The 57,671-nt window shown below is 54.6% G+C and carries 58 protein-coding genes (1 of these 58 running past the window's edge); 51 read left to right on the top strand and 7 right to left on the bottom strand.

The features are described from left to right. Positions 1-298, top strand: partial view of a FlgO family outer membrane protein gene (locus ACYVG7_RS05140; RefSeq protein WP_460882151.1) — the 3' end only. The gene continues 317 nt to the left of window position 1, outside the view; the window shows 298 of its 615 coding nt (coding positions 318-615); its start codon lies off the left edge, out of view; the stop codon is at positions 296-298. Between the two features lie 7 nt (positions 299-305). Further along, a complete protein-coding gene (locus ACYVG7_RS05135; RefSeq protein ID WP_460882150.1) occupies positions 306-731 on the top strand; it encodes an LPP20 family lipoprotein in 426 nt (141 codons plus the stop codon). Between the two features lie 97 nt (positions 732-828). Here the strand turns inward: ACYVG7_RS05135 and flgN are convergent, their stop codons facing one another. The 3 genes from flgN to flgA form a co-directional block, all read right to left on the bottom strand. Then, on the bottom strand, positions 829-1,248 hold the full coding sequence (gene flgN, locus ACYVG7_RS05130; protein ID WP_460882149.1) for a flagellar export chaperone FlgN: 420 nt from the start codon (positions 1,246-1,248) through the stop codon (positions 829-831). Further along, entirely contained in the window at positions 1,245-1,577 is a 333-nt protein-coding gene (flgM, locus tag ACYVG7_RS05125) for a flagellar biosynthesis anti-sigma factor FlgM (protein WP_460882148.1), read from the bottom strand. The genes flgN and flgM overlap by 4 nt, the downstream gene beginning before the upstream one ends. Before the next feature lie 87 nt (positions 1,578-1,664). Further along, positions 1,665-2,387, bottom strand: coding sequence for a flagellar basal body P-ring formation chaperone FlgA (gene flgA, locus ACYVG7_RS05120; protein WP_460882147.1), 723 nt, complete (start codon positions 2,385-2,387; stop codon positions 1,665-1,667). 142 nt (positions 2,388-2,529) lie between these two features. On the opposite strand from flgA, the gene ACYVG7_RS05115 reads away from it, so the two are divergent. The 17 genes from ACYVG7_RS05115 to fliD all read left to right on the top strand — a co-directional run bounded on the left by ACYVG7_RS05115 (position 2,530) and on the right by fliD (position 22,849). Next, complete coding sequence (locus tag ACYVG7_RS05115; protein ID WP_460882146.1) at positions 2,530-3,441, top strand: chemotaxis protein CheV; 912 nt, start codon at positions 2,530-2,532, stop codon at positions 3,439-3,441. Between the two features lie 20 nt (positions 3,442-3,461). Further along, a complete protein-coding gene (locus tag ACYVG7_RS05110) occupies positions 3,462-4,286 on the top strand; it encodes a CheR family methyltransferase (RefSeq protein ID WP_460882145.1) in 825 nt (274 codons plus the stop codon). Positions 4,287-4,339: 53 nt separating this feature from the next. Next, on the top strand, positions 4,340-4,753 hold the full coding sequence (flgB, locus tag ACYVG7_RS05105) for a flagellar basal body rod protein FlgB (protein WP_460882144.1): 414 nt from the start codon (positions 4,340-4,342) through the stop codon (positions 4,751-4,753). Further along, positions 4,750-5,172, top strand: coding sequence for a flagellar basal body rod protein FlgC (gene flgC / locus ACYVG7_RS05100; protein ID WP_460882143.1), 423 nt, complete (start codon positions 4,750-4,752; stop codon positions 5,170-5,172). The genes flgB and flgC overlap by 4 nt, the downstream gene beginning before the upstream one ends. 11 nt (positions 5,173-5,183) lie before the next feature. Continuing rightward, positions 5,184-5,894 (top strand): flagellar hook assembly protein FlgD, encoded by a 711-nt coding sequence (locus ACYVG7_RS05095; RefSeq protein WP_460882142.1) that lies wholly within the window; start codon positions 5,184-5,186, stop codon positions 5,892-5,894. Positions 5,895-5,918: 24 nt separating this feature from the next. Next, positions 5,919-7,343, top strand: a complete 1,425-nt coding sequence (gene flgE, locus ACYVG7_RS05090) for a flagellar hook protein FlgE (RefSeq protein ID WP_460882141.1) — start codon at positions 5,919-5,921, stop codon at positions 7,341-7,343. A 129-nt stretch (positions 7,344-7,472) separates the two neighbouring features. Continuing rightward, positions 7,473-8,219: a flagellar basal-body rod protein FlgF gene (flgF, locus tag ACYVG7_RS05085; protein ID WP_460882140.1), complete on the top strand. Its 747-nt coding sequence runs from the start codon at positions 7,473-7,475 to the stop codon at positions 8,217-8,219. An 18-nt stretch (positions 8,220-8,237) separates the two neighbouring features. Then, positions 8,238-9,026, top strand: coding sequence for a flagellar basal-body rod protein FlgG (gene flgG, locus ACYVG7_RS05080; protein WP_460882139.1), 789 nt, complete (start codon positions 8,238-8,240; stop codon positions 9,024-9,026). 7 nt (positions 9,027-9,033) lie between these two features. Then, a complete protein-coding gene (gene flgH, locus ACYVG7_RS05075) occupies positions 9,034-9,714 on the top strand; it encodes a flagellar basal body L-ring protein FlgH (protein ID WP_460882138.1) in 681 nt (226 codons plus the stop codon). A gap of 9 nt (positions 9,715-9,723) precedes the next feature. Continuing rightward, positions 9,724-10,824 carry a flagellar basal body P-ring protein FlgI gene (locus ACYVG7_RS05070; RefSeq protein ID WP_460882137.1) on the top strand — a complete coding sequence of 367 codons (1,101 nt, stop codon included), beginning with the start codon at positions 9,724-9,726 and terminating at the stop codon, positions 10,822-10,824. A gap of 21 nt (positions 10,825-10,845) precedes the next feature. After that, entirely contained in the window at positions 10,846-11,928 is a 1,083-nt protein-coding gene (flgJ, locus tag ACYVG7_RS05065) for a flagellar assembly peptidoglycan hydrolase FlgJ (protein WP_460882136.1), read from the top strand. 142 nt (positions 11,929-12,070) lie between these two features. Next, positions 12,071-14,185 (top strand): flagellar hook-associated protein FlgK, encoded by a 2,115-nt coding sequence (gene flgK, locus ACYVG7_RS05060; protein WP_460882135.1) that lies wholly within the window; start codon positions 12,071-12,073, stop codon positions 14,183-14,185. Positions 14,186-14,354: 169 nt separating this feature from the next. Beyond that, complete coding sequence (gene flgL, locus ACYVG7_RS05055) at positions 14,355-15,875, top strand: flagellar hook-associated protein FlgL (protein ID WP_460882134.1); 1,521 nt, start codon at positions 14,355-14,357, stop codon at positions 15,873-15,875. A 110-nt stretch (positions 15,876-15,985) separates the two neighbouring features. Next, positions 15,986-17,935 carry a flagellin N-terminal helical domain-containing protein gene (locus ACYVG7_RS05050; protein ID WP_460882133.1) on the top strand — a complete coding sequence of 650 codons (1,950 nt, stop codon included), beginning with the start codon at positions 15,986-15,988 and terminating at the stop codon, positions 17,933-17,935. A gap of 362 nt (positions 17,936-18,297) precedes the next feature. After that, positions 18,298-20,235: a flagellin N-terminal helical domain-containing protein gene (locus tag ACYVG7_RS05045; RefSeq protein WP_460882132.1), complete on the top strand. Its 1,938-nt coding sequence runs from the start codon at positions 18,298-18,300 to the stop codon at positions 20,233-20,235. A gap of 75 nt (positions 20,236-20,310) precedes the next feature. Next, the gene (locus ACYVG7_RS05040; RefSeq protein ID WP_460882131.1) at positions 20,311-20,715 is read left to right on the top strand and encodes a flagellar protein FlaG; all 405 of its coding nucleotides are present in this window, start codon (positions 20,311-20,313) and stop codon (positions 20,713-20,715) included. Positions 20,716-20,788: 73 nt separating this feature from the next. Continuing rightward, on the top strand, positions 20,789-22,849 hold the full coding sequence (gene fliD / locus ACYVG7_RS05035; protein ID WP_460882130.1) for a flagellar filament capping protein FliD: 2,061 nt from the start codon (positions 20,789-20,791) through the stop codon (positions 22,847-22,849). A 39-nt stretch (positions 22,850-22,888) separates the two neighbouring features. Here the strand turns inward: fliD and ACYVG7_RS05030 are convergent, their stop codons facing one another. Both ACYVG7_RS05030 and fliS read right to left on the bottom strand, forming a co-directional pair. Further along, on the bottom strand, positions 22,889-23,185 hold the full coding sequence (locus ACYVG7_RS05030; protein WP_460882129.1) for a hypothetical protein: 297 nt from the start codon (positions 23,183-23,185) through the stop codon (positions 22,889-22,891). Beyond that, positions 23,182-23,601, bottom strand: coding sequence for a flagellar export chaperone FliS (fliS, locus tag ACYVG7_RS05025; protein WP_460882128.1), 420 nt, complete (start codon positions 23,599-23,601; stop codon positions 23,182-23,184). Before fliS ends, ACYVG7_RS05030 begins: the two co-directional genes overlap by 4 nt. Positions 23,602-23,838: 237 nt before the next feature. On the opposite strand from fliS, the gene ACYVG7_RS05020 reads away from it, so the two are divergent. The 32 genes from ACYVG7_RS05020 to ACYVG7_RS04865 all read left to right on the top strand — a co-directional run bounded on the left by ACYVG7_RS05020 (position 23,839) and on the right by ACYVG7_RS04865 (position 55,829). Next, a complete protein-coding gene (locus tag ACYVG7_RS05020; RefSeq protein ID WP_460882127.1) occupies positions 23,839-25,284 on the top strand; it encodes a sigma-54 dependent transcriptional regulator in 1,446 nt (481 codons plus the stop codon). A 133-nt stretch (positions 25,285-25,417) separates the two neighbouring features. Next, positions 25,418-26,464, top strand: coding sequence for a sensor histidine kinase (locus tag ACYVG7_RS05015; RefSeq protein ID WP_460882126.1), 1,047 nt, complete (start codon positions 25,418-25,420; stop codon positions 26,462-26,464). Beyond that, positions 26,461-27,849, top strand: coding sequence for a sigma-54-dependent transcriptional regulator (locus ACYVG7_RS05010; protein WP_460882125.1), 1,389 nt, complete (start codon positions 26,461-26,463; stop codon positions 27,847-27,849). The genes ACYVG7_RS05015 and ACYVG7_RS05010 overlap by 4 nt, the downstream gene beginning before the upstream one ends. 152 nt (positions 27,850-28,001) lie before the next feature. Beyond that, a complete protein-coding gene (fliE, locus tag ACYVG7_RS05005) occupies positions 28,002-28,325 on the top strand; it encodes a flagellar hook-basal body complex protein FliE (RefSeq protein WP_460882124.1) in 324 nt (107 codons plus the stop codon). 66 nt (positions 28,326-28,391) lie between these two features. After that, complete coding sequence (gene fliF / locus ACYVG7_RS05000) at positions 28,392-30,071, top strand: flagellar basal-body MS-ring/collar protein FliF (RefSeq protein WP_460882167.1); 1,680 nt, start codon at positions 28,392-28,394, stop codon at positions 30,069-30,071. Beyond that, entirely contained in the window at positions 30,068-31,108 is a 1,041-nt protein-coding gene (gene fliG, locus ACYVG7_RS04995; RefSeq protein WP_460882123.1) for a flagellar motor switch protein FliG, read from the top strand. Before fliF ends, fliG begins: the two co-directional genes overlap by 4 nt. A 104-nt stretch (positions 31,109-31,212) precedes the next feature. Continuing rightward, complete coding sequence (gene fliH, locus ACYVG7_RS04990; protein ID WP_460882122.1) at positions 31,213-32,022, top strand: flagellar assembly protein FliH; 810 nt, start codon at positions 31,213-31,215, stop codon at positions 32,020-32,022. Further along, a complete protein-coding gene (gene fliI, locus ACYVG7_RS04985; protein WP_460882121.1) occupies positions 32,019-33,353 on the top strand; it encodes a flagellar protein export ATPase FliI in 1,335 nt (444 codons plus the stop codon). Before fliH ends, fliI begins: the two co-directional genes overlap by 4 nt. 78 nt (positions 33,354-33,431) lie before the next feature. Then, positions 33,432-33,875 carry a flagellar export protein FliJ gene (fliJ, locus tag ACYVG7_RS04980; protein ID WP_460882120.1) on the top strand — a complete coding sequence of 148 codons (444 nt, stop codon included), beginning with the start codon at positions 33,432-33,434 and terminating at the stop codon, positions 33,873-33,875. 107 nt (positions 33,876-33,982) lie between these two features. Continuing rightward, positions 33,983-36,424, top strand: coding sequence for a flagellar hook-length control protein FliK (locus tag ACYVG7_RS04975; protein ID WP_460882119.1), 2,442 nt, complete (start codon positions 33,983-33,985; stop codon positions 36,422-36,424). Positions 36,425-36,489: 65 nt separating this feature from the next. Further along, positions 36,490-37,023 (top strand): flagellar basal body-associated protein FliL, encoded by a 534-nt coding sequence (gene fliL / locus ACYVG7_RS04970; RefSeq protein ID WP_460882118.1) that lies wholly within the window; start codon positions 36,490-36,492, stop codon positions 37,021-37,023. 7 nt (positions 37,024-37,030) lie between these two features. After that, positions 37,031-38,095 (top strand): flagellar motor switch protein FliM, encoded by a 1,065-nt coding sequence (gene fliM, locus ACYVG7_RS04965; protein WP_460882117.1) that lies wholly within the window; start codon positions 37,031-37,033, stop codon positions 38,093-38,095. A 2-nt stretch (positions 38,096-38,097) separates the two neighbouring features. Continuing rightward, positions 38,098-38,481, top strand: coding sequence for a flagellar motor switch protein FliN (gene fliN, locus ACYVG7_RS04960; protein WP_460882116.1), 384 nt, complete (start codon positions 38,098-38,100; stop codon positions 38,479-38,481). After that, a complete protein-coding gene (gene fliO, locus ACYVG7_RS04955) occupies positions 38,478-38,927 on the top strand; it encodes a flagellar biosynthetic protein FliO (protein ID WP_460882115.1) in 450 nt (149 codons plus the stop codon). The genes fliN and fliO overlap by 4 nt, the downstream gene beginning before the upstream one ends. Further along, a complete protein-coding gene (fliP, locus tag ACYVG7_RS04950) occupies positions 38,917-39,666 on the top strand; it encodes a flagellar type III secretion system pore protein FliP (protein ID WP_460882114.1) in 750 nt (249 codons plus the stop codon). The genes fliO and fliP overlap by 11 nt, the downstream gene beginning before the upstream one ends. Next, the gene (gene fliQ, locus ACYVG7_RS04945; protein WP_460882113.1) at positions 39,663-39,932 is read left to right on the top strand and encodes a flagellar biosynthesis protein FliQ; all 270 of its coding nucleotides are present in this window, start codon (positions 39,663-39,665) and stop codon (positions 39,930-39,932) included. The genes fliP and fliQ overlap by 4 nt, the downstream gene beginning before the upstream one ends. Continuing rightward, positions 39,929-40,717, top strand: coding sequence for a flagellar biosynthetic protein FliR (gene fliR / locus ACYVG7_RS04940; RefSeq protein ID WP_460882112.1), 789 nt, complete (start codon positions 39,929-39,931; stop codon positions 40,715-40,717). The genes fliQ and fliR overlap by 4 nt, the downstream gene beginning before the upstream one ends. Before the next feature lie 3 nt (positions 40,718-40,720). After that, positions 40,721-41,854, top strand: coding sequence for a flagellar biosynthesis protein FlhB (gene flhB, locus ACYVG7_RS04935; protein WP_460882111.1), 1,134 nt, complete (start codon positions 40,721-40,723; stop codon positions 41,852-41,854). Positions 41,855-41,968: 114 nt separating this feature from the next. Continuing rightward, a complete protein-coding gene (gene flhA / locus ACYVG7_RS04930) occupies positions 41,969-44,071 on the top strand; it encodes a flagellar biosynthesis protein FlhA (protein WP_460882110.1) in 2,103 nt (700 codons plus the stop codon). 19 nt (positions 44,072-44,090) lie between these two features. Further along, on the top strand, positions 44,091-45,488 hold the full coding sequence (flhF, locus tag ACYVG7_RS04925; protein WP_460882109.1) for a flagellar biosynthesis protein FlhF: 1,398 nt from the start codon (positions 44,091-44,093) through the stop codon (positions 45,486-45,488). A 1-nt stretch (position 45,489) separates the two neighbouring features. Beyond that, positions 45,490-46,374, top strand: a complete 885-nt coding sequence (locus tag ACYVG7_RS04920) for a MinD/ParA family ATP-binding protein (RefSeq protein WP_460882166.1) — start codon at positions 45,490-45,492, stop codon at positions 46,372-46,374. Then, positions 46,367-47,086 carry an RNA polymerase sigma factor FliA gene (locus ACYVG7_RS04915; RefSeq protein ID WP_460882108.1) on the top strand — a complete coding sequence of 240 codons (720 nt, stop codon included), beginning with the start codon at positions 46,367-46,369 and terminating at the stop codon, positions 47,084-47,086. Before ACYVG7_RS04920 ends, ACYVG7_RS04915 begins: the two co-directional genes overlap by 8 nt. A 124-nt stretch (positions 47,087-47,210) precedes the next feature. Further along, complete coding sequence (gene cheY, locus ACYVG7_RS04910; protein WP_460882165.1) at positions 47,211-47,582, top strand: chemotaxis response regulator CheY; 372 nt, start codon at positions 47,211-47,213, stop codon at positions 47,580-47,582. A 12-nt stretch (positions 47,583-47,594) separates the two neighbouring features. Continuing rightward, the gene (locus ACYVG7_RS04905) at positions 47,595-48,335 is read left to right on the top strand and encodes a protein phosphatase CheZ (protein WP_460882107.1); all 741 of its coding nucleotides are present in this window, start codon (positions 47,595-47,597) and stop codon (positions 48,333-48,335) included. Between the two features lie 11 nt (positions 48,336-48,346). Then, complete coding sequence (locus ACYVG7_RS04900) at positions 48,347-50,416, top strand: chemotaxis protein CheA (protein ID WP_460882106.1); 2,070 nt, start codon at positions 48,347-48,349, stop codon at positions 50,414-50,416. 20 nt (positions 50,417-50,436) lie between these two features. After that, positions 50,437-51,597, top strand: a complete 1,161-nt coding sequence (locus tag ACYVG7_RS04895; RefSeq protein WP_460882105.1) for a protein-glutamate methylesterase/protein-glutamine glutaminase — start codon at positions 50,437-50,439, stop codon at positions 51,595-51,597. Between the two features lie 2 nt (positions 51,598-51,599). Continuing rightward, complete coding sequence (locus ACYVG7_RS04890) at positions 51,600-52,337, top strand: flagellar motor protein (protein ID WP_460882104.1); 738 nt, start codon at positions 51,600-51,602, stop codon at positions 52,335-52,337. 3 nt (positions 52,338-52,340) lie between these two features. Next, positions 52,341-53,363 (top strand): flagellar motor protein MotB, encoded by a 1,023-nt coding sequence (locus ACYVG7_RS04885; RefSeq protein WP_460882103.1) that lies wholly within the window; start codon positions 52,341-52,343, stop codon positions 53,361-53,363. A gap of 4 nt (positions 53,364-53,367) precedes the next feature. Next, positions 53,368-54,147, top strand: coding sequence for a ParA family protein (locus tag ACYVG7_RS04880; RefSeq protein ID WP_460882102.1), 780 nt, complete (start codon positions 53,368-53,370; stop codon positions 54,145-54,147). Next, the gene (locus tag ACYVG7_RS04875) at positions 54,144-54,863 is read left to right on the top strand and encodes a chemotaxis protein CheW (RefSeq protein WP_460882101.1); all 720 of its coding nucleotides are present in this window, start codon (positions 54,144-54,146) and stop codon (positions 54,861-54,863) included. Before ACYVG7_RS04880 ends, ACYVG7_RS04875 begins: the two co-directional genes overlap by 4 nt. Before the next feature lie 64 nt (positions 54,864-54,927). Beyond that, positions 54,928-55,413 carry a chemotaxis protein CheW gene (locus ACYVG7_RS04870; protein WP_460882100.1) on the top strand — a complete coding sequence of 162 codons (486 nt, stop codon included), beginning with the start codon at positions 54,928-54,930 and terminating at the stop codon, positions 55,411-55,413. Next, the gene (locus tag ACYVG7_RS04865) at positions 55,413-55,829 is read left to right on the top strand and encodes a DUF2802 domain-containing protein (RefSeq protein WP_460882099.1); all 417 of its coding nucleotides are present in this window, start codon (positions 55,413-55,415) and stop codon (positions 55,827-55,829) included. Before ACYVG7_RS04870 ends, ACYVG7_RS04865 begins: the two co-directional genes overlap by 1 nt. 154 nt (positions 55,830-55,983) lie before the next feature. Here the strand turns inward: ACYVG7_RS04865 and ACYVG7_RS04860 are convergent, their stop codons facing one another. Continuing rightward, a complete protein-coding gene (locus tag ACYVG7_RS04860) occupies positions 55,984-56,301 on the bottom strand; it encodes an EscU/YscU/HrcU family type III secretion system export apparatus switch protein (protein WP_460882098.1) in 318 nt (105 codons plus the stop codon). A gap of 2 nt (positions 56,302-56,303) precedes the next feature. Next, positions 56,304-57,671: flagellar hook-length control protein FliK (gene fliK, locus ACYVG7_RS04855; protein WP_460882097.1), on the bottom strand; the 1,368-nt coding region annotated here is incomplete at its 5' end.

Below are 57,671 nucleotides of genomic sequence, written 5' to 3'. Positions count from 1 at the left end.
TACGCCGGAAGGGGACTTTGTGTTCAGCCGCGACTGGACCGAACTTTCCAAGCGAGTACCCGCTTCGCGCATACTCACTGGAACCATGTCCCGGAATGAAAAAGGAATTGTCATCAACGCTCGCATTGTCAGCCTGAAGACCCGGATGGTCGAAGCGACGGCACAAGGTTTTGTGCCGACCAGTCTGCTCAAGGGCGGGCTCGACTCAGGACGTGCGGTGACCGTGACCAAGGGCATGATTGTGCGTGGCGAGTTCCCGTATGGACAATACAGTAACTCGGTGCCATTAACCCATTGAGGCGAATATGATGTGGAAACAGTGCCTGATCGTTGTGAGCCTGTTGTGGCTGGGTGGTTGCTCACAAAATGGCGTGACTCGATATCAGGTCGAGGAGCCGGAGCGTTTTCCAATCCTGCGAGCGATTGGTTATGCGGTTGTCGATGTGCAGCCTGGCCCCAGCCAAGGTGAGAAGATGTTACAGGCAATCCGGGCATCCAAGCTGGATGCCTATCGCGAACTAACCGAACAGGTGTACGGCCAATCGCTACAGGGCTCCACCACCCTGCGTGACGCAGTGCAAACCAGTAATCAACTACAGGCCTCGGTGGATGGCATGGTGCGCGGCGCTCGGGTTCTCAAGAGCTACCCGATGGACAATATGTACGCCACCGAATTGGAGCTGGATACTCGAGTCTTGTTCGATTTGTATAAGCTGCAGGGGGCCTTCTAGCGGAACCTGTGCTGACGACTTACTGCAACTATAAAAACGCCAGGTAACACCTGGCGTTTTCATTTCTCAATCGAGCTACTACTGGAGCAGGTGATGTTTAGGCTTTTAAGTTGAGATTCATATTACCAGCGGCATGGGCCGAGCCCTTGCTGTCATAGGTCATACTATTGCGATCCCGGATCTGGGTGAGTACTCCGGCCAAGCGACGATTGGATGCCAGACTCAGCTCCAGCAGCTTGCCATTGACTTCATTGCGCTCTTGGCACTGCCGCAGTTTTTCGACCAGATGCTCTTTTTGCGCGGAAAGCGGACCATCGAGTTGCGGCTGATCCGGATGTTGGCTGATAGAGGCATCATTGCGCTGGAGCTGTTCAAGCAGGAGTTGTTTCTTGCTGGCAATATCGGGAAGGGAAAGCGCTTGACGCTGCTTGAGAAGGACAAACTCTTCCTCCAGCAGCAGCATCATGTCATCCAGCAATTTATCTTGCTGCAGCAGCAGCTCATTGAGTCCGGTCATCGGGTCAGTGAATCCAGATTGGATTCCAGATCCAACATCTTCTGGGCTACCCGCTGACTATCGACGCGATAGTCGCCCTTTTCAACGGCGGCCTTGAGTGCTTCAACCTTGCTTTGATTGGTTGATGGCGCATCTTTGATTCGTTGCTGCAATTTATTCAGCCCCTGAGCCTGATCGGTAAGCAATACCGCATCTTGGCGTGGCTGGCTTTTTGCCTGCGCGTCAACCTCTGCCGGATTGCTGACGTTCGAACTGCTTTGGCTTGCGGTTCCCGTCGTGATCTTACCGGAATGGTTGTTCATCAGGTTGTTGACGTTATGAATGGCCATGATGAGCTACCTATTGTTTGCGTAATTCGCTTCTAGCCTGCTTATCGGCTATCGAGGGACTAACTTTAGGAAAAAAGTAAATCTGTTTCACATTTTTACCTTCACCTGGCCCACGGCTTCGACCGTTGCTGTGATGACCCGTTTTGAGCGAAGATTTTCAACCCGGATCGATTGGCCAAAGGTACCATCTTGCAGGGCTTTGCCACTGGTTTTAATGGAAAGCGCCGATGTTGTCGCTTCAATCTGCACAGTATCATCTCTACATACTACACAGATTTGATTTTGTCGCACAGGCTGGCCTGGTCGCAGATCGCGTTTGCTGCGGCTGCCAATTAACGGTTCAATTTCAGTAAAGCTGTCACCCCGCATCATCACTTCATCCATGAAGTCTAGCTTTAGATTGGCGGCTGTCAGGACGCTACCCTTGGTGATGGCATCGGCGACTGTCACAAAAGGACGGAGAACGGTAACCCGGACAGGAACATACACCTCCCAGCGTGGCTCGGCTTCACAAATGAGCCTGACCGTAGTATTTCGTTTGATATCGCCATTTCCGGCTACACTAGCTGTAAGGTTCTTATCGCATGGGTGCATGGCGTGGCGGGTATCGATCGTTGCTGCCGTGACGTCGACCTGACTGGTTGGGTCTATGACCATCTGGCTATAGATAAATTGTTCAGCCAGTGTTCGCATCTGCTCGGTGATTGTCTCGTCGGCATGAAGGCTATTTGCGAGCAGGAGTGTTGGCAAGATCAGACTATGACGACTAATCATGTTCAAGTGCTTGCTGATAAAGCAAAATAACGACATATAAGAATCTACTATCCTTGCAATAAGACGATGACCCCGTGGATGATACAGGCATCGTGAAGAATAACCGCCTGCAACAACCGCTTTGCCTGTGGCTGGGTAATGCAGGATTGGTGCCACCGGCCTCAAAATGGAGAGAATTATGGCGAGTATCCTGGACTCAGTAAATCAGCTGACCCAACTGGTGGGACAGAACCGCCTTGAGTTGTTGCTCTTTCGTTTGAATGGACGGCAACGATTTGGCATCAACGTGTTCAAGGTGCGTGAAGTGTTGCAATGCCCGCAACTGACGGTCATGCCGAAATTACATCCTTATGTCCGGGGTGTTGCGCACATCCGCGGTCAGACTATTTCCGTGATTGACTTGAGTCTGGCAACCGGCGGGCGTCCTATCGCCGATATTTCCAAGTGTTTTATCATCATTGCGGAATACAATCGCTCGGTGCAGGGATTTTTGGTCGGCTCTGTTGAACGAATCATCAACATGAATTGGGAGTCCATTTTGCCACCTCCCAAGGGGGCGGGTCGCTTCAACTATATGACGGCTGTGACCGAGGTGGATGGCGAATTGGTTGAAATCTTGGATGTGGAAAAAATCCTGGATGAAATTTCGCCCATTAACACCGAAGTCAGTAAAGAGTTGGTTGCCGAAAGTCCGAAGCATGATCCTCACGGCCGTCCGGTTCTGGTTGCTGATGACTCCTCGGTTGCGCGTAAGCAAGTTGAACGAGCCTTGAATACCATTGGCGTAAAATGCCTGCTGGCCAAAGATGGCAAAGACGCGCTGAACATGTTGAATGATATGGCCAAAAAGGGACCCATCGAGGATCAAATCGCCTTGGTTATTTCCGATATTGAGATGCCGGAAATGGATGGTTACACCCTGACCGCTGAAATCAGAAACACCCCCGCACTCAGAGGCTTGCATATCATACTGCATACCTCTCTCAGCGGCGTGTTCAACCAGGCAATGGTACAGAAAGTGGGAGCTAACAATTTTATTGCCAAGTTTAACCCGGATGAATTGGCCAAGGCCGTTCAGGATGCGATGTAATCAACCAATGCAGAATTTTAATGAAGACACTGTCCGAAGACCTATATAAACAGTTCAGTGCCTTTTTGGAGGCCCAAAGCGGTATTGTGCTGGGTGCCAATAAGCAGTATCTGGTCAAGAGCCGACTTGCCCCCCTATTGGGGCAGTTCGGTGCGGCCACACTCTCTGATCTGATCAAGCGCTCGATGGATCCCAAGGAACGGGATCTTAAGATGACTGTGGTTGATGCCATGACGACCAATGAAACGTTATGGTTTCGAGATGTTTATCCTTTTCAATTGCTTACCGATAAAATTTTTATTGAGCTGGGAAAGGCCGGTCGCCCGTTGAAGATTTGGTCGGCCGCGAGTTCTTCAGGGCAAGAGCCTTATTCCATCGCCATGACGGCGCTGGAACACCAGTTCAAGAGGCCAGGAACCTTACCTGGCGGGGTGCAGATTGTCGGTACCGATATTTCGGCCTCGATGTTGAATCAATGTAAAGAGGGGATTTACGATAGTCTGGCGCTGGCGCGGGGCTTGTCGCCAGAGCGAAAGCGTCAATTTTTCGAGCCTTATGGCGACAACAAGATGCGGGTCAGCGAACGCGTCAAAAAATTGGTGAGTTTCCGGCCCTTCAACTTGCTCGACAATTACAGTCTGCTGGGTAAGTTCGATATTATTTTTTGTCGCAACGTGCTGATCTACTTCGCTCCAGAAGTGAAGTCCAAGATCCTCAACCAGTTTGCTTCTAGTCTCAACCCTGGCGGTTACCTGATGCTGGGGGCTTCGGAATCCTTGACCGGCCTTACCGATCGGTTTGAGATGATCCGCTGCAACCCCGGTATTGTCTACAAAGTCAAATAACCTTCCTCTTGTCATGGCACACCTTTTGCAAAGTTATTTGCAGGAGGTGCGCCATGGCCATTTCATTTGATAAAGCGTTTGGGATTCATCAGTACACCATCGGAGCTCGATCCGCTCGAGCAGAGGTGCTGGCAGCCAATATTGCCAACGCTGATACTCCCGGATACAAAGCTCGAGACCTCGACTTCTCCGCAGCACTGGAGCAGGCGCAATCTCGTACCCAAAGTGGTTTCGCTCTCGCGACATCGGATGCTCACCATATTCAGGGAAGCAGCAGCTCATCCCTAGCTGGAAGCGTCAAGTATCGTGTTCCAAATCAACCAGATACGGGAGATGGGAATACGGTGGATGTGCAACAGGAGCGTACCTCCTTTATGGAAAATGGGCTCGAATACCAGGCGTCTCTGGAGTTTCTTAATAGCCGTATATCTGGTTTGCTCAAGGCGATTAAAGGAGATCAGACATGAGTCTGTTCCGTATCTTTGATATAGCGGGTTCCGCAATGAGTGCACAATCGGTGCGTTTGAATACGACTGCCAGTAATTTGGCAAATGCCGAAAGTGTCAGCTCCAGTGCGGAAACAACTTACCGCGCCAGGCGGCCAGTTTTTGCCTCTGCGTTGGCCGATGTGATGCAGGGCGAAAAAGAAGGCTCTGTTGGAGTTGAGGTCAAGGGGGTATTGGAAAGCCAAGCCCCCCTGTTGCGTGAGTTTAATCCGACGCATCCGATGGCTGACAAGGATGGATTTATTTACCGCCCGAATGTCAATCCGGTAGAAGAGATGGCCGACATGATGAGTGCCACTCGCTCCTACCAGACCAATGTTCAGGTTGCTGATTCTGCCAAGCAGATGTTGCTGCAGACACTACGCATGGGCAAGGGTTGAGGAGGTAGAGCGTGAGTACAGTCAATAACACCACCAACAGCTCGCTGGATGCGTTGCGCTGGCAGACCGAAGCTAAGACCGACACGGCGGTGACGACCAACAAGAAGACGCTGGAGCAATCCGACTTCTTCAAGTTGCTGAGTAATCAGTTGGCTTTTCAGGATCCCTCCAAACCGGTCGACAATAACCAGATGGTTAGCCAAATGACATCGTTCAGTACCCTGCAGGGGATCACCGATATGACCAGTCAGCTGAAGAGCCTGAACTCGGTCATGACGTCGAATCAGGCGCTGCAGGCATCGACTTTGGTCGGCAAGAAAGTGCTGATGCCCAGTAATGAGGGTTATGTCAACGGCAGTGACGGGATCGATGGCAAGTTAAGTCTGACCAACGGTGCAACCGACATCTCGATCCGTGTCGAGAACAGTAGCGGTGAGCTGGTTAAGACCTTCACCTTGGCCGAATCACAAGGCAAGACCCTGACCGGTAATGTCGATTATTCCTGGGACGGCACCAACGAAAGCGGCGAGAAAGTGCCGGCCGGCAAATATACGGTGAAAGCCAGCGGATTGGTGAACGGTAAAACTGAAGAGTTAACCTTGGCCAACTATGCCCATATTCAAAGTGTCAGCCTGGGCTCCAGCAGCTCCAGTGATGTAGTGTTGAATCTGCGTGGCATGGGTGGATTGAAATTGAGCGATGCGATTGAGGTCGCTTCGTAACGTCGTAGTAGAAGGAGCAGAATTATGTCATTCAATATTGCCCTCAGTGGTATTAACGCGGCGCAGAAGGATCTCGACGTTACGGCGAACAACATTGCCAACGTCAATACCATCGGCTTCAAGGAGTCCCGTGCCGAATTCGCCGATGTCTATGCCTCATCGCTGTTCACTGCCACTCGGACAAAAACTGGGGACGGGGTAACGACCGGCGCTGTGGCACAGCAATTCCACCAGGGAGCCCTGCAGTTCACCAATAACCCGTTTGATTTGGCCATCTCTGGTCCGGGGTATTTTGTGACTTCGGCAGAGAGTGGCTCACTGGATTTCTCTTACACCCGGGCCGGGGCGTTCAAGCTGAACAAGAGCAACTTCCTGGTGGACTCCTCCGGTAACTATCTGCGCGGTTTTCCGGTGAACAGCGATGGTACCTCGACCTCCGTCAGTCTGGGGACCTCGACGCCGATCCAGATCCCGGAAACCGCCGGGACACCGGTATCCACCAAGAATATTGATATCGCCCTCAACCTGAGTAGTAAGGATACCGCGAAGGATTTAGCCTTGTTCGATCCGACCGATCCCAAGACCTATAGCTCATCCACCTCGGTGACCACCTATGATTCCCTGGGTGAGCCACATACCGTGGCGATGTATTTCGTCAAACCCAAGGATGCGGCCTATACCGGCAATAACAACTGGACCATGTTCACTACCGTGGATAACAAACCGGTCAATATGTGGGATACAACAGCAGGTGCGGCTGTTTCTGGTACATATCAAGTCGACGCCGACAAGGATGGAGCTCCAGATGGCGCTCCAATCGATGCTAAAGTTACCTACAACGGCAATCCCTGGACCGGTGCTGTGATCACCTTTGATGACCTTGGGGTGATGAAGAGTACGACCCCGGCCGATCTTAATACCCAGGCACTGGGGGTGGATGATCCCTCGAGCGCGCTGGCAGGGGATGGCGCCAATGTGCTGGGCTTGGGGGCCGACGGCACCCAGCGGTTCAAGTTGAACTTTGATACCGCCAAGACCACACAGTTTGGCTCTAAATTTGAAGTAACCAGTCTGGAGCAGGATGGTCTGACGGTTGGCCGTCTGACTGGCGTCGATGTCGGTTCGGATGGCTTGGTCAAGGCGACCTACTCCAATGGTACCTCACAGCCTCTGGCGCGAGTGGCCATGGCACGGTTCTCCAACGAGCAGGGGCTACGTCAATCCGGGAATACCTCCTGGAAGGAGAGTCAGGATTCCGGCGTGGCGCTGGCGGGTGAGGCCAATACCGGAACCTTTGGTGCCATCAAGTCGGCGGCACTGGAGCAATCCAACGTCAACCTGACGGCGGAGCTGGTGGATCTCATCACGGCCCAGCGTAATTTCCAGGCCAACTCGCGGGCTCTGGAGGTCAACAATACCTTGCAACAGAGTATCTTGCAGATCCGTTAACGTTAACCGATTGTTTTTTGAGGCGGCAACTCTTGCCGCCTCATTCATTTCTGCGTTTTTACCTCATTTCTTTAGTCCTTGGCATTCTACTTGCTAGTTAAGGTTAACCACCAAAACCGGGAGTGCCTTATGGACCGTCTGCTTTACATCGCCATGTCGGGTGCCAAAGAAAACATGAACAGCTTGGCTGTGCGCGGCAATAACTTGGCCAATGCGGCAACTGTTGGTTTCAAGGCCGATCTGGAGCAGGCTCGCGCCATGCAGGCGTATGGCGAAGGACTTCCTTCCCGCGTCTTCTCGATGACGGAAAGCCCGGGGCAACGCATGGATCAGGGCGGCCTGATGACAACAGGACGTGATCTTGACGTCGCCATTCAGGGCGACGGTTGGTTGACGGTTCAGGATGGTGATGGCAAGGAGGCATATACCCGAATGGGTAACTTGCGCGTTTCACCATTAGGCACCCTGCAGACCAGCAGCGGATTGAATGTTCTCGATGATGCTGGGCAGCCGATCATTTTGCCATTGCCGATGGAAAAAATTGAAATCAACCAGGACGGCACCGTCATCGGACGCCCTGAGGGCGCGACTGCGGATACGGTCGAGGAATACCAGCGCATCAAGCTGGTCAACCCGGATATCAAGTCCATCAGCAAGGGACAGGATGGCCTGTTTCATCGTAATGATGGCAAGAGTGAAGCCGCGACCGATCAGGTCCGTCTGGTCAGCGGCGCACTGGAAGCCAGTAATGTGAATGTGGTTGATGAAATGACCAACCTTATCCGTTTGCAACGTCAGTTCGAGACCCAGGTCAAGATGATGCAGACCGCCGAAAAAAATGATGAAGCGCAGAACCAGCTGCTGCGAATGAGCTGAGTACGCTAGGAGGATTCTATGATTCCCGCTCTGTGGATTAGTAAAACCGGTCTTGATGCCCAGCAAACCAATATTTCGGTGGCATCCAACAACCTGGCAAACGCCTCGACGGTCGGTTTCAAAAAAGGTCGAGCGATCTTTGAGGATTTGCTCTACCAAAATATCAATCAGCCGGGTGGTCGCTCATCGGCGGACACCACACTTCCCTCTGGCCTGATGCTCGGCGCCGGGGCCAAGGTGGTTGCGACCCAAAAGAACTTTACCCAGGGTAGCGTGCAGACCACCGATAACTCACTGGATGTGATGGTGCAGGGGCGTGGCTTCTTCGAAATCCAGATGCCGGACGGCAGTACCGCGTATACCCGCAACGGCCAATTTGCCCTTAACTCCGAAGGGACGATTGTGACCCCAGGTATGGGCTATCCGGTACAACCGGAAATCCAGGTGCCACAAGATGCCGAGAGCATCACCATCGGGGGGGATGGGCAGGTGTCAGTCAAGATCAAGGGCCAGGCTGAATCCCAGGTGATTGGTCAGTTTACCCTGACTGACTTTGTCAATCCGGGTGGCTTGCAACCGATCGGTGAGAACCTGTACGCCGAGACCCAATCCAGTGGTGCAGCACTGCAAGGTGTTGCTGGAGCCGATGGTCTGGGGGTGATCAAGCAGGGGATGCTGGAAGCGTCCAACGTCAACGTGACGGAAGAGTTGGTGAATCTGATCCAGGCGCAACGAGTGTATGAGATGAACTCGAAGGTTCTGACCACTGTCGATCAGATGATGTCGTTCTTAACGCAACGGACTTAAGAGGTGCATGATGACTCGCCGTCCCTATTTATTCCTGATGACTCTGCTGCTGGCCGGTTGCACGTCGCTGCCGAATGCTCCGAAGCCGGATGACCCCTCATTTGCACCGACGATCCCCGAGGATGACATGGTCAACATAGATCCCAGTGGATCCATTTTTAATCAGGGGCAGGTCAACAGCATCTATTCCGATATCAAGGCGCATCGGGTCGGGGACTTGATCACGGTCCAACTGTCGGAATCCACCACCGCCAAGAAAAATGCGAACTCCCAGCAGGGTAAAAATTCAGATCTGGGGCTCGATGCGCTGAAGATGGGGGGGGACACAGTCACGCTCAATGGCTATGACACCAGTGTCAGCATGGGGGCCACCAACAGCTTCAAGGGACAGTCCAAGGCCGATCAGAGCAATAGTCTGCAGGGCAACATTTCGGTCAGCGTGATCCGCGTACTGCCCAACGGTAACCTGATGGTTCGTGGCGAGAAGTGGTTGATGCTGAACAACGGTAACGAATATATCCGTATTACCGGACTGGTGCGCTCCGAGGATGTGAATGCCGACAATACCGTGTTGTCGCAACGCATTGCCAATGCTCGTATTCAATATGGTGGCACCGGGGATTTTGCTAACAGCCAGGAACGTGGCTGGTTGGCACAGTTCTTCAATGGTCCCTTCAGTCCCTTCTAGGAGATGGTCATGAAGAAATTTTCGACTCTATTACTCGCCGCAAGCGTCATATTCCTGACGCTGCCAACCGAGGCGGCACGGATCAAGGATCTGGCCAAAGTCCAGGGCGTCCGCAGCAACCAGTTGATCGGCTACGGTCTGGTGGTGGGCTTGCCGGGGACCGGCGAGAAGAACAACGCCTTCTCCGAGCAGACCTTTCGCACCATGCTGAATAACTTCGGCATCAAGGTACCGGATAACCTCAAGCCGAAGATCAAGGATGTGGCGCCGGTGGCTGTCCATGCCGACTTGCCAGCCTTCTCCAAACCAGGCCAGACCATTGATGTCACTGTCTCGGCGATTGGTGAAGCCAAGAGTCTGCGGGGTGGTACCCTGCTGCAAACCTTCCTCAAAGGCGTTGATGGCCGCGTTTACGCGTTGGCGCAGGGCTCTTTAGTGGTTGGTGGTTTGGGGGCCGAAGGGGCTGACGGCTCCAAGGTGGTCATCAATACGCCCACGGTGGGACGCATTCCTAATGGTGCCAGCGTGGAGCGGGAAGTACCGAGCTCATTCAATAATGGCGATACCATCACCTTTAATCTGAACCGCTCGGATTTCACCACCGCCAAACGGATGACCGATGTCATCAATGGCTTGGTCGGCGCGGATACGGCTCAGGCCCTGGATGCGACCTCGGTTCAGGTCTATGCCCCTCGGGATCCCTCCCAGCGGGTGTCGTACTTGGCGACCTTGGAAAATTTGGAAGTCGATCCGGCTGATGAGTCCGCGAAGGTCATCGTCAACTCGCGTACCGGCACTATCGTCATCGGCAGTCAGGTCAAACTCAAACCAGCGGCGATCACCCATGGCGGTCTGACGGTCACCATCTCTGAAAATCCCCAGGTCTCGCAACCGAACGCTTTCTCCAATGGCGAGACGGCTGTGGTACCCAACTCCAGCATCAATGTGCAACAGGCTGATAGTCGCATGTTCAAGCTGGATACCGGCAATAGCCTGGATGATCTGGTGCAGGCAGTGAATCAGGTGGGTGTTGCCCCCGGTGATTTGATGGCCATTCTGGAGGCGCTGCAGCAAGCTGGCGCGATCCAGGGTGAGCTGGTCATTCTCTAGGCTAGGTTTCAGGAGGCGGTTATGGACAAGTTGAAGACGGATATAGGGCTAGTACAGGATATCCGCGGACTGGATCAACTACGCCAACTGAGTAACAAGGATGAAGCCAGCCAGCAACAGGCTCTGGAAGCTGCGGCCCGGCAGTTTGAGTCCATCTTCAACCAGATGTGGGTTGGTAGTATGCGTCAGGCGAATGAATCCTTAGCACCTGATAGTCCGCTCAATAGCCGCTATAGCCAGTTTTATCAGGGCATGTTGGATGAACAAATGACTTCAGGTATGGCGAGCCCGGGCGGCAATAGCAGTCTGTCCAAACTGATCGTCAAACAGTTTACTCAGCCGGTTACTACTCAGGATGCCTCGCAACCCCGTCAGCTGAAAATGCCGGAGGAGCGGGTGCCTGTGATGCGTCGCTTCGCGCGCTGGGAAGATCCGCGCAATGGGCAAACGACAGAATCTGGCGCGGATATTGCTAGTCTTAAGAATGCCCAGGGTGCGGCGTCAGAAAAGGATCACGACCTCGTTTCTTCCGGGGTCGCAGCCGCCGAACGCTTTGTCGCTCGCTTGGCCAAGATGGAAAGCAATTTCCAGCGGCCGTCGGCGACAGGATCCGGCAACGGGGCCTTCTCTTCACCGGAAGAGTTTGTCCGGCAGTTGTTGCCAGCGGCACGTCAGGTGGCCAAACAGATTGGTTTGTCACCGGTCGCCTTGTTGGCTCAGGCGGCTCTGGAAACCGGGTGGGGCAAGCGCATGATCCCCTCCGCGGATGGCTCGCCGAGTCGCAACTTGTTCGGCGTCAAGGCCGGTAGTCAGTGGCGGGGCGCCAGTACTCAGGTCAACAGCCTGGAGTACGAGAATGGTCAGGCCGTGATGCGCAAATCCGCGTTTCGCCGCTACGACAGCTTTGTCCAGAGCATGCAGGATTATGTGGATCTGATTGGTACGCACGAACGATATGGCAAGGCGCGGGAAGTGGCGAATGATCCAGAAGCCTATTTCGATGCTCTGCAGCAGGCCGGTTACGCCACCGACCCGCAGTATGCCAAGAAACTGAAACAAGTGCTGCACAGTGATGCCCTGAAGGATCTCTGGCAGAGCACGTAACACCAAGGGGAAAGAACCATGTTGCGCCAATTGACCGCCTGTCGAGAATCAGACCCCCGTCGGCTGAACAGGTGGTGTGCCAACCCGGTTCGTTTCTGTCGTGCCCTTCTCGGGCGAGCCAGTATTCAGGGAGATATGCATCATGGCTGATCTGCTGCAGATAGGGCTAACCGGCCTGAATGTATCCCAAACTGGCTTGACCACCACAGGTCACAACATCTCCAACATCAATAACAAAAGTTATAGCCGCCAGGTGATGACAGCGGATACGCTGGGCAGCCAACGGATCGGTAACGCCTTCGTTGGTAGCGGTGCTCAGGTCAAGGCGATTGAGCGTCAGTACGACCAGTTCGCCTATAAAGAAAACCTGATCAACACCACCAGTCAAAAATACTATGAGACGCGCTATGTGCAGGCGCAACAGCTGGATTCTCTATTAACCAGCGAAGACACTTCTGTTTCTGCCGATATGTTGACCATGTTCGGCTCCATGAATGGGGTGGCCGATCATCCAAATACTTTGGAGGCTCGCAAGGTGTTCCTGCGCGATGCGGGCAACATGACCAGCACCTTCAATCGTATCTATGATCAGATGCAGTTGCAGTACGACAGCGTCAACGATGACATCAGCAAGACGGTCACCCAGCTCAACACCTTGGCCACCTCGCTGGCCGATGTGAATAACTCGATCCTGGCGGCGTTGGGCGGCGATCCGAATCGCAGCGCCAACGATTTGTTCGATCAACGGGATGAACTCGTGCGTCAGGTCAGCGAGATCGCCAACGTCTCCGTGATCCCGCAAGCCAATGGCATGGTCAATGTCTCCATCGGTACTGGCCAACCGCTGGTTCTGGGATCGCAGGCCACGACGTTCGGGGTCGAGATCGGCGATCCGGATCCGCAGCACATCGGTCTGGTGATCGACAATGGCTCGGCAAAAATACCGCTGGATGGCTCCGTGATTGGCGGCAAATTGCAGTCGTTATTCGAGTTCCGGGATCAGGTGCTGGAACCGGGTATGAACGAGTTGGGACTCAATGCGTTGGCGATCGCTCATTCCGTCAATGAACAACAAAAGCAGGGGCTGGATCTGGATGGCCAGATTGGTAGCCCGCTGTTTACCGATTTTAACTCCGCCAGCAGCGAACACAGCCGCGTACTCAGTCATGGCGACGGTCTGGGGACCGCGACCATGGGGGTGCGTATCGATGATCTGGGTAGCCTCTCGGGAAATGAATTCGAACTCAAGGTCACCACGTTCAATGCGGGGCCGCCGCAACAGATCCAGTTTTCGATGACCGACAAGATGACAGGGAAGATCCAGACCTTGCCTGCGGCCGGACCGCTGGATCTATCAACCGGCCAGCGCCTGGAGGTGCCGGGCGAGGGGTTTTCCATCGGCATCGAGAACATCGATCTTGCCGATCCGGTTCAGGTGGGCAAGACCTTCACCCTGCGACCGACCCGCACCGCGGCTCAGGATATCGGTGTCATCACCACGGATCCACGCAAGGTCGCAGCTGCCGATGCCGAAGTGAAAGTGGCGACTACCGCCACCAATACCGGCAGCGGTGAGCTGAGTATCAAGAGTATTAACAGCCGCAGTGATGTTCTTTACCTCACTAAGGATAACCCCTACACGGTAGCCTTCACCGGGGTAACGGCAGGTCCTTCTACCGTGTATGAATATGAGATGCGGGATAAGAATGGTGTGGTGATGACGGTGCCGCTAAATGCCCCACCAGGAGCCTATACAGTCACTGATAATACCGGTGCGACGTTGACCTTGAACCCGGGCGATCCCATGACCGGCTTGGGTATTGTTCTGGATCCGCTAACGCAGCGGCAGACGGTCAATGTTGCCGGTATTACTCTGGAGTTGGATGGCAAGCCGGCATCCGGGGACAGCTTCACCTTAAGTTTTAACCAGACCGCCGATGGCGATAACCGCAACGCCTTGGTGATCGCCGGCTTACAGAGCCAGAAGCTGCTCAAAAGCGGTAAGCAAACCTTTCAGGATAATTATGCGGCCTTAGGCTCCGAGATTGGTTCTGTGAGCAAAAATGCCAAAACCAGCATGGAGGCATCGGGAGCGTTGCTGGAGCAGAGTACCACCCGGGTGCTCGCCACGGCGGGGGTCAGTTTGGATGAAGAGGCGGCTAATCTCATCAAGTTTCAACAGAGCTATAGCGCATCGGCCCGGGTCATTACCGTGGCCGGTGAGTTGTTCAGTACCTTGCTGCAGTCCTTCCGCTAGTTTCATCCCTTTCTTTCGATGCATAGCTCCGGCGGCATAAGTTGCCGGATCCCATGAAGTGCCGTTTATTTGTTTTTCCTTTTAAATCATGATGATAAATCCGCGTCGCCGCCTGGCTTGATTCCTGCATGGTTCTGGCTATCAACAGTATCCAGTCAGGAGTCCGGCGGTGAGAGTCCCTACCCAGACCTTCTTCAATCGCAGCATAGGCTCGGTGATGAGTCACCAAGCCAAGCTGAATGAACAGAACACCTATATTGCCGCGCAAAAAAAGGTGATCACGGCTGCCGATGATCCTGTGGCGTTTTCGACGATCCAGCGTTTGAAGCAGGATCTGTCGATGACGGCCACGCTGAAAAAAAACAGCGATCTGGCCGAGAACTCCAATGCCTTGGAAGAGACAGCGCTGGATCAGGGGGAAAACCTGATGCAGCGGGCGCGGGAGCTGTTGGTCACCTCCGGCAACGGTACCTATGACGCCAAGGCTCGCGAAGCGGTTGCCAAGGAGTTGGAGCAGATCCGTAAGGAGTTGATTGGTGTTGCGAATAGTCGCGACGCCAATAGCCAGTACATCTTTGCCGGTTACAAAGTGGATACCCAGCCCTTCCAGGTCAATGAGTTTGGCTCGGTCGATTACCACGGTGATGATGGTATTCGCAATTACCAGATCGGTAACTCGGTACAAGTGGCGGGAAACGATCCTGGCTCCAGTATCTTCGTCAATATTCCGACCGGCAATGGCACTTTTCTGGCGACGGCCAATGCCGCCAATAAAGGTTCCGGGGTGATCGACGAAGGGACCGTCATCGATCCGGTACTGTTTAACTCCTTTGCCGGTGAGACCTATACCGTCAGCTTCAATGAGCCAGTTCCGGGTGCCGATGTGGAATACCGGGTCTATGGCATGAAGCCCGGCACAGTGACCGGCAATGCCACGGTAAAAATTGCCGCTATTGACAGCAAAGACCCGAATTTTGCCACCGTAGCCCCCTCTGCCATCTATCCGGATACCACGGGACCGAACGGCAATAATGTCGGCGTGTCATTCAGCGAGAATCCGGTCGGCTCCGGTAAGTATGACGTCTCCATCAATATGGTGCTCGCTTCTCCGCAATACGATACCGCCAATACCAATGCGCAGAAGATTGGTGTCGATGGCATCAGTCTGGAAATTGACGGTCTGCCAAAAACCGGTGATGGCTACACCCTGACCCAGTATGTCGGCGCCACGCCGTATCAGAGCGAGCAGGATATCGAATTCAACGGCATCAAGACCCAGGTCAAGGGAACGCCCCTGGATCAGGACAATCTGTCGCTGGAGCCCAGTGGCCAGCAGGATCTGTTTGCCACGCTGCAACAGGCCATTGATGCGCTGCGAACCCCCGGCGAGAACGACACCGCCGAGGCCAAGCGCGACATGAGCCTGAATGCCGCCAAATTACAGTTAGACAATGCCTTCAACGTCGTGAAATTGACGCGCGCCGATGTCGGCGCTCGCCTCAACACCATCGACTCGCAACGGGAGGCCAGCGCTGACTATGAATTGGCCTCGAAGAAGGTGCTTTCCCAGCTGGAAGACCTGGATTTACAGAAGGCGATCTCCGATTTCCAACTGGAGAAAACCACGCTGGAGGTCTCCCAGAAGATGTTTTCCATGGTCCAGGATTTGAACTTGTTTAAGTACATGTAAAAAATTGGCACACAAATAGCATTAATTACATCGACAGCGAAAAACCGGCACGTTTGCAGCACTTGATAGCCGGTTCCCTGCAGATTCGAGCAGATAACTAGGAGCAAACCATGCCTCAAGTCATTAACACCAATATCATGTCGTTGAATGCTCAACGGCAACTGGATAAATCTCAACGGGCACAAAACCAGGCGATGGAACGTCTCTCCTCTGGTCTGCGTGTCAACAGCGCTAAAGATGATGCTGCGGGTCTCTCTATTGCCACCGGCATGGAGTCCCAGACACGGGGTCTGAACCAGGCGATTCGTAACGCCAATGATGGTATCTCCATGGCCCAGACCGCTGAAGGCGCGATGGATGAGATGACCAACATCATGCAGCGGATGCGGGAACTGGCCGTGCAATCGGCGAACGATACCAACTCGGCATCCAACCGAGCCTCGATTCAAAAAGAAGTCGATCAGCTCTACTCCGAGCTGGATCGGATCGCCAACACCACCCAATTCAACGGCGTGGTGTTGTTGAACGGCAGCGCCGGCCAAACCAACCTGCAGATCGGCGCCAATTCTGGTGAAAGTTTGTCATTTAATATCGATGCGGTGACCTCCAAGGATCTCAACCTGAATGCCGTCTCCGGCCTCGGTGAACTCAATGGTGGCCGCATTGACTCCACTGTAGCCATTAGCGCCAACTCGATCACCATCAATGATGTGACGATCACAGGGGCCACCGGAGCTATGAATGCCCAAGCCATGGAGACCGCCATCAATGCCGAGAAGGGGCTAACCGGAGTGACCGCCAATGCCTATAACGTGTTGAATGGCACAGGCAATCAGAATGGCGTGACCGCAGGCCTGACTATCAACACAGTCCTGCTCGGTGCCACGGCTTCGATGCAGGATCTGGTGAACAAGATCAACCAGGAAGTTCCAGGGGTGGTGGCCTCTATCGACAAGCAGGGCGGTTTGTCTTTATCCAATGATACTGGTGCTGCCATTACGATCGCCAACGGCGCTCAGATTGGTATGGTCAACGGGACTTACGACGGCTTCCTGGCCTTGACCAGTGCCGATGGTACTGAAATCAAGACCGGTTTGTCGGCAACGGGAAAAGCCGCCGATCTGCATGCCATTGGTTTTAACGTATCTCAGGGCTCAGACGAGGTCACCGGCAGTGCCGTCTCGACGGCAGCTGTGACCGCAAGCGATGGCATCATGATTAATGGCATCAAGGTCGGTGATATCACAGGTGCATCAGCAGCGGATAAAGCCTTTGCTATTAATGCATTACGCTCAGAAACCGGGGTCGAAGCAACCGCGCGTACCGAAGCCAAGTTTCAGCTGGCCGTAGGTACGAATGATGCGAACTTTAGAATTAATGGCACTTCTGCGACAGCTGCTTTGTCTAGTGCAACTACATTGGATGAGGCCATAACCAATATCAACGCCTTGGGGTTGGCAGGTGTGGTGGCCAGTGCCGACAAAACCACGGGTGAGTTGGTACTGACCTCGCAATCGGGTCAGGATATTCGAGTCAATGCAACGGCAGGGACTCTGGGGGCTGCCGCCTATAACGATACTATAGGAAATGGGGCGCTCGGTGCAGGTATTATCGGTGGCCAAATATCGCTAAAAGGTGATAGCGGGCGCGATGTGGTGGTGACCAGCAGCGCAGCGGGACAAGCGGCTCAGAGTACCGCATTGGCCAAGCTGGGGTTGACCTCCCAGGGGGGTGATGAGACGGCGATTGGCTCCGGCCTGAGCGTGTTAACGGCAGCCAATGCCAGCAACACCATTGAGCGGATCGATGATGCACTGAACAAGATTTCCGACTCTCGATCTAGTCTCGGTGCTGTGCAGAACCGCTTGACCTCGACGATCTCCAATCTGGCCAACGTGTCGCAGAACACGGCGGCAGCCAAGTCGCGGATCATGGATGCCGACTTTGCCGCGGAAACTTCGCAGATGAGTAAGGCGCAGGTACTGCAGCAAGCCGGAACGGCCATGCTGGCGCAAGCCAACGCCAGTAACCAGGGCGTACTCTCCCTGCTCAAGGGTTAATCCGCATCAGGAGTATCTGTCGCTCCTGTCTGCTCGAAACAGCCCGGCCTTGTGCCGGGCTGTTTTTTTGCGTTTTATTCTCTCGGCAATTCCTTGCCGCATCGGGATCGACGATTTGCCACCTGGTCTGATGCTGGAATCGGACTATTTTGACGCCTGGAGTAAAATGTCGTCGTTTTTTTGACCCCTATCGAATTTTCCTGCTCAAGCTTTCTGCATCAGCGTCGATAAACAGGGTGCAAGGCAGTTGTAAGGGTGGTGAAAAAAATCGTTAAAGCTTTTGCCGCCCTTGTCGATAACCTGAATGACATTACCAAGGCGCCTTAACTTTCCGGGCGTGAAGCGAGATAGGAGTAAATATTATGGCTATGGTTGTTAATACAAACGTTATGTCGCTGAACGCCCAGCGTCAGTTGAACAAGTCCCAGGCTGCACAGAACACCTCCATGGAGCGTCTGTCCTCTGGCCTGCGGATCAACAGTGCCAAGGATGATGCCGCCGGTCTGGCCATCTCCACCGGCATGGAATCCCAAACTCGCGGTCTGAACCAAGCGGTACGGAATGCCAACGATGGTATCTCCATGGCGCAAACCGCTGAAGGCTCTATGGACGAAATGACCAACATCCTGCAACGGATGCGGGAACTGGGTGTCCAGGCATCGAACGATACCAACTCAGCTTCCAACCGCGCCTCTATCCAGAAAGAAGTGGATCAGCTCTACTCCGAACTGGATCGTATCTCTTCTGTGACCTCTTTCAACGGCGTCAAGCTGCTGGATGGCTCTACCAAGTCCACCAGCCTGCAAATCGGTGCTAACTCCGGTGAAACCCTGTCGTTCTCCATCAAGGCTGTTACCACCAAGGATCTGAACTTGAATGCGGTCTCCGGTTTGGGTGAACTCAACGGTGGTCGAGTGAATGGCACTGCACTTTTGGCAGATGAAGTGACTATCAACGGCGTTAGCATGGGGGCACAAGCTGCAACCGATGCTGCTGGTCTGGAAACCTACATCAACGCCCAGAAGGGGTTGACCGGTGTCACTGCCGATGCCTACAACGTGGTCAAGAGTACCGGTGGTCTGGATGGTAAGTTAGCCTCAGGTGAGCTGACGATCAATACTGTTTCGTTATCCGGTACCTCTGATCTGAAGGGACTGGTTGAGGAAATCAATCTGAAAGTGGCTGGCGTCACCGCCAGTATTGGCGAAAATGACTCACTGGTGCTGAGTAATACCACTGGGAGTGACATCGTGATCGGGGGTACCGCTGCGGGTAAAGCGGGTCTTACTAGCGATACCTACCGCGGTTATCTCTCACTGAGTAGTGCCGATGGCTCTGAAATCAAGATGGGGTTGGGGTCAGCTGCCACCGCCTCTGCCACCAAGCTCCAGTCGCTGGGATTTAATGAATCCTCTGGCTCAGATAATGTGACAAGTGGTGCAGTATCTGGTGCTGCCGTGACCGCAGCTGATGGCATTAAGATCAATGGTGTTGCCCTAGGGGACATTACCGGCACTTCCGCCGCCGATAAAGCATTTGCCATCAATGCGTTACGCGATCAGACCGGCGTTGAGGCGAGTGCAAAGACCGAACAGTCATTCACTTTCGATCTAGTGGATGCCGAAGCTGATACTGGGATCCTGATCAACGGTACCTCCGTATCCTTCGCAGGGGTAACGACACTTGATGGTGCGGTGACTGCCATTAACGGCGCAAGTCTGGCCGGGGTAGTGGCTAGTGCCGATACTAAGACCGGTAAACTGGTTCTCTCTTCCCAGTCAGGGCAAGATATTTCAATTACAACTGGAGCGACCGGCGATGCGTTTGGCCTTGGCGCTGGTGCGACCACGGTCATCAAGGGGCAAATCTCCCTGACCGGGCAAAATGGTCGTGATGTAGTGGTGACCAGTGATGCAACCACCCAGGCTTTGCAGGGCACGGCTTTGGCCAAACTGGGGTTGACGGATCAAGGTGGTAACGAAACCGCAGTCGGTCGTGGTCTGAGCATGGCAACTGCTGCCAACGCCGCTAACTCTATCGAGCGGATTGATGCAGCACTGAAGCAGATTTCTGATGGCCGCGCCGACTTGGGTGCTATCCAGAACCGTCTGACTTCCACCATCTCTAACTTGTCCAACGTGTCGCAAAACTTGTCAGCTGCGAACTCCCGTATTCGTGACGCCGACTTCGCTGCCGAAACCTCATCCATGAGCAAGGCGCAAGTGTTGCAACAGGCGGGTACAGCCATGCTGTCTCAGGCTAATGCCTCCAGTCAGAACGTGCTGTCACTGCTCCGTTAAGACAGTTAGTCTGGCTTGGTAGACTAAATTAAAGCTTCCCAAGCAATTGGGAAGCTTTTCCTTTAGGAGGTGAATATGTCTGAATTACAACTGAGTGGTGCCGCCTCGGAACTGACGCGTCGCCCCGCGGTTCAGGAGTCACCCAGAAAAGAGTTCACGGGTGTAGCCCTGGACAACAAGATAGCAACGCCTTCGGCTGATCAAGCTAAGGGTGAGGATGAAAACTCAGTCAAGAGTGCCCAGAAGGCCGAGGATGAACGCAAACGGTTGTCTGAGGCGTCCAGCAACTTGAATGAGTTTATGCAGACCATGCAGCGTAACCTCAAGTTTACGGTGGATGAAGTCAGTGGTGAGTCGGTGATTGCGGTGCATGATGCCAAGACGGATGAGTTGATCCGGCAGATCCCGTCCAAGGAAGCGCTGGAGTTGATCCATAATATGGACAAGGTACTCGGTTTGTTGTTTAAAGCTGAAGCATGATTGGCCTGTAATTTGCTTGATGTTCGGGTTAAGGCTGTTGTTGTATTAACCCGACACGGCAAGGAGGAGTGAAATGGCCGCTATTACATCCACAGGCTTGGGCTCAGGGCTCAAGATCAATGACATTGTGACCGCCATTGTCGGGGCAGAAAAAGACCCGGCGATGAAGAAGATTGATGCTGATGCCAAAACGGCAACCGACAAGATCTCGGCCTTTTCTGCGCTCAACAGCGCCCTCTCATCCTTCAAAAGCTCTTACAAAGACCTGGGTTATGCCTCGACCTATTCGGCCGTCAGCATCAAATCCAGCGATGAAGGGGTCTTGACCGCCAAGGGCGGCATCGGCGCCCAGACCGGCAGTTTCGAGTTCAAGGTGAATCAACGGGCTCAGGCTCATACCCTGGTCAGTGGTGATACCGCAACCTTCAGCAACCCCAATGCCACCGTCGGCACTGGTAAACTGACCCTGCGTTTTGGTACCTATAACGCGGATGGCAGCTTCTCGGTGAATGCCGACAAGACCATCAAGACCATTACCGTCGATTCATCCAATAACTCGCTGGCGGGTCTGCGCGATACCATCAATAAGACGGATAACGGCGTTACGGCGTCGATCATCAACGACGGTTCAGCCTATCGTCTGGTGCTGACTAGCAAAGAGACTGGGGAAGCCAATGCCATCGAGCTGACGGCGGCGGACGATGACGGTAACAATACCGACACCGGCGGCTTGTCACGCTTTGCCTATGGCGCCAGCAACAAGAATATGAAGCAAACCTCGGTGGCACAGAATGCCAAAATCGAGATGAACGGCATCACCATTACCCGCAGCAAGAATGAGATCGACAGCGTGATCCAGGGGGTAACCTTGAATCTCAATGGGGTGACCGAGACTGGCAAGGTGGTGAAGTTGACCATCGGCAAGGACACCTCGACCATCGAGAGTCAGATCCGCGCTTTCATGGATACCTACAACAAGACCATTAGCCAGGTGAATGAGTTGACCAAGTACAATGGCGATGGTGGTACCAACGGCGTCTTGATTGGCGATGCCACTGTGCGCAACGTCAAGAGTCTGATGCGGGATGTGCTCAATACCCAGGTCAAGGAGACCGGCAGTTCGATCCGCAGTTTTGCCGATTTGGGATTATTGACCAAAAAAGATGGCACGCTGGAGTTGAATGAGACCAAATTTAAAGCCGCGATGGCAGGGAATGTGGAAGATATTTCCAAATTCTTTACCCAGGCGGGCAAGGCCTCCGATCCGCAAATTAACTATGTGACCAATAGCTCGCTGACCAAACCCGGCACTTATAGTGTCGAGGTCACCCAGTTGGCGACGCAAAGCAAACTGACCGGCAGTACCGCCTTGACCTTTCCGTTGACGGTGGATGCCGATAATGAAGCCTTCAAGGTGCGGATCGACGGCATCTTGTCGGGAGAGATCAAGCTGGCACAGAAGAGCTATGCCACGGCGTTGGATTTTGCCGCTGAGATGCAGTCGAAGATCAACTCCGATGCCACGCTATCCACCAAGGCCGCCAGTGTCAAAGTTGCGGTAGATGCCGATGGCAAGTTGCAGTTCACCTCGGATCGCTATGGCTCGCGCTCTATGGTGGCCTTTACCGAAGTGGATACCAACTTTGCGGCCAGCTTTGGCATCGGCGTGCAACAGGGCTCGGATGGGGTGGATGCCAAGGGCAAGATTGATGGTGTGGAGGCGCTGGGGGATGGCAATACCCTGCTCTCAGAATCGGGGAACTCAACCGGGATCAAGGTGGAGATCGCCGGCGGCGCCTTGGGGAAACGAGGCACAGTCACCCTGTCCGAGGGGCTGACCAGCATCATGAATACGGTCCTCGATGGCATCATCGACAAGAGCATCTCTTCCAGCAAGGGGGACATGGATGTCAGCAGTGGCCTGCTGGATGGCAAGATCGACGCACTCTACAAGCAACTGGTGGAAGTGGATCGCCGGGAAACCGATCTGAAGTACCGGATGGATAAACTCGAGGCCCGACTGTACAAACAATTCAACGCAATGGATTCGGTTGTATCCAATTTGAGCGCTACTATGTCGTCATTAACGCAATCTCTTGCGACCTTGCCTGGATATACCAATAGTAGCTCTTGATTTTTTGGAACAATAATTGTGCTAATAACTACGGCGCCATCAGGCGCCGTAGCTTTTTTTGACCTGCTGGCTGCGTTTGAGGTGCAGCAGTTCCTGCTTCAGCGATTCGCGGTGCGTACTGGCCTTGTTGACCAGGATCCCTAGCACATAACGCAGTTGCTCCAGCTCTTGCTGTTCGGCCGCTAACTGCTGCGGCGTGGCTTGATCCAGATGCGCCTGGATGGCGGTGCTCAGTGCCTCCATCGCGGGGAACTCGTCATCCAGCAACTCATCGGGCTGATTCAGCGCCTGATAGAGCTGCTCCAGCAGCTGCGGGATATCCTGCTGCGTTGTCATGACGCCGAGCCTGCTTTCTTGGCCTTGAATTCGTTGCGTACCTCGCTAGGGATGCCGTCCCAGCCTTCCTTGATGTTGATGAAGATCTTGGCGACTTCGTCGAGTTTTTCCTGGCTGTTCTGCAGGTTGGCTTCGGTCAGGGTGCGAATGCTGTAGTCGTAGAGTGCCGCCAGGTTTTGTGCCACCTCGCCACCCTGCTCTAGATCCAGGCTGCCTTGCAATTCGCCGATCAGCGCCAGGGCCTTGTTCAGTGATTTAGCCTTGCCCTCTACGTCCTTGCGTTCGATGGATCCTTTGGTCGCGGCGATATTGCCGAGAATGTGCTGCAGTACAATCGAGATCAAGGTGTGGGGATCGGCATCATCAATATTGCTGACGCTGGCCTGACGATACTGCTGGATGGATAGTCTGGTCATCTTGGGTTCTCTCTTGTTCACAATCAATGGCGGCTGCCAGTATGCCCTATAAGCGTATTATCGTCCCAGCTCCGCGAGGCTTTAATGGTTTTCGTCACGAAACAATCACCCATCACCGAGCGGGCATAGGATTTATTTTGACACTGTGTCATTATTTTGTCGGTGATGGCTCATCGCTAGCTGTGTCGGTAGTACTAGCAGAAATCGGGCCGAATATTCAAAGCATTAGGTGGTGGCATGCGTGAGCAGAAGTGCGTCCTGATTATCGATGGTGATGAAAAGCGCCGTCAGCAGATGGAGACGGTACTCAATTTCATGGGGTTTGATTGGCGGTGTGGGGATGAGCCGGATTGTCTGGCCTACCTGGATGGTGCCGACGACCTGTTGGGCGTGGTGGTGGGGAGCCTGCAAACCCGCACCCTGGATCAGCTGTTGGGCTCTCATCCGCAGATCCCGTTTTTAAGCTATCAGCATCAGGGCTCGGCGGGCAGCGGCTCTGGGCCCACCAACCTGCTGGGACTTCTCAGCGATCCGGTCGGTTATGACCAACTGACCAGTCTGTTGCATCTGTGCCACACCTTCATGGCGTTGCGCAGCCACCAGGGGGAGTCCCAGGATCAGAAGCTGCTGAAGTTTCTGGTGGGGAAGGGCATGGCAATGCAGGAAGTGCGTCGGCTCATCAGCCAGGTGGCGGATAAAGACGCCAACGTGCTGATCCTCGGTGAATCCGGTACCGGCAAAGAGGTGGTGGCGCGCGCCATCCATGAATTGTCGCCCCGTGCCAATGGCCCCTTTGTGCCGGTGAACTGTGGCGCCATCCCGGCGGAGCTGCTGGAGAGCGAGTTGTTCGGTCATGAGAAGGGCTCTTTTACCGGCGCCATCTCCGCCCGTCGCGGTCGCTTCGAACTGGCCGAGGGCGGCACCCTGTTTCTGGATGAAATCGGCGATATGCCGATGCCGATGCAGGTCAAGTTGTTGCGGGTTCTGCAGGAGCGGGTGTTCGAGCGGGTGGGCGGCAGCAAACCGATCAAGGCGGATGTGCGGGTGATTGCCGCGACGCACCGCAATCTGGAACAGATGATCGTCGAGCAAAGTTTCCGCGAGGATCTCTACTATCGGTTGAATGTGTTTCCCATCGAGACACCATCCTTGCGCGAGCGGGCCGATGATATTCCCTTACTGCTACAAGAGTTGCTGAACCGGCATAGCGGTGAGCACAAGGCCTGGCTGCGGTTTACCCAGCGGGCCATGGAGTCGCTGATGCTGCATCGTTGGCCGGGCAACGTGCGCGAACTCTCCAATCTGGTCGAGCGTCTGTTGATCCTGTTTCCCAACCGAATTGTCGACGTCAAGGATCTGCCGGTGAAGTATCGCTATGGCAGTGATGTCTGGCAGGAGACGGGGCCGGTGAATGAACAGGCGGAGCGGGATGCCTTGATCGATGTGCTCTCGGAATCATTTGAACAACCCGAGGAGCCGGCCGCGGATCCTTTTACTCAGGTGCTGCCGGAAGATGGTCTCAATCTCAAGGATCTGCTGGCCGAGTTGGAAATCGGCATGATCCGTCAGGCGTTGGAGATGCAGGATGGTGTCGTGGCCCGCGCCGCCGACATGCTCGGCATGCGCCGGACCACGTTGGTTGAGAAGATGAAAAAATATGACATGACCGCACGAGACATGTAGCAACTAGGGGCTTATAGGTAGTCAATAGGGGCTCATTCCTCTCCTTAGAAAAGGCGCTGCGGCGCCTTTTCTATTTTTGGCACGCATATTGAATAACCCGGTATTATCCCAGTCGCTCACGGGTTTATGACGTATGACAGCATCTACTTTCTCCAACTTGCCCGACGCATGGTCTTCGCCATCCTTGTTTGGCGAGATCTTCAATGAAGTCCCCTCTGGCTTGGTATTGCTCGATGGCTCGGGTCGGGTGGCCCGCGCCAATCGCGCGGCGCTGATGCTATTGGGCGAGCCGTTGGAGGGGGAAAGTTGGGGCAACATCATCCAGCGCGTGTTCTGCCTGCGTCCCGACGATGGCCATGAAGTCTCGTTGCGCAATGGCCGCCGGGTCCAGATCTCGACCCAGCCGCTGAAGCAGCAAGAGGGGCAGCTGATCCAGATCACCGATCTGACCGAGACCCGTTGCTTGCAGGATCAGCTCAGTCATATGGAGCGGCTGTCGGCACTGGGTAAGATGGCCGCCTCGTTGGCCCACCAGATCCGCACCCCGTTGGCGGCGGCTATGTTGTACGGTGCCAATCTGGCCAATCGCACCCTGAGCAATGAGGCGCGTGGCAGCTTCCAGAAAAAATTGATGGATCGGTTGCGGGATCTGGAAACCCAGGTCAGCGACGTGCTGCTGTTTGCCCGCAATGGCGAGCAGCAGGTGGTCAGCACCATCGAATTGACGGAGCTCATCACCAGCATCGAGCGTGGGGCGGAAGCCATGCTGCAACAGGTCGGAGCCAGTTTGCGCATCGAGATGGATAGCCCACCGATCCCCTTGCTGGCCAACAGCTCGGCACTGGCGAGCGCCATCAATAATCTGCTGGCTAATGCGCTGCAGGCGGGCGCCACCCAGTTGCTGGTCAGCGCCCATCGCGCCGGGGATGATGTGTTGGTCCGGGTCGTGGATAACGGCCGGGGCATGTCACGGGAGTTGCTGGCCCGGATCTTCGAGCCCTTCTATACCACCCGCAGTAATGGCACTGGTCTGGGATTGGCGGTGGTGCAATCTGTGGTTCAGGCCCATCAGGGCAAGATTGAAGTGGCTTCGGTGGAGGGCGAGGGCAGTTGCTTCACCCTGCGCTTGCCTTGTCATCACAGCGTGGTCAGCCGTCAGGCTGTTGGAGGTGCATCATGACTCAGGCCCGCATTCTGGTGGTTGAAGACGATCATGGCCTGCGCGAGGCGATTGTCGATACCCTGTTGCTGGCGGGCTATGCCTGCCAGGAAGCCGACAGTGCCGAGGCCGCGTTACTGCAGCTCGGGCGTCAATCCGTTGACATGGTGATTTCCGATATCCAGATGGGCGGCATGGATGGTCATACCCTGCTGAGTAATATTCGCCTGAAGTATCCGCAGACTCCGGTGCTGTTGATGACCGCCTACGCCAACATCGATGGTGCTGTCCGGGCGATGCGCGAAGGCGCCATTGATTATCTGGCCAAGCCGTTTTCACCGGAGGTGCTGCTCAATCAGGTCAGCCGCTATGTGCCGCCACAACGCATCGAGCGCAAGACGCCGGTGTACGGTGATGCCAAAACTGCCGACTTGCTGCAACTGGCGGCCCGGGTCGCCCGCTCCGAAGCCACAGTCATGGTGACCGGTCCCAGCGGCACCGGTAAAGAGGTGCTGGCGCGCTATATCCATGATCAATCCAATCGCGCCGAGCAGCCCTTTGTGGCCATCAACTGCGCCGCGATCCCGGAAAATATGCTCGAAGCCACGCTATTCGGCTATGAAAAAGGCGCCTTCACCGGCGCGGTTCAGGGCTGCCCCGGCAAGTTTGAACAGGCCCAAGGCGGCACCCTGCTGCTGGACGAGATCACCGAAATGGACTTGGCGCTACAGGCCAAGTTGTTACGGGTGCTGCAGGAGCGCGAAGTGGAACGCCTGGGTAGTCGCAAGACCATACCGCTGGATGTGCGGGTGATCGCCACCAGTAATCGGGATATCCGTCAGGCGGTGGCGGCCGGTTTGTTCCGTGAGGATCTCTTCTACCGGCTGAATGTATTCCCGCTGCGCTGGCAGCCGCTGGTGGATCGGCCGGGAGATATACTGCCGATTGCCGAGCATCTGCTGCAGTGGCATGCCAGTCAGCAGGGCGCCAGCGTACCGACGCTGGATGCTGCGGCTGCCGAACGATTGCTGCACTACCGCTGGCCGGGCAACGTCCGTGAGTTGGATAACGTCATCCAGCGCGCACTGATCTTGAGTGACGGCCGCCTGATCCAGGCTGGCAATCTGATCCTGGATGAGCAGCAGTGGCCGGGTGTCGTAGATGACGACGTGGAGGATCAACCCCTGCGCGGTGAGGAACTCAGTTGGGAATATACCGAGCGCCTGCCGGGTATGGAGCGACTGGGGAATGAACTGCGGCAACAGGAGCACCAGATCATCCTCGATACCTTGATCGCCTGCCAAGGCAGTCGCAAGGAAGTGGCCGACCGCCTGGGTATCAGCCCGCGCACCCTGCGTTATAAATTGGCGCGCATGCGCGATGTCGGCATCGAAGTGCCGGATTAATTTTTTTCTCTCCAGCCCGCCATCCGGCGGGCTCTTGTTGTAAAATCCCCCGCTTTCCAGTGAGTTAGACGATATATGTTCCTGGCACTTAAATTGCAGATACAGGGTATCCCCCTGGGGTTGTCAATTTAATGTCGCTGTGAGGAACCGCTATGGACGTGCAAGCTAGCTCTCTGTTCAAGGATTTTGAGGCCCTTCGCTTCGAGGCCCTGGGTCCCGGTTCCCGCGCCACGCCGATGAATGGTGAGGTTCAGCAGGATTTTGGTCAGGCGCTCAAGATGGCGTTGGAAAATGTCAATTCACTGCAACAAGATGCCAGTACGCTGCGCACCCGCTTTGATATGGGCGATCGCAGTATCAATCTTTCGGATGTGATGATTGCAGGGCAGAAGTCCTCCATAGCGTTTGAAGCCACAGTTCAAGTGCGCAATAAGGTGGTCGAAGCCTACAAGACCATCATGAATATGCCGGTGTAAGTGAAGGGGTAGAAAATGGCTGACGACAAGCGCAATCAATTGATGGTAGCCGGCGGGGATCCGCTGATGGGGGCCGGGGTGGATGATGTGGTCACCACCAAGCCTTCGTCGCTGGCATTCATGGGAAATGTCGATGTTCTGCGTCAAGTCACCCTGGTTCTGGGCTTGGCCATTTGTCTGGCGATTGCCGTTTTCATCCTGCTGTGGGGCAAAGAGCCGGAGATGCGACCCCTTGGACAGTTCACCACCGACGAGTTGGTGAAGACCCTGGATTTTCTGGATCAGAAACAGCTCAACTACAAGGTGGAAGGGAATTCGGTGCTGGTCACCGCCGATGACTATTCCAATATTGTGTTGCAACTCAAGCGTGAGGGTTTAGCCCAGCCGGAGTTGCCAACCGGTGATTCCTTGTTGCTCAAAGATAGCGGCTTTGGTGTCAGTCAACGCCTGGAAGGTGAACGGCTCAAGTACAGCCGCGAACAACAGTTGGCCCGCGCCATCGAGCAGTATCGCAATATCAGTAAGGCCACAGTCCTGCTGGCCATTCCGAAAGACAATGTCTTTGCGCGCAACGAACGCAAACCTAGCGCCACCGTCGTGGTGGCCCTCGGCTCGAGTGGTGCGCTTGGGCAGGAAGAGATCGATGCGATTGTCGATACCGTCGCCTCCGCCGTTCATGGTCTCGAGCCCAGCCGGGTGACGGTGACCGATCAGAATGGCCGTCTGCTCAACTCCGGCTCCCAGGATGCGGCTTCATCCCGGGCGCGCAAAGAGTTCGAGATGCAGCAGAAAAAAGAGCTGGAATACAAGCAGAAGATTGATGCCATCCTGGCGCCGGTGCTGGGGATTGGTAACTACACCGCCGAAGTGGATGTCAGTCTGGACTTCACCCAGGAAGAAGAGACTCGCAAGCGTTTCAACCCGGACTTGCCAGCGGTGCGTTCGGAAGTCACCCTCGAAGAAAACAGCATGGGTGCCGCGGGCAACACCGGCGTGCCGGGTGCCCTGTCCAATCAGCCCCCAGCTGCCAGCAATATTCCTGAACAGGCGACAGGTGCCGCAGGCGGGCAAAGTGCTGCCAATGGCCGCAGTCGTAAAGAAGCCACCCGGAACTATGAGTTGGATACCACGGTCAGCCATGTTCAACGTGCATCTGGTGGCATTCGCCGTCTGACGGTATCGGTCGGTGTTGATTACAAGAACATTACGGCGGCGGATGGCAAGGTGACCCGCGAGCCACAAACCCAGGCTGAGTTGGACACTATCCGTCGTCTGCTCAAGGGCGGGATCGGCTTTGATGTCAGCCGCGGTGATAATCTGGAAGTGGTCAGTCTCTCCTTCAATCGCCCGGATTTGACCAGCGTCGCGGAAACGCCGTTAGTGGAGCAAAGCTGGTTCTGGCGCGCCATACGCATTGCCGCTTCTGTGTTGGTGATCATCGTGCTGGTGGTGACCATAGTGCGTCCGATGCTGGCTCGCCTACTCTATCCGGATCAAAAGCCGGAAGGCCGCGAAGTGGATATGGACAGCTCGGTGGCTTTGGATGGCGATGACGAGTTGAGTCTGCTGGCCTCGCAAGCGGACATGCAGGAGCCGATATTCGGAGTGCGCAATGGTCAGTTGGTGTTGCCGGATCTGCATCGGGATGAAGACTTGCTGCGGGCGGTACGCGCCCTGGTAGCCAACGAACCGGATCTGGCGGCTCAGGTGGTCAAGGAATGGGTGATTAAGGAAATGGCAAAATGAGCGAAAAAAATCAGATCACCACGGAACAGCAACAACTCCTAGATGCCATGACTGGCATGGAGATGGCCGCAGTCTTGATGCTGAGTCTCAATGAAGAAGATGCTGCACAGATCTTCCGTCATCTGGAGCCGAAACAGGTGCAGCGCCTGGGGATGTCGATGGCTTCGATGAAGGACTTCAGCCACGACAAGGTGACCGCGGTGCATCGCCAGTTCATCGAAGATATCCAGAAATTCTCCAATATCGGCATCGGCAGTGAAGACTTCGTGCGTAAAGCCCTGGTGGCGGCGTTGGGTGAAGACAAGGCCGGCAACCTGGTGGATCAGATCATCATGGGCTCCGGGGCCCGAGGTCTGGACTCTCTGAAGTGGATGGATGCCCGCCAGGTGGCCAGCATCATCCAGAACGAACACCCGCAGATCCAGACTATAGTGCTCTCCTATCTGGATCCGGAGCAATCGGCCGAGATCATGAGTCAGTTCCCGGAGCAGGTGCGGCTCGATCTCATCATGCGGATTGCCAACCTCGAAGAGGTACAACCGGCTGCGTTGCAAGAGCTCAACGACATCATGGAGAAACAGTTCGCCGGTGCAGCCGGTGCCCAGGCGGCCAAGATGGGCGGCTTGAAGGCGGCGGCCAGCATCATGAACTATCTGGACACCAACGTCGAAGGCCAGCTGATGGATGCCATTCGCGACTCCGACGAAGAGATGAGCCAGCAGATCCAGGATCTGATGTTCGTGTTCGAAAACCTCATCGATGTCGACGACCGGGGCATTCAGGCCTTGCTGCGCGAGGTACCTGGCGAGCTGCTGCAAAAGGCGCTCAAGGGTGCCGACGATCAGCTCAAAGAAAAAGTATTCAAGAACATGTCCAAGCGCGCCGCCGAAATGTTGGGCGAGGATCTGTCAGCCATGGGGCCGGTACGGGTCAGCGATGTGGAAGCAGCACAAAAAGAGATCCTCTCGATTGCTCGCCGTCTGGCCGATGCTGGCGAAATCATGCTCGGTGCCGGCGGTGGCGACGACTTCGTCTAATTCAGACGCCGGGGGGCATATCATTCCCCGGTGCTCCGTGGGACTATGATCGGCACAGGATGCATGAACTAGGCATCTAATCGATAACAGGCAGGAGTAGCAGGGTGAATCCGAAGCAGCCAACACCCCAGGAACAGCGTGAACAGCCAGCGGGCGAGGCTTTTACCGCCTGGGACTGGCCCATGATGGAAACTGCCGATCAGGAGCCGGAAAGTAATGCGCTGGGGTACTCTGCGGGCTGGTATCAGAGCGAACAGGCTCCGGTCGAAGCGGAGGCTGAAGTCGAGCCTGAACAGCAGCCGCTGACGCTCGAAGAGATAGAAGCCGTGCGGCAGGCCGCCTATGAGGATGGCTTTGCCGAGGGGCGAGAGGCGGGCTTGGCTCAGGGTCTAGAAGAGGGGCGTCTGCAGGGACTGCAAGAGGGTCATACCGAGGGGCTGGCGCAAGGCCAAGCCGAAGGGCTGGCGCTGGGGCAGGATCTGATTGAACAGCAAGTCACCCATTGGCAGCAGCTCTGCGCCCAGCTGGTGCAGCCGCTGGCCCAGGTCAATACCCAGGTCGAGCAGCAGTTGGTCTGGCTGGCATTACGCTTGGCCAAGAGCCTCATCCGCCATGAAGCCCATACCTCGTCCGATCTCTTGTTAAGCTCGCTCAAAGAGGCGATCGCTCTGCTACCTTGTGCCGAAGAGGGCATCACTCTGACCTTGCATCCCGAGGATGCCGAGCTCATTCGCAGTGCCTATGGCGAAGAAGAGTGCCAGCGTCGGGGTTGGACCTTGCTGGCGGAGCCGGCACTGCAACGCGGCGATCTGCAACTGGCCAGCCGCACGTCGAGCATCGACTGGATGCTGGAGGAGCGTATCGAGAATCTGCTGCGTAACTTCCTGCGGACCAACCTGGATCGGCAGTCATGAGTCTGCTGACGCGTCTTGGTGCCTATCAGGTGAGTGAGACCGCGACCCGTCCCAGCGTTGCCGGAAAATTGACGCGGGTGGTCGGATTGACGTTGGAAGCGATTGGCTGCCGTGCCGCTGTAGGCTCCTTGTGCCGCATCGAAACTCTGGATGGTTATCTGGAAGCGGAAATTGTCGGCTTTTCCGGCGATAAACTGTTCTTGATGCCCAGTGAGCAGCTCAAGGGGGTCATTCCCGGCGCCAAAGTGACGCCCATCAGCGACGAGCACGGTATTCCGGTCGGTATGGCCTTGCTCGGGCGGGTGATCGACGGGGTCGGCGAACCGCTGGATAGCCTGGGACCGATTTTGACCGCTGATTCGGCGCGCCTGGTCAATCGTCGACTCAATCCGCTGGCGCGCAAGCCGATCCATCAGCCGATGGATGTCGGGGTGCGTGCCATCAATGCCATGCTCACCGTCGGTCAGGGCCAGCGGATGGGACTATTTGCCGGCTCCGGGGTCGGTAAGTCGGTATTGCTGGGGATGATGACTCGCGGCACCACCGCCGATGTGGTCGTGGTGGGGTTGATTGGTGAACGGGGTCGGGAAGTCAAAGAGTTCATCGAAGAAATCCTCGGCGTCGAGGGCCGCGCCCGCTCTGTGGTGGTGGCGGCACCTGCCGATGCCTCGCCGCTGATGCGTCTCAAGGGCTGTGAAACGGCCTTGACTATCGCCGAATATTTTCGTGATCAGGGGCTCAATGTGTTGCTGTTGATGGATTCCCTGACCCGCTATGCCCAGGCACAACGGGAAATTGCCCTGGCGATTGGCGAGCCTCCGGCGACCAAGGGTTATCCACCCTCGGTGTTTGCCAAATTACCGGCGCTGGTGGAGCGTGCGGGTAACGGCGCCGAAGGGCAAGGCTCCATTACCGCCTTTTTTACCGTTCTGACCGAAGGCGATGATCTGCAAGATCCTATCGCCGATGCCTCTCGGGCCATTCTGGATGGTCATATCGTGTTGTCGCGGGAACTGGCCGACAGCGGCCACTACCCGGCGATTGACGTGGAAAAGTCCATCAGCCGGGTCATGCCGATGGTCACTTCCGAAGAACATATGTTGATGGCGCGCACCCTCAAGCAGTGCTACTCCCTGTATCAACAGAACCGCGATCTCATCACCATCGGTGCCTATCAGCGCGGCGCCGACCCGCGTCTGGATCAGGCCATTGCTATCCGGCCACTACTGGACCAATTCTTGCAGCAAAAAATGAAAGAGGTGGTGCCTTATGACGACTGCCTGCAGATGCTGCAACAGGTTGCCATGACGCTCGTGCGCGGCAATCACTAATTCGGCAGTCATGGAGTCGACAGTGTCCGCGCTATTTTTTCTTTCGTTTGATGTGTGCTGTGATGCACCGAGGTCACCATGAGCAGAGCCATACAACTATTGGTGGATCGTCTAATCGAAGCCGAAGATCGGGCTTCACGAATTCTGGCGTTGGCCCGGCAGGATCAGATGCGCTACGAGAGTCAGCTCGAGGCACTGAATCAGTATCGGGAAAACTACAGTGGCCAACTGACGGAGCGCGGCAGCAAGGGGCTCAATGGCCTGCAGTTTGGACACTATCAGGCCTTCATCAACAAACTGGACCATGCCGCCACCCAGCAGTTAGAGGGATTACGGCAGGTGCGGCAGGCAACAGAAAATCGTCGTAAGGAGTGGTTGGAACTGCAACAACAACGCAAGGCGCTGGAAATGTTGCTGGAACGCAAGGCCGCCAAGGAAGCCATCAAGCAGGCTCGGCAAGAGCAGAAGTTGCTCGATGAGTTTGCGACCTTTCGTTATTTTCACCGCCAGGCCGAGTCCTAGTCGTTTTTGGCCTGAAAATTGCCAGAGATTGGCATCGAATACTCAATTCACGCTGTGCGGGTGTCGGAGAGTGACACTGGCTGGCATGGGATCCAAGGTGGCAGGCGATGATGCAGGTAAACAGCAAGATTACCCTAGAGGCACCTCAAGAGAGTCTGGGGGGGCTTTCCCGTTCATCCGCAGTCCAGGGCGAGAATAATTTCTCGGCTGTGCTGGAAGCCAAAACGACGGCCCCGCAGCGGCAATCGGACGCTTCGAAGCCTGCTCATCCATCCAAAGCGGCCTTTGCTGGCGTCTCCCGGGCTGAGGTGAAGCCTCAGGAGCCTGGGGTTACGAGTGCCGCGAATAAGCCTCGAGCTGACACCAACTCCAGATCTGCTGCCGTTGTCGATGCCGCAAGTTCTCCGCGTACAGACGCTAAACCGCAGGATAAGGCGGCAGTTTCGGCTGCAACCACCACTGCAACCGCCGTTTCGGTTACTCAGGATATAGCCCCAGAGGCTGGTACGGTTGAGACAGACTCGGATGTATTGTCAGAGCAGGAGCGTGCGCTGATCAGTAATCCGAATATGCAGGATAAGAAAGCAGTAAACATTGCCGACTCCGACGCTTTAGCGTGGGGGGATATGGATGCCGCCGCGGAGGCATCGGCAGAGGTCATGGACCCAGCGCTTTTGAGTTCGGAGGCCCTGAGTTCGGAGTTTTGGGAGTCTGGCGCTGGAGCCGATCACGTCAAGATCGCGGGCGACCCTTTGCTGCCAGAAACTGAAAGTACATCCGATGCTTCACCGGACAGCGAGGCGGCTGCCATCGATTTTTTACAGCATCTGCAAAATAGTCTGGCGACCAATACCCAGGTGGTGATCCCCAAGGCAAATCTGCAGACACCAGATTTGGCCGCGCTGACGAGTACGGATCCCACGGCAAACGGTGATCCTGTGACCTCGAATACGGAGTCGAGCGGCAAATTCTTGCCGCCGAGCGAAGTCGCCGCCTCGTCATCTGATGTCTTATCTTCTGCGGAGTCCAAGCTGACGGAGGAGGGCTTTAGCCAGTGGCTGGATGAGCTGGTATTGCCCGCCGAGCCGATGTCGAGCCCATCGGAGCCGCCTGCGTCGAGTGACGTAGCAGCGCCGACGGCTGGATCGGCGGCCAAGTCGGGCGTTCAGGCATTCGCGGCTGCGGTCGTGCAGGAAGGGCCAGATGAGGCAGTGAGTGATGCCGGCGCTGTTGCTGTGGCCCAGCAGCCTGAGCGCGGTGAACACGCCTCCGAGTTGGCACAATTAGCGGCGCTCTTGGCCGGTGGCGGCAAACGGGAGGGGGCGAGTCCAGCCACTGCAGAGGTATCGGAGGCAGTCACTACTGTTCTGGGTATTAAACCAGAGTCCAGTCAGCGCTCCTCCGAGTTGGCACAATTAGCGGCGCTCCTGGCCGGTGGTGACAAACGGGAGGGGGCGAGTCCAGCCACTGCAGAGGTATCGGAGGCAGTCACTACTGTCCTGGGGATGAAACCAGAGTCCAGTCAGCGCTCCTCCGAGTTGGCACAATTAGTAGAGGCGCTCTTGGCCGGTGGTGACAAACGGGAGGGGGCGAGTCCAGCCACTGCAGAGGTATCGGAGGCAGTCACTACTGTTCTGGGTATTAAACCAGAGTCCAGTCAGCGCTCCTCCGAGTTGGCACAATTAGCGGCGCTCCTGGCCGGTGGCGGCAAACGGGAGGGGGCGAGTCCAGCCACTGCCCTGGTATCGGAGACAGCGGTTTCGGCGCTGGTTCGCGCACCGCTCGAAACGACGGCGGGGCCGACAACCGAGCTAGCCTTCTCATTAAACAGCATCATGTCTTCGCAGACTTCGCAGACTTCACAGACTCCGCAGGCCTCGGGTGAGGAAGTCTCCCGGGATGAGTTCAGTCTGCAGGCCAATATTCAACCTGACAGTGTGCGCTCGGTATCCACCGGGACCATTTCGGAAATGCATGCGCTCCTGGGTGAGACTCAAGGCTCGGTTACGCACGCTGTTACATCCGCTGCTATCACATCTACTGCCGCCGCCCAGGAGGCTCTATCGCGCAGTCGTGAAACCCCGGTTTCTCTTGCGGCTGTCCATCTGGGGCTGCCTCAACAGGCTGCGCCGGAGCTGGCGGCGCGCATGACGCTGATGATGGGGCAGAAGTGGCATGAGGCCGAGATCCAGCTTGAGCCGCAGGGGCTGGGGAAAATGAGCATTCAGTTATCGATCGATCAGGATCAGAAAGCCAATGTCCAGTTCATCGTCCAGCATGGTAGCTCACGAGAGTTGCTGGAGCAGGCGCTGCCAAAACTGCGCGACATGCTGGCGAGCCAAGGCATCCAGCTTGGGCAGACTAACGTGCAGCAGCAGTCTGCGGGTCAACAACAAGATCCGGGACAGTTGGCCCAGCAGGGGCAAGGGCAGGGTAATGGTTCATCCTCGCCTTGGCGTCGGGGCGAAAATAGCCTGGGTGAGAGTGTGGATGTACAGAATCTGGTCATCCGCTCGACGGATGCCTCAGGAATTGATTTCTACGCTTGATGCAAACTGATCCACGCTTATGATGAGCGACAGATCCTGATCAATAGAGCCGGAGCACGATATTCATGGCTGAGGAAGAACAGCTACAACTCAAGCCCCAGGGGGGCAAGAAAAAACTGATCATCATCATAGCCGCAGCACTCATCTTGTTGATCGGCGGTGGTGTCGGTGGCTGGATGATGCTATCCGGCGGCGACGAGAAGAAGGACGATGCCAAGGCGGAGGGTGAGGGCGGTCACGGTCAGAGCGAAGAGGAAAAGGCCGCCGAGCAGGCTGCCAAGATGGCTCTCTATGTGGTGTTGCCTCGCCCCTTTGTCTTCAACGTTGCAGCCAAGCCGCGCTATCGTTTGGTACAGATCAAAGTGGCACTCTTGGTCCGTGGTGCGGCGAATCAAGCCTTAGCCACCTTACATACGCCACTGATCGAGGGCGCCATGTTTAAGGTGTTTGCCGCTGCCAGCAGCGAGCAGCTGGCGACTGTCGAAGGGCGTAACAAATTACGCAGTGATGCCATGGCATCGGTGAGCCAGGCACTGCATGAAGTCACTCAACAAGCCGTGGTCGAGCAGGTTCTGTTTACCGGCTTTGTCATGCAATAGGTGAAACGTGAGCGATCTGTTAACACAGGACGAAATCGATGCCCTGTTACACGGGGTCGATGAAGTAGAAGAGGAGGATGTTGGCCTGGCGACGGCGCCGGGCGTGATGACCTTTGACTTCTCATCCCAGGATCGGATTGTCCGGGGCCGCATGCCAACCCTGGAGTTGGTCAACGAGCGTTTTGCCCGCCATATGCGGATCAGTCTCTTCAACATGATGCGCCGTACCGCCGAAGTCTCGATCAATGGCGTGCAGATGCTGAAGTTCGGCGAGTATGTCCACACGCTGTTTGTACCCACCAGTCTGAACATGGTGCGCTTTCGTCCGCTCAAAGGGACGGCATTGATCACCATGGAGGCTCGGTTAGTCTTCATCCTGGTTGAAAACTTCTTTGGCGGCGATGGTCGCTATCACGCCAAGATCGAAGGGCGGGAGTTTACCCCCACCGAGCGACGCATTATCCAGATGTTGCTCAAGCTGGTGTTTGAGGATTACAAGGAGGCCTGGGCTCCGGTCATGGATGTGGAGTTCGAATATCTGGATTCTGAAGTGAACCCGGCGATGGCCAACATCGTCAGCCCAACGGAAGTGATCGTGGTCAGCTCGTTCCATATCGAGCTGGATGGCGGCGGGGGGGACTTCCATGTCGCCATGCCCTATTCCATGCTGGAGCCGATCCGTGAATTGCTGGATGCCGGGGTACAAAGCGACAAAGGCGATACCGATCTGCGCTGGAGCAAGGCGTTGCGGGACGAAATCATGGATGTCCAGGTCGGGCTTTCCACCCGGTTGTTGCAGACCGAAGTTACCTTACGCCAACTGATGAACTTCAGAGCCGGAGATATTATTCCGGTGACCATGCCCGAGTCGCTGTTGGTCTTTGTTGAAGACCTGCCGACGTTCCGGGCCAAGTTGGGCCGAACTCAAGACAAGGTTGCCATCAAAATTGCCGAGAAGATCAAGCGACCCGATTCGGTCAAAAACGAGATGACGCTGGTCACCCGAGGCGGGATGCGCATCGATGGGGTGGCTGAACTCGAAGAGCTTGAAAAGAGCATTGAGGAAGAATAGGAATGGATGATCAGGATTTAATGGCCGATGCCTGGGCTGCGGCTCTGGGCGAACAGGCGGATGGGGAAGTCAAACCGGCCAAGTTGGAGGAGTTTGATGAGTCGGCGCCCATCTCGATGGAAGAGCGACGCAAGCTGGATGCGATTCTGGATATTCCGGTCACCATCACCATGGAAGTGGGACGCAGCCAGATCAGCATTCGCAATCTGCTGCAATTGAACCAGGGCTCGGTGGTCGAGCTGGATCGGGTTGCAGGCGAGCCGCTGGATGTGCTGGTCAATGGCACTTTGATTGCACATGGCGAAGTGGTGGTGGTGAACGATAAGTTCGGGATCCGCCTGACCGATGTCATCAGCCAGACCGAACGGATCAAGAAGCTGAAATGAGACATTATTGTGGGTTCCTGGCCACGCTGGCTACACCGTTGCTTGCCGCTCCGGTCTCAGGAGCAGGAGCGACGGCGGGCAATGCCAATATTATCCAGTGGTTGGTCAGTTGTTTTCTGGTCATCGGTTTGATTCTGCTGCTGGCTTGGCTGTTGAAAAAAAGTCGGTTGCTGCCGAATCAGGCCCAGAGCCAGTTGCGGGTGCTGAGTGTCCTCTCATTGGGAACCCGAGAAAAGTTGCTGGTAGTCAAGGTGGGTAGCGAGCAGTTGGTGCTGGGCATGACGCCGGCGAATATCTCGTTGCTGTGCAAGTTGGAGACGCCCCTCAACGAGCAGAGTCTGGTGCCGCCTTTTGCCGCTCAGTTGGCCAAACTGATGAAGCCGGAAACGACCTCGGCGGTGGAAGCAACCGCGGATAGCCCAACCGGGGGCCACCATGAAAGGTAACTGGTATTGGTTGTTGCTGTGTCTCGTGGCTCCTTCGCTGTGGGCGCAGACCGGTGGCCTGTCGGCCGTGACCATCACGACCAATCCGGATGGTTCCCAAGAGTACAGCTTGACCCTGCAGATCCTGGCCTTGATGACGGCGCTGACCTTTTTGCCGTCAATCGTCATCATGATGACCTCGTTTACCCGGATCATCGTCGTGCTGTCGATTTTGCGGCAAGCTATCGGCTTGCAGCAGAGTCCATCGAACCAGATCCTGATCGGTTTATCGCTGTTTCTGACTCTGTTTATCATGGCGCCGGTATTCGATCGCATTAATGCTGAGGCGCTGCAGCCTTATCTGAATGAACAGATCTCATCCCGCGAGGCGTTTGATACCGCGCAGGTTCCGCTCCACCAGTTTATGCTGGGACAGACCCGAATTAAGGATCTGAATAGTTTCATGGAATTTGCCAACGTTCACGTCGACAAACCGGAACAGGTGCCGATGCGGGTGCTGATCCCGGCATTTATGATCAGTGAATTGAAGACCGCCTTCCAGATTGGCTTCATGATCTTCCTACCGTTCCTGGTCATCGATCTGGTGGTTGCCAGTATCTTGATGGCCATGGGGATGATGATGTTGTCACCCATGCTGATCTCGTTGCCCTTCAAGTTGATGCTGTTTGTGTTGGTCGATGGCTGGACCCTGATCATGGGGTCGTTGATCAACAGCTTCGGTGTCGGGGGTGGGGGATGAACCCCGAAGCCTTTGTCGATGTCTTTCGCGAATCGTTAGGCATCGTCAGCCTGTTGGTCTGTGCGGCTATACTGCCGAGCCTGTTTATTGGCTTGATCGTCTCGATATTCCAGGCCGCCACCTCAATTAACGAACAGACGCTGAGTTTCTTGCCCCGCCTGCTGGTCACTCTAGCCGCGTTGGCGCTCGGTGCGCACTGGGGTTTGCAGATCTTGCTGGATTTTTTCACCCTGATCATCGAGCAAATCCCCGAGGTGCTGGGGTGAATTATCCGGCGGATATGGTGATGGCGTGGATTGCCTCCTATGCCTGGCCCTATGCCCGTCTTTCCGCCATGCTGATGACCATGTTAGTCCTCGGCTCTCAGACTGTTCCCATCATGATCCGCGCCAAACTGGCCCTGGTGATTACCGTGGCGATGGCTCCGTTGCTGCCGACTATGCCTGCGGTCGAGCTGTTCAGCATCACGGGGATGATGATCACCGCGCAACAGGTGTTGGTCGGGGTTGCCATCGGCCTGGCTTCGCAATTCTTGATCCAGACCTTCATCATGGCCGGGCAGATCATCGCCATGCAAACCAGCCTTGGCTTTGCCTCCATGGTGGATCCCATCAACGGTGGTTCGACACCGGTCGTCGGCCAGTTCTACCTGATGCTCGGAACCCTGATTTTCTTTGCCATCGATGGTCACCTGACCATGTTGCATTTGCTGCAGCTGAGTTTTACTACTTTGCCCGTGGCGGTCAGCGGGATCAGCATTGAAGGGTTTCAAATGCTGGCGGCATTTTTGGGCGTGATGTTCGAGATGTGTCTTTCGGTCTCTCTTGCCGCCATTGTCGCCATGCTGCTGATCAATTTTGCCTTTGGTGTCATGACGCGTGCCGCGCCACAGCTGAACATTTTCAGCATGGGTTTTGCGATCAGTATGATCTGCGGCTTGTTGGTGATCTGGGTGTCATTGGGGGGCTTCATGGAGCACTTTTTGCAGCATTGGCAGCAAGTGGAGTCACTGATTTGTGACGTGATCCAGACCCAGTGTTTGGGGGGATAGGCCATGGCCGAGTCGGATGGTCAGGAAAAAACAGAGGAACCCACAGGGCGAAAACTAGACCAGGCCAAGGAGAAAGGCCAGGTTCCCCGATCCAAAGAACTGGGGACGGCGGTTGTGTTGCTGGCCGGGGTCATCGGTTTATCCATGGTTGCCAAGTCACTCGGGCAAGCGCTACTCGATGTGTTTCACCGCAATTTTTCCTTCACCCGTGAACAGGTCTTCGATCCGTTTACCATGATCCCCGCCTTAGGCGCCGACATTGGCGACTTGATTGTGCCGCTGATCATGCTGTTTGCCATTGTGTTGCTGGCAGCGTTGGTGGGCAACTTGCTGTTGGGGGGGGTGAACGTCAGCAGCGAAGCCATGATGCCGAAGATGAGCAAACTCAGCCCTATGGCGGGTTTCAAACGCATGTTCGGTATGCAAAGTTGGGTCGAGCTCATCAAGTCTATTGCGAAAGTCTTGTTTATTGGTCTGCTCTCTTGGTCATTGATCATGGGGCAACTGCCGCACATTCTGGATTTAAGCCAGCGCCAATTTCCTTATGCCATCTATGACGCCCTGGAGCTTTGCCTATGGGTTGCCGTCGGGATTTGCTGTGCGTTGCTGCCTATTGTGGCGATTGATGTCCCCTTCCAGATGTGGAATCACAATAAACAACTGCGCATGAGTAAGCAGGAAATCAAGGATGAATATAAGGACTCGGAAGGGAAGCCGGAGGTCAAGGGGCGCTTGCGTCGTCTGCAGTATGAGATGGCCAATCGCCGGATGATGGCGGAGGTGCCTCAAGCCGATGTGGTGGTCACCAACCCGACTCACTACGCAGTGGCTCTCAAATATGAACGCGATAAACCGGGCGCGGCGCCCATTGTGTTGGCCAAGGGGGTGGATGAGGTGGCGATGAAGATCCGCGAGATTGCCCGGGAGTGTGGGGTGACTAGCGTGGCCTCACCGGCTTTGGCTCGAGCCATCTACCATACTACCAAGCTCAACAAGCAGATCCCAGATGGCCTATTCGTTGCGGTTGCCCAGGTACTGGCCTACGTCTATCAATTACAGGCCTACAAGCAGGGGCGAGCCGAGCCACCGCGTAAATTGGCCGATGAACTGCCGATCCCTGATGAGTTAAGGTATTGACATTTTTTTGACGTTAACCGGCTAGCATTATTTATCATAATAAAAATCAAATGGTTAATCGATGGCTTGTTTTTTGCTAGTCTAGGTTAACGCCATATTATTCGACAGACTGCCATGGAAATGAGAGCCACCTTCGCCTCGCTGGGTCAATATCGTCATCTGCTGAACCGTGGTATGGGTACTCCGTTGCTGGTATTGGCCAGCCTCGGCATGGTCGTGCTACCCATACCGACCTTCCTGCTGGATGTGTTGTTTACCTTCAACATTGCCCTGTCACTGGTGGTGTTGCTGGTCGCCGTCTATTCCCGTCGGCCGCTCGATTTTGCGGCTTTTCCGACGATCCTACTGGTGGCAACCTTGTTACGTCTGGCGTTGAACGTGGCATCGACTCGGGTGGTGCTGCTGGAGGGACATAATGGTTCTGCGGCTGCCGGTCATGTCATCGAAGCCTTTGGTAATGTAGTTATCGGTGGTAACTACGCGGTCGGTCTTATCGTGTTTATCATCTTGATGATCATCAACTTTGTGGTGGTTACCAAGGGTGCTGGCCGTATTTCCGAAGTGAGTGCGCGCTTTACGCTGGATGCGATGCCCGGCAAGCAGATGGCGATCGATGCTGACTTGAATGCGGGCCTGATCAATCAGGATGAAGCGAAAAAGCGGCGTCAAGAAGTGACCATGGAAGCCGACTTCTACGGCTCCATGGATGGTGCGTCCAAGTTCGTTAAGGGGGATGCCGTGGCCGGTATCCTCATCCTGTTTATCAACATCATCGGTGGCTTCATCATCGGTATGGCCCAGCATGGACTGGGCTTTGGCGACGCCGCTGCTATCTATACCTTGTTGACCATCGGTGATGGTCTGGTTGCGCAGATCCCGTCGTTACTGCTTTCTATCGCGGCGGCGATCATTGTGACCCGGCAGAACACGGACCAGGACATGGGACAGGTGGTGCTCAACCAGATGTTTGAAGAGCCCAAGGCGCTGATCATTGCCTCTGCGGTGCTGATCATCATGGGCCTGGTTCCCGGCATGCCGCATCTGGCCTTTTTATCCTTGGGCTCTATCTCCGCACTTGGTGCCTGGTTGATGGTGCGCAAGAGCAAAAAGCGCAAGACGGATGCCGAAACCAAGGCACTGGCTCCGATGGATGATGTCGCTGTACCTGAGCATAAGGATTTGAGCTGGGATGATGTGAGTCCGGTCGATGTGATTGGCCTGGAGGTCGGTTACCGTCTGATCCCCATGGTGGATCGGAGCCAGGGCGGCGAGTTACTGAATCGGATCAAGGGGGTACGCAAGAAGTTGTCCCAGGAGCTGGGTTTCCTGGTGCCACCCGTTCATATTCGCGACAATCTGGATCTACAGCCCAATCAGTATCGCATCACGTTGATGGGCGTCAACATGGGCGAGGCCGAGGTCTATCATGATAAAGAGATGGCGATAAACCCGGGCCAAGTCTTTGGTGCGGTTCAGGGATTGGAGACCCGGGATCCGGCCTTTGGCCTGGATGCGGTCTGGATCGCCCGCGAGCAATCCGATCAGGCCCAGAGTCTGGGCTATACAGTGGTGGATGCTTCGACGGTTATTGCCACCCATATGAGCCAGTTGCTGACCAGCCAGGCAGCCCAGCTGCTCGGCCATGAAGAGGTGCAGAATCTGCTGGATATGGTGGCTCGTGCGCAACCCAAGCTGGTTGAGGGCTTGATCCCGGGTGTGATGAGTCTGGGAACCTTGGTCAAGGTATTGCAAAACCTATTGACAGAAGGGGTGCCGGTGCGTGATATGCGTACCGTGCTGCAGACGCTCGTGGAGTACGCTCCGCGCAGTCAGGACCCCGATGTATTGACGGCCGCTTGTCGTATCGCCTTGCGACGTCTGATTGTGCAGGAGATCATCGGTGGCGAATCGGTTATTCCGGTGATCACCCTGGCTCCTGAGCTGGAACGTATTTTGCACCAATCCCTGCAGGCTGGTGGTGCGGAAGGTGCGGGCATCGAGCCTGGGCTGGCGGAGCGGATGCAGAAATCCCTGACTGAAGCCGCACAGCGTCAGGAGCTTGAGGGGCAGGCTGCCGTATTGCTGACTTCGGGCGTCTTACGCAACACATTAGCTCGTTTCGTGAAGAACTCCATTCCTGGATTACGAGTCCTCTCATACCAGGAAATTCCTGATGATAAACAGATCCGCATCGTCAGTGCAGTCGGGCAACAATAATAAGGAGCTGGAGGTCTAGGTGAAGATAAAGCGGTTTTTTGCCAAGGATATGCGCACGGCTCTGGCTGAGGTCAAAGAGGTCCTCGGTCCGGATGCGGTGATCATGTCCAATAAAAAGGTATCGGGTGGTATCGAGATCGTTGCCGCTATTGACTACCAGACGCAGGCCGCGACGACGGCTGCCGATCCTGTTCGCGATGTGCGGGATGATAGTGTCAACTTATCGTCGCGTGCGCGCCCTATCGAGCCGTTTGCCTCGCAAATTCCCGTTATTAGCCAAAAAACTGACGAACAAGAGAGTTTCCCGGATAGCCTTTCCGCTTTGTTGGCGCGTCAGCAGCAACTCCAATCCCGTCTGCCTTCTGGGTTCAATCGTGACTCTGGTGCGCCGAAAACCTTGGCCGAACAGGCGGCATTCACGGAGCCGACGGCTACTCCCCGACGCGGCGCATCGCGCGCGGCACCGGCTCAAAGCCGAGATAAAGACCTGGATGCCATGCGTACCGAAATAGCCTCCATCCGCAAACTACTTCAGCACCAACTGTCGGGACTGATGTGGCAGGAGGTTGAGCGTCGTGGACCGGTGCGGGCGCTGCTCATCAAGCAACTGTGCAAAGGCGGTTTTGAAGAGTCATTTGCCGAACAGCTCGCCGCGAGTGTTCCTGAAAGCGCATCCTTGCATGACGCTTGGCATCTGATGCACAAGGTACTGCTGGAGCATGTGAAAACCACAGACGATGATATTTTGCGCCACGGCGGCGCTATTGCTTTGCTCGGACCGACTGGGGTCGGCAAAACCACGACTATCGCCAAACTGGCGGCCCGCTTTGCCATGAAATATGGTCCGGACCAAGTTGCCCTAATCACTACGGATCACTATCGCATTGGTGCTCATGAACAATTACAGACTTATGGGCGCATCATGGGCTGTCTTGTTCGGCCGGTTTCCGATGTAGAGGAGTTATCGGCGGCCCTGTATCAGCTGCGTAATCGACGCTTGGTTCTGATCGACACGGCCGGGATGGGGCAGCGGGATGTTCGTCTAACCGAACAACTGGACACCTTGGTAAAAAATGCCAAGGTGCGGATCCGCAACTATCTGGTGTTGCCCGCAACCTCGCAACGTCGGGTGTTGCAAGAGGCCTATGAACATTTTCGCAGGGTACCGCTCAGTGGCTGTATTCTGACCAAGTTGGATGAAAGCCTGAATCTGGGCGATGTATTGGGTATGTGCATTCAGAACAATCTGCCCATCAGCTATGTTACCGATGGCCAACGGGTCCCCGAAGATATCAAGGTTGCCGATGCCGGCGAGCTGATTGCCGCGACATTGCAGCAGTTGGAGGCCGATGGTGTTCCGAGCCATTTCTGGGGCCAGGAGAGCGATCGCGCCGACCACATGGAGTTTTATGAATAACATGAATAATATCAATCTGGATCAAGCTCAGGGTCTGCGGAAGATGCGCCAGAATAATCGCGTCAAGGTCATCACTGTGACTGGTGGTAAAGGCGGCGTTGGCAAGTCGAGTGTGACTCTGAACGTGGCGGTTGCCATGGCGGCGCAGGGGAAACGTGTCATGTTGCTCGATGCGGACTTGGGGCTGGCCAATATCGACGTCATGCTGGGCTTACGCGTGCAGCGAAACTTATCTCATGTTCTTTCCGGCGAATGTACGCTGGACGACATCATTGTCGAAGGGCCTTATGGCCTGATGATTATTCCGGCGACATCTGGTACCCAGTCGATGGTTGAATTGAAACCAGCAGAACATGCAGGTCTCATTAGAGCCTTTAGTGACATGAAGACGCAAATCGATGTGTTATTGGTCGATACGGCTGCCGGTATCTCTGATATGGTGCTGAGCTTCTCCCGTGCCGCTCAGGATATCATGGTGGTGGTGTGTGATGAACCCACGTCTATCACTGATGCCTATGCGCTCATCAAGTTGTTGTCGCGGGAGTATGGTGTTTTCCGCTTCAAGGTTGTCGCTAACATGGTGCGTAGCTTGCGTGAGGGACAGGAGCTGTTCTCGAAATTAACGCGAGTGACGGATCGTTTTTTAGACGCGTCCCTGGAGCTTGTGGCTTGTATTCCCTACGATAACAATGTGCGGCAAGCCGTGAAGAAGCAGAAAGTTATTGTAGATGCATTCCCCAAATCGCCTGCATCGTTGGCGTTTCGGGCGCTGGCCAATAAGGCCGCAGGCTGGCCGACCCCTCACCAGCCTGGAGGACACCTGGAGTTCTTTATCGAAACCCTGCTGCACAAGCCGTCATTAGCTCAGGATACGATTAGTGAATAAAGCCCATGCTTATGCTCGTCATCAGGATCAAAACGCGTTGATTGAGCGGCATGCGCAGCTGGTCAAGCGGATTGGATTGCACCTGATGGCTCGTTTGCCAAGCAGCGTTCAGTTAGACGACCTTATTCAGGCTGGCATGATTGGCCTGCTGGAGGCTGCGCGTAACTATGATGGTGGCAAGGGTGCGAGTTTTGAAACCTATGCCGGTATTCGTATTCGCGGCTCCATGATTGATGAAATTCGGCGTGGTGATTGGGTGCCTCGCTCGGTCCATCGTAATACCCGGCGGATTTCCGATGCGATCGGCGTCGTTGAACAGCAGTGCGGTCGGGATGCCAAAGATGTCGAAATCGCCCAGACCATGGGCGTATCCCTCGACGAATATCACAGCATGTTGAATGAAGCGGCTTGTGGCCGTGTCGTCGGCATTGAGGATTTGGGGGTATCCGAGGATGCACTAACGGATGCCTCAGATTCAGAAGATGACAATAAAACCTTCACTGGTTTTGCTCGAGAACGCTTTCAGCAAGCATTGGCTGAAGGTATTACTCATCTTCCTGAAAGAGAAGCGCTAGTTTTGTCGCTTTACTACGACGAGGAGATGAATCTCAAGGAGATTGGTCAAATTCTCAACGTGAGTGAATCAAGAATCAGCCAGATCCACAGTCAGGCGATGCATAGATTGCGAGCCAGAATGAAAGATTGGTACTGACCGCACACATGCTTGTCTACACTCATAGGCAAGTGTGATGCATAATAAAAAACAATATCGCTATAAACAGAATGAGTTAGGGCTGTGTTGGGCGGCCACTTAGGAGGATATTTTGGATAAGAACATGAAAATCCTCATTGTTGATGATTTTTCAACAATGCGCCGGATAATCAAAAATTTGCTCCGTGATTTGGGATTTAACAACACCCATGAAGCGGATGATGGTAATACGGCACTGCCCATGTTGAAGAATGGCGACTTCGAGTTTGTGGTAACGGACTGGAATATGCCCGGCATGCAGGGTATCGATCTGTTGAAGGCGATCCGTGCCGACGATAAGTTGAGTCATTTGCCGGTTCTGATGGTAACTGCCGAAGCAAAACGTGAGCAGATTATTGAAGCGGCGCAGGCTGGTGTGAATGGCTACATTGTCAAACCATTTACTGCTGCCACCTTGAAAGAAAAACTGGATAAGATTTTCGAACGTATTGGTTAACGGGGTGTCTGTATGAAGTCGAAGGCGCCTCTGATTAGCCTGGAGCAAGCCAGGATGCTCGTGATGTATCTCGAGCAGGGTGAGCAGGCTGCGGCCGATGAGTTGTTGGCCGACATTTGTGCGCCAAATGCGAGTGATATGTTTGCCAAAATTGGCCAATTGACTCGCCAACTCCATACCTCACTGCATGATTTTCAACTCGATTCCCGCATCCCTGACTTGGCGATGCAAGAAATTCCTGATGCTCGGGAACGTCTCAATTATGTCATTACCATGACGGATAAGGCGGCGAACCGGACTATGGATGCTGTTGACGCCGGTTTGCCATTGGCCAGCCAGCTTAACGAGCGGATCCAGCAGGTGTTGCCAGCATGGAAATTACTCATGACGCGGCAACTTGAGTTGGGGCAGTTTAAGGTGTTGTGTCATCAGCTGGATCTGTTCATTAAGCAGTCCGAAATTGACTCCAATCAGTTACGGGATTTGTTGACCGAGATCTTGATGGCTCAAGACTTCCAAGATCTGACTGGGCAGATGATTCGCCGAGTGATTACTCTGGTTCAGGAAGTTGAGTCAAAATTGGTTGAGATGCTGACGTTGTTTGGTGAACCGCTCGCCCAGCAGTCAGAAAACCCTGGCACCATCAATCGGGGAATCGAAGCGGAAGGACCGATTATCAACAAGGAAACACGCACCGACGTGGTTGCTAGTCAGGATGATGTGGACGACTTGTTGTCGAGTTTAGGATTCTGAGGGAGTAAAGAATGGGCTACGAAGTTGATGAGGACATCCTGCAAGACTTTTTGGTCGAAGCATCGGAAATCCTTGAGCAGCTCTCTGAGCAGCTGGTTGACCTGGAAAAGCGTCCCAATGATCGTGAGCTGCTGAATGCCATTTTCCGTGGCTTCCATACGGTCAAGGGTGGTGCTGGATTTCTGTCCCTCTCCGAATTGGTCGATGCGTGCCACGGTGCTGAAAACGTTTTTGATACCTTACGGAACGGTGGACGACAAGTTGACTCCGAATTGATGGATGTCATCTTGCAAACCCTCGATTCGATCAATGAAATGTTTGCCCGGGTACAAAATCGTGAGGCTCTGGAACCAGCAGCTCCTGAATTACTGGATGCTTTGCATCATCTGAGTAAGCCTGCTTCTGCTACTGAATTGGCAGCCAAGAACTCACCCGCGGTCAAACCTGCGGCAGCGCCTGTGCCACCGCCAGCTCCTGTATCCTCAGGCGGTTCGATTGATGAAATATCCCAAGATGAATTCGATCGTTTGCTCGATGAATTACATGGTACCGGAAAGGTACCGTCCGCTTCGGTCGCATCGACTCCTGCGGCAGCAATAGCCTCCACGGGTGGTGATATCACCGACGACGAATTTGAAGCATTGCTGGATCAATTGCATGGTCAAGGTAAGCATGCTGGAAGCCCTGCCGCTGCAACTCCTGCTGCACCTATGGTGCAGGCGCAGTCCGAAGCGGATGCCTTGATCGATGATGACGAATTTGAACGTCTGCTCGATGAGTTGCATGGCAAAGGCAAGGCTCCGGTTGGTGGTGTAGAGAGCGCAGAGGCCGCCGGCGCCGATGATAGCCCAGTAGTGGCAGTCAAAGCTCAGGCTCCGGCCGCATCGCAGCCGGCACAACAAGTTCAGAATGAAACCACGGTTCGTGTCGATACCCGAACTCTGGATGTCATCATGAACATGGTTGGGGAATTGGTGCTGGTGCGTAATCGTCTGGTGAGCCTGGGGGTCGCCAGTAACGATGAGGAAATGTCAAAGGCCGTGTCCAATCTGGATGTGGTGACTGCTGATTTGCAGGGGGCAGTCATGAAGACCCGAATGCAGCCAATCAAAAAAGTGTTCGGTCGCTTTCCTCGTGTTGTTCGAGATTTGGCGCGTAGCCTGAAAAAAGACATCAATCTGGAGATGGAGGGCGAAGACACGGATTTGGATAAAAATCTGGTCGAGGCCCTGGCGGACCCTATGGTTCACCTGGTGCGTAACTCATGCGACCATGGCATTGAAATGCCAGATGTCCGTGCTGCGGCCGGCAAATCCCGTATCGGGACCATTCGTTTGAGCGCCTCCCAGGAGGGTGACCATATTCTGCTGCTGATTGAAGACGATGGCGCAGGCATGGATCCAGAGAAACTTAAGTCAATCGCGATCAGCCGCGGAGTTCTGGAGCCAGAAGTCGCGAGCCGGATGAGTGACACCGAAGCGTATAATTTGATTTTTGCTCCGGGTTTTTCGACCAAACAGCAGATATCTGACATCTCGGGCCGAGGTGTCGGCATGGATGTGGTGAAAACCAGTATTGCTCAGCTTAATGGCTCGATTCACATCCATTCCGAATTGGGCGTAGGGACTCGTCTCGAGATTAAAGTTCCTTTGACCCTCGCAATTTTGCCGACCTTGATGGTTGAAGTCGGCCAACAAACCTTTGCCCTGCCGTTGACCAGCGTCAATGAAATTTTCAATCTGGATCTGACACGGGCCAAGATGGTTGACGGGCAGATGACCATCATAGTCAGGGATAAAGTTATCCCCTTGTTTTATCTTCAAGACTGGCTGGTTCGAGGGGCTAAAAGGAGTCAGACCCGTCGGGAGCAGGGGCATGTCGTCATCGTACAAATCGGTATTCAACAGGTCGGTTTTGTCGTCGATAATTTGATAGGCCAAGAAGAGGTTGTCATCAAGCCGCTCGATAAGTTATTGCATGGAACGCCTGGTATGGCCGGTGCGACGATCACCAGTGATGGTGGTATTGCTCTGATATTGGATGTGCCTAATTTGTTGAAGGCTTATGCCCGTCGACGCTGAACATAGAGAACGAAGAACACATGGCAGTTAAGGTATTAGTGGTAGATGACTCCAGCTTCTTTCGTCGCAGAGTCAGCGAAATAATTAATCAAGATCCGTCGCTTGAGGTGATTGATACGGCGCAAAATGGCCGAGAAGCCGTTGATAAGGCTTTACGTCTACAGCCCGATGTCATCACCATGGATATCGAAATGCCGGTCATGGACGGCATCTCGGCTGTCCGGGAAATCATGGCTAAGTGTCCGACGCCGATCCTGATGTTTTCTTCACTCACTCATGATGGTGCCAAAGCGACCTTGGATGCGCTCGATGCCGGCGCTCTGGATTTTTTGCCCAAAAAATTTGAAGACATAGCGCGGGATAAAGAAGAAGCCATTAAGCTACTGCAGCAGCGCGTTAAAGCTATTGCTCGTCGCCGTCTGTTTATGTCGACTCCGCGTCCTGCGCCAACATCCCACCTTTCCCCAAGCAGTACAGCTTCATCTGCGCCAGTGGCTGGGCAAGGAGGGGCGCCGTCTCGTGTGTTTTCTTCGGCGACAGAAAGAGCCTCAGCCGCAGTCATATCTGCACCAAGTACGGCACCGGTTCACTTTAAAAAATCCGGTAAGAGCTACCAACTGCTGGCGATCGGAACCTCTACGGGCGGACCTGTTGCTCTACAGGCTGTGCTGACTCAACTACCTGCCAATTTCCCCTATCCAATCCTGCTGATCCAGCATATGCCAGCTACTTTTACCGCCGCATTCGCCGCGCGTCTCAATGGTCTGTGTCAAATCAGCGTCAAGGAAGCCGAAGATGGTGATTTGTTGCGACCCGGTGCGGCTTACTTGGCTCCTGGCGGAAAACAGATGATGCTGGATGGCCGGGGGAGCAGCGCTCGGATCCGGATCATTGAAGGAAATGACAAGGTAAATTATAAGCCTTGCGTCGATATCACCTTCGCATCCTTAGCCAAGAGTCACGCCGATAAGGTGCTGGCGGTTGTTCTGACGGGCATGGGCGCTGATGGTCGAGATGGCGCCCGCTTGCTGAAGGAGCAGGGGTCAACCATCTGGGCTCAGGATGAAGCCAGCTGTGTGGTATATGGCATGCCGCAGGCCGTTGCCAAAGCGGGGATCGCATCGGAATCCTTGCCATTGGATAAAATTGCGCAACGAATTTTGGTTGAAATAGGGCGCTAAACATGAGTCTTCTCGGCATTTTTGTCGCAATCGGTTTTATCATCGGCGCTAACCTCCTTGAAGGCGGGCACCCGAGTGCCATGCTCAACTTGCCTGCATTCTTGATCGTGATCGGCGGTGCTATCGGTGCGGTTATGGTGCAGTTCCCGTTTGGTGTGCTGATTGCCTCGCTGAAGCAATGTAAGTGGCTGCTGGCTGGTCCGAAATTGGATTTGCATGCTCAGTCAGAAATGCTGGAGGGGATGTCGACCACTGCGCGTCAGCAAGGATTGTTAGCGCTGGAGAATCAGGTGGCGCAAATTGGCGATCCCTTTACCCGCAATGGGTTGCAGATGATCGTGGATGGCGTAGATAAGGAACAACTACACCAGTTGCTCGAAAACGAGATCGAGATGGAACAACATGAGTTGGAACAATCCGTAAAGGTGTTTGAAGCCCTTGGCGGATACGCGCCAACCATGGGTATCTTGGGCGCCGTGTTGGGTCTGATTCATGCCATGGGCCTTCTCGACCAACCGGAGAAGCTTGGACCGGCGATTGCAGTTGCATTCGTGGCAACTATCTACGGTGTTGGTTCGGCAAACATACTCTTTTTGCCGGTGGCTAACCGTTTCAAAGCCTTTAATCACGAGATCGCACATTTCAAACTGATGGTACTCGAAGGGTTATTGTCGATTGCAGGTGGTGAAAATACGATGCAACTCAAACGACGTTTGCAGGTTTACATCGGGGAAGAGTAAGCCATGGCAAAGAAGAAAAAAGCCGAACCGCCAGAGAATCATGAGCGTTGGTTACTTTCCTACGCCGACTTCATGACCTTGCTATTTGCATTGTTTGTGGTGTTGTATGGCTATGCCATGTCCAAACAGACTGAAGTGAAGGCCCTGGTGCAGGGCTTGATCCAGAGTTTTACCGAAATGGGGTTTGTCACCGCGCGACCAGGCTCCACCGTCCTGGGTGGCAATATGGGGATCCAGCAAAGCAGTGATGGTTCAGACATCAGTGCGGCATCGCCGAATCAAATCGTGTCTATTGTCCAAGCGCCAACCGAAGGGGGCGGCGGCATGCTCGATACCGGCCAGCCACCGACACAACAACCCCTTCCGACACAAAACAGTGAACAAGAGATCAAGGATCAGCTACCGCTGGACAGCAGCACCAATAACAGTTCTGGCGCTCCGTTTGATGCGTTAAAAAAAGAGTTTAGTAAATCGTTAGAGGACCTGATCTCCGCAGGTCTTATCAATATTAAATCCGATGAAAATTGGCTGACCATAGAGTTGAGCTCTGGGCTTATTTTCCCCAGCGGTAGCGCCACGGTTCTACTCAAAGCGAAGCCGATTCTAAAACAAATAGCTAAAACTATTGCCCCGTTGAATAACTATGTCCGGGTTCGTGGGTATACCGACAACATCAAGATTGGTAACGAGCTCTATGCCTCGAATTGGGAGCTTTCGGCATTTCGGGCCATTTCAGTGCTCAAAAGTCTGGATGCGGATGGCATACCTCCAGCTCAATTGGCCATAGAAGCTTACGGTGAGTTTTCTCCTTTTGCGTCCAATACCACGGAGCGAGGCCGGGAAGTCAATCGCAAGGTTGTGATTGCCGTCTCTCGCTTTGCCTATACACCGAAAGCCTTGCCCGTTATTGTCGATGAGGCAGCGGCCAAACCTGGTGAAAAACCTCGTGAGCAGAATGTTAACCCGGATAATTACAATGTTATCCAGTTGCCTGATGGCCGATTTAAATTAAAGAGACAGGAATAACGCCTTGATAGTATGGACGATTGCCAATCAGAAGGGTGGCGTAGGAAAGACCACGACTGTCGTGACTCTGGCTGGGCTACTGGCAAGTCAGAATCAACGAGTTTTGCTGATCGATACCGATCCGCACGCCTCTTTAACTAGTTATCTGGATTATGACTCCGATATTCTGGATGGAACCTTGTTTGATTTATTTGAGCAAGGCAATCCTGATGCCTCGCAGGTCAAAAGCGTCATACTAAAGACTCGTTTTGATAATATCAGCCTGATGCCTGCCTCCATTGCTTTATCCACTCTGGATCGAACCCTGGGTGATCGGGACGGTATGGGTCTGATTTTGCGCCGAGCCTTACAACATATTAAAGATGATTATGATGTTGTGCTGATCGACTGCCCGCCGGTATTGGGTGTCATGATGGTCAATGCCCTGGCCGCCAGCAGCTGGATTCTGGTTCCTGTACAAACTGATTTTTTGGCTCTCAAAGGGTTGGAGCGTATGATCAAAACCTTTGAAATCATGCAGCACTCCAGTCAATTGCCATTTCATTACACCATCATTCCGACCATGTTTGATAAGCGTACCAAAGCATCCTTGCAGAGTTTGGAAACCGTTCGTGAATTGTATGGTCAGCGGGTGTGGGATTCCGTGATCCCTATTGATACCAAATTCAGGGATGCGAGCCATTTGCATGTCCCCCCTTCAATTTATGCGCCAGAAAGTCGTGGTAGTCAGGCTTACTTGAGTTTGCTTGGCTATCTGCTGCAACAAGAGGGACGGACATCATGACTCAGGGATCCCAGTTCAAAGCGATGGATAGCTACTTCCAGTCGCTGCTCTCCGAAACTGTTGCCGAACCCTTGGCTCCTCAACCTGAATTAGCCCAGCCATTGAGCACACCGGCACCCTTTGCTGAACCTGTGGTCGAACAACAGACTCGTCTGGCCGATCTTCTGGCTCAGGTCGAGCCGTTGACGGAAAGCCAACGCTCGACTCAATCGGTCGAACCAGTGAAAGTTCAACCGCGGAGACCCCAGCCCCCCGCGCCTCCGGTGTGGAAAAACATTGAACCGGGTAAAGAGTTTCAGGCGTTATTTTTTGTGGTCTCTGGTGTGACGTTCGCCGTGCCGCTGACCGAACTGGGCGGGATCCACCAAATTACCAAGATCAATTCTCTGTTTGGTAAACCGGACTGGTTTGCTGGTGTCATGACGCAACGGGAGTCTCAACTCAATGTGGTGGATACCACCCGCTGGATCATGCCTGAACGGACGGCGGACGAACCATATGAATATCTCGTTATGCTGGGTAACAGCCAATGGGGATTGGCGTGCCACCAACTCAATGGTACCGAGCTGCTGCAGGACTCCCGGATCCAATGGCGGAGTAGTGCCGGCAAACGCCCTTGGTTGGCAGGTATGGTAAAAGACAAAATGTGTGCCTTACTTCATGTACAGGAGCTTTTGGCTTTATTAGTGAAGGGAGTGAATATTGATGGTTGCTAACATCGCTCTCGTTCGAGTTTGTTGCTAATTTTGTTTTATGACGCCCGATATAAGGAATCAAAAAATGAGTCAGAAGCGTAACGTGGCGCAGAATGTTGCGGAAGAAGTGCTCCAGTGGGTTACATTCCAACTGGATCGTGAAACCTATGGCATTAATGTCATGCAGGTTCAGGAAGTTCTTCGTTATACCGAAATTGCTGCCGTGCCTGGAGCCCCAGATTATGTGCTGGGGATTATTAACCTCCGCGGTAATGTGGTGACCGTGATTGATACCCGCTCCCGGTTTGGGCTGCAACCCGCTGAGGTGAGTGACAACTCACGGATTGTCATTATCGAAGCAGAAAAACAAGTTATCGGCATCATGGTGGATAGTGTCGCCGAAGTTGTGTATCTGCGCGCTTCAGAGATTGACGTAGCGCCGAGTGTTGGTACAGAAGAGAGTGCCAAGTTTATTCAAGGGGTGAGTAATCGAGACGGCGAGTTGCTGATCCTGGTCGATCTAAACAAGCTGTTGTCGGATGATGAGTGGGATGAGTTGAATCTGCTTTGATGATGGATTTAAATTTCATCACCCTGATCCTGTCCGGATTGGCGTTGGGCGTGGCGATAGTGGCACTGATTCTGGCATGGATTGGTGTCGGTCGTAGCAAGCGCAAATTACAGGCGATGGAGTTGTTGTTGAAGGAGCTGCTCAAGGCTCGGGATAGTGCCCGCAAGCAGCTCAACGAACTTCACAGCAGTGCCTTGGGTACCGGTCAAAAATTGGGTGAGCTAGAGAAAGGCATTATCGCTGTTGCTGAACGCCAGCAAGAGTTGGTGTTGCATGATCCTGACAGTCGCCTGTACAGCCGAGCCGCGCGGATGGTTGAATTGGGTGCGGGTTTGGATGAAGTCATGGCCGAATGCGAAATTCCCAAAGCTGAGGCCGAATTGCTGATCTCATTACGCGGCGCCAAGAGCCGGTAGTGTGGTATCCATTTCTGCTCTGCATATGCTGATATTTTGAATACATTTGGCAGTCTAAAGAGACTTCCAACTAACAAAAGCCAGTCGGTTTAATCTGATTGGCTTTTGTTTTTCTGGATAGTACTGGGCTTTTCTCGCATACCGAGCTGATGGGTTATGCTTTTACATCCAGCGCTTTTGAGCCATCGGCGCGGCGCCAATGTTCAGGATATTTGCCTTGCAGCAAGTAGGAGTAGGCCAGAATTTCAGCAATGACGACATAGAGGGCGGGCGGAATGGACTCGCCTTCACGCAAGGTTTCAAGTCGGGCCAATAGTGCGGGATCCTGGTGAACGTACAGCCCTGCGGCTTCTGCCATCGCCAAGATCTGTTCGGCCATATTTCCCTCGCCTTGAGCGGCGATATGGGGCGCTTGGGTGCCATCATATCTCAGAGCTACAGCCTTGAGTGGATCATCGGGTTGTCGGGTCATATTCAAATCCGGATTGAAAAGCCTGCGGTGGCACTAGCGGATGATGTCTCATCCTCCGTTTGGGGGGGAATAATCTTGCCTTGACGACAGACAAAGCCCCCAGGTGTCAGGCCCAGTTCACGAAAACGGCCCTCCAGCAGGGGGAGGGTCTCCTTGATTTTATCGACCGCACTCAAACGTTCGGCCATGACTTGCAGTTGGATATCCGGGATGTCCAGGCAAGCACGGATCTGCAGCGGGCCCAGTTGTGGCAATTCGATGAAAAAGCTGAGTGTCCATTGATAAGGGCTTTGTTTACCGGCACTCCTTTGCATGGATAAGCCACCTTCGCGGTCACCGGGTTGCTGGGGCGGAAGGGGAACATAATTGGGGATCTGTTGCTGTGCATCCTGTTGTAGCTGTTGGAAGCGCTCGGTTTGACCAAATAAGGATGCGGCCAACTTGTGTGTCAGTTGTTGGTGTTCTTCGTGGTTGAGTAACGGATGAGGCTGCTGCTGGGCTGAAGACGTTGGGTCTGTCGTGACGGCCATCTGCTGCAAACGAATCGATAATAACGTCAAAGCCCATTGCTGGAGGGCTCGGCCCGCCGTGGAGTCGGAAGACAAGGGCTGACGCAAGAAATCAAACCACTGCTCGACGGCATCCGGTTGTGTCAGTGGCTGGGCCAATGCATCCACGAGATTTTTTAAGGCGGGCTTTAAGGGATCCGGGAGCTGCCTCCCAGCCAGGTGTAGATGGATTTCATGGACGAAGGATCCCAGTGACATCCGATTGGGAATGAGCGGGGGGGGGGCCGGATCCAGGGTTGAAACAGACGCTTGTTCTGCCGAGGTGGGGGACGCATGTAGTAGTGCCGCCATGCGTTGTAGAATGGGCTGTCGTTCGACCTTGGTTGTTGTGGCCTTTGGTGCTATGGGTTGCTCTTTCGTGGCATCAGCGATCGCCTGCACCACTGGAGCTCCATTTTTATCCACGGTGAGTGTGGCTTCGGTTTTGGATGGTAGCCCAGTCGCTAGCTTACTAGTGGGCTCGTTCGCTGCCGTCACTGCGGCATTTACCTTTTGTGTCGCGTCAACTGAGGTGGCGGCAGGTGCTGTGGTTTGCACTCGGTTTTTTATGCCCGGATCCGGTGCGGTAGGAAGCGTTGCCGTGGGTTTGGATTCGCCGTTCGGTAGCTGAGTGCTACGGGTCGCCCCCTTGGTTTGCAATGCCTCACGATTCGACGGGGCTATTTCCGCTTCGCCCGCTGGCTCTTCCGTGGCGGACTCGGGTTCAGGTAACTGCTGCACTAATTTCTCGGTGCTAATTGCTTTCGCGGCCGTTATTTCTGCTCGTGCCGGAGTGGCTTGCGGCTTTGAGTCCGGGTTGGT

Source organism: Pseudaeromonas pectinilytica, assembly GCF_054780855.1.
Note: the sequence above shows the minus strand (reverse complement) of the source record. Positions and strands in the feature narration are given on the sequence as shown.

Coding starts and splice junctions, on each gene's coding strand:
- fliJ (WP_460882120.1), top strand. CDS start 33,432: ATGAGCAGAGCCATACAACTATTGGTGGATCGTCTAATCGAAGCCGAA.
- ACYVG7_RS04905 (WP_460882107.1), top strand. CDS start 47,595: ATGAAGTCGAAGGCGCCTCTGATTAGCCTGGAGCAAGCCAGGATGCTC.
- fliL (WP_460882118.1), top strand. CDS start 36,490: ATGGCTGAGGAAGAACAGCTACAACTCAAGCCCCAGGGGGGCAAGAAA.
- ACYVG7_RS04875 (WP_460882101.1), top strand. CDS start 54,144: ATGACTCAGGGATCCCAGTTCAAAGCGATGGATAGCTACTTCCAGTCG.
- flgM (WP_460882148.1), bottom strand. CDS start 1,577: ATGGCCATTCATAACGTCAACAACCTGATGAACAACCATTCCGGTAAG.
- flgE (WP_460882141.1), top strand. CDS start 5,919: ATGTCATTCAATATTGCCCTCAGTGGTATTAACGCGGCGCAGAAGGAT.
- ACYVG7_RS05045 (WP_460882132.1), top strand. CDS start 18,298: ATGGCTATGGTTGTTAATACAAACGTTATGTCGCTGAACGCCCAGCGT.
- flgJ (WP_460882136.1), top strand. CDS start 10,846: ATGGACAAGTTGAAGACGGATATAGGGCTAGTACAGGATATCCGCGGA.
- fliF (WP_460882167.1), top strand. CDS start 28,392: ATGGGGGCCGGGGTGGATGATGTGGTCACCACCAAGCCTTCGTCGCTG.
- flgG (WP_460882139.1), top strand. CDS start 8,238: ATGATTCCCGCTCTGTGGATTAGTAAAACCGGTCTTGATGCCCAGCAA.
- ACYVG7_RS04865 (WP_460882099.1), top strand. CDS start 55,413: ATGATGGATTTAAATTTCATCACCCTGATCCTGTCCGGATTGGCGTTG.
- ACYVG7_RS04920 (WP_460882166.1), top strand. CDS start 45,490: ATGAATAATATCAATCTGGATCAAGCTCAGGGTCTGCGGAAGATGCGC.
- flgB (WP_460882144.1), top strand. CDS start 4,340: ATGGCCATTTCATTTGATAAAGCGTTTGGGATTCATCAGTACACCATC.
- fliI (WP_460882121.1), top strand. CDS start 32,019: ATGAGTCTGCTGACGCGTCTTGGTGCCTATCAGGTGAGTGAGACCGCG.
- ACYVG7_RS04895 (WP_460882105.1), top strand. CDS start 50,437: ATGGCAGTTAAGGTATTAGTGGTAGATGACTCCAGCTTCTTTCGTCGC.
- ACYVG7_RS05135 (WP_460882150.1), top strand. CDS start 306: ATGATGTGGAAACAGTGCCTGATCGTTGTGAGCCTGTTGTGGCTGGGT.
- fliO (WP_460882115.1), top strand. CDS start 38,478: ATGAGACATTATTGTGGGTTCCTGGCCACGCTGGCTACACCGTTGCTT.
- ACYVG7_RS05115 (WP_460882146.1), top strand. CDS start 2,530: ATGGCGAGTATCCTGGACTCAGTAAATCAGCTGACCCAACTGGTGGGA.
- flhA (WP_460882110.1), top strand. CDS start 41,969: ATGGAAATGAGAGCCACCTTCGCCTCGCTGGGTCAATATCGTCATCTG.
- ACYVG7_RS05110 (WP_460882145.1), top strand. CDS start 3,462: ATGAAGACACTGTCCGAAGACCTATATAAACAGTTCAGTGCCTTTTTG.
- ACYVG7_RS05050 (WP_460882133.1), top strand. CDS start 15,986: ATGCCTCAAGTCATTAACACCAATATCATGTCGTTGAATGCTCAACGG.
- fliN (WP_460882116.1), top strand. CDS start 38,098: ATGGATGATCAGGATTTAATGGCCGATGCCTGGGCTGCGGCTCTGGGC.
- ACYVG7_RS04860 (WP_460882098.1), bottom strand. CDS start 56,301: ATGACCCGACAACCCGATGATCCACTCAAGGCTGTAGCTCTGAGATAT.
- flgF (WP_460882140.1), top strand. CDS start 7,473: ATGGACCGTCTGCTTTACATCGCCATGTCGGGTGCCAAAGAAAACATG.
- ACYVG7_RS05020 (WP_460882127.1), top strand. CDS start 23,839: ATGCGTGAGCAGAAGTGCGTCCTGATTATCGATGGTGATGAAAAGCGC.
- ACYVG7_RS05015 (WP_460882126.1), top strand. CDS start 25,418: ATGACAGCATCTACTTTCTCCAACTTGCCCGACGCATGGTCTTCGCCA.
- flgN (WP_460882149.1), bottom strand. CDS start 1,248: ATGACCGGACTCAATGAGCTGCTGCTGCAGCAAGATAAATTGCTGGAT.
- fliP (WP_460882114.1), top strand. CDS start 38,917: ATGAAAGGTAACTGGTATTGGTTGTTGCTGTGTCTCGTGGCTCCTTCG.
- ACYVG7_RS04890 (WP_460882104.1), top strand. CDS start 51,600: ATGAGTCTTCTCGGCATTTTTGTCGCAATCGGTTTTATCATCGGCGCT.
- cheY (WP_460882165.1), top strand. CDS start 47,211: ATGAAAATCCTCATTGTTGATGATTTTTCAACAATGCGCCGGATAATC.
- ACYVG7_RS05010 (WP_460882125.1), top strand. CDS start 26,461: ATGACTCAGGCCCGCATTCTGGTGGTTGAAGACGATCATGGCCTGCGC.
- ACYVG7_RS05030 (WP_460882129.1), bottom strand. CDS start 23,185: ATGACAACGCAGCAGGATATCCCGCAGCTGCTGGAGCAGCTCTATCAG.
- fliD (WP_460882130.1), top strand. CDS start 20,789: ATGGCCGCTATTACATCCACAGGCTTGGGCTCAGGGCTCAAGATCAAT.
- flgK (WP_460882135.1), top strand. CDS start 12,071: ATGGCTGATCTGCTGCAGATAGGGCTAACCGGCCTGAATGTATCCCAA.
- flgH (WP_460882138.1), top strand. CDS start 9,034: ATGATGACTCGCCGTCCCTATTTATTCCTGATGACTCTGCTGCTGGCC.
- fliS (WP_460882128.1), bottom strand. CDS start 23,601: ATGACCAGACTATCCATCCAGCAGTATCGTCAGGCCAGCGTCAGCAAT.
- fliQ (WP_460882113.1), top strand. CDS start 39,663: ATGAACCCCGAAGCCTTTGTCGATGTCTTTCGCGAATCGTTAGGCATC.
- flhB (WP_460882111.1), top strand. CDS start 40,721: ATGGCCGAGTCGGATGGTCAGGAAAAAACAGAGGAACCCACAGGGCGA.
- fliG (WP_460882123.1), top strand. CDS start 30,068: ATGAGCGAAAAAAATCAGATCACCACGGAACAGCAACAACTCCTAGAT.
- ACYVG7_RS04975 (WP_460882119.1), top strand. CDS start 33,983: ATGATGCAGGTAAACAGCAAGATTACCCTAGAGGCACCTCAAGAGAGT.
- fliE (WP_460882124.1), top strand. CDS start 28,002: ATGGACGTGCAAGCTAGCTCTCTGTTCAAGGATTTTGAGGCCCTTCGC.
- ACYVG7_RS05070 (WP_460882137.1), top strand. CDS start 9,724: ATGAAGAAATTTTCGACTCTATTACTCGCCGCAAGCGTCATATTCCTG.
- ACYVG7_RS05040 (WP_460882131.1), top strand. CDS start 20,311: ATGTCTGAATTACAACTGAGTGGTGCCGCCTCGGAACTGACGCGTCGC.
- flgC (WP_460882143.1), top strand. CDS start 4,750: ATGAGTCTGTTCCGTATCTTTGATATAGCGGGTTCCGCAATGAGTGCA.
- ACYVG7_RS04885 (WP_460882103.1), top strand. CDS start 52,341: ATGGCAAAGAAGAAAAAAGCCGAACCGCCAGAGAATCATGAGCGTTGG.
- flgA (WP_460882147.1), bottom strand. CDS start 2,387: ATGTCGTTATTTTGCTTTATCAGCAAGCACTTGAACATGATTAGTCGT.
- ACYVG7_RS04870 (WP_460882100.1), top strand. CDS start 54,928: ATGAGTCAGAAGCGTAACGTGGCGCAGAATGTTGCGGAAGAAGTGCTC.
- ACYVG7_RS04900 (WP_460882106.1), top strand. CDS start 48,347: ATGGGCTACGAAGTTGATGAGGACATCCTGCAAGACTTTTTGGTCGAA.